General features: G+C 53.8%; 40 protein-coding genes (1 of these 40 cut by a window edge). 13 read left to right on the top strand and 27 right to left on the bottom strand.

The window, feature by feature from the left end:
• Together xrtU and CA13_RS06915 are read left to right on the top strand one after the other, a co-directional pair.
• Positions 1-1,345 carry the 3' portion of an exosortase U gene (gene xrtU / locus CA13_RS06920; protein ID WP_146395207.1) on the top strand. Its footprint begins 326 nt before the window's first position, so only the last 1,345 of its 1,671 coding nucleotides appear in the window; its start codon lies beyond the left edge, outside the window; its stop codon occupies positions 1,343-1,345.
• 294 nt (positions 1,346-1,639) lie between these two features.
• Positions 1,640-3,220, top strand: a complete 1,581-nt coding sequence (locus tag CA13_RS06915) for a tetratricopeptide repeat protein (protein ID WP_146395206.1) — start codon at positions 1,640-1,642, stop codon at positions 3,218-3,220.
• A gap of 257 nt (positions 3,221-3,477) precedes the next feature.
• Here the strand turns inward: CA13_RS06915 and CA13_RS06910 are convergent, their stop codons facing one another.
• A complete protein-coding gene (locus CA13_RS06910) occupies positions 3,478-4,929 on the bottom strand; it encodes an IS1380 family transposase (protein WP_146395205.1) in 1,452 nt (483 codons plus the stop codon).
• 336 nt (positions 4,930-5,265) lie between these two features.
• Here CA13_RS06910 and CA13_RS06905 point away from each other — a divergent pair, with 336 nt between their 5' ends.
• Positions 5,266-5,634 carry a VOC family protein gene (locus CA13_RS06905; RefSeq protein ID WP_146395204.1) on the top strand — a complete coding sequence of 123 codons (369 nt, stop codon included), beginning with the start codon at positions 5,266-5,268 and terminating at the stop codon, positions 5,632-5,634.
• A 54-nt stretch (positions 5,635-5,688) separates the two neighbouring features.
• Positions 5,689-7,008, top strand: a complete 1,320-nt coding sequence (locus CA13_RS06900) for a YidR family protein (protein ID WP_146395203.1) — start codon at positions 5,689-5,691, stop codon at positions 7,006-7,008.
• 192 nt (positions 7,009-7,200) lie between these two features.
• Here the strand turns inward: CA13_RS06900 and CA13_RS06895 are convergent, their stop codons facing one another.
• Complete coding sequence (locus CA13_RS06895) at positions 7,201-7,830, bottom strand: hypothetical protein (RefSeq protein WP_146395202.1); 630 nt, start codon at positions 7,828-7,830, stop codon at positions 7,201-7,203.
• Positions 7,831-8,055: 225 nt separating this feature from the next.
• A complete protein-coding gene (smc, locus tag CA13_RS06890; protein ID WP_146395201.1) occupies positions 8,056-11,667 on the bottom strand; it encodes a chromosome segregation protein SMC in 3,612 nt (1,203 codons plus the stop codon).
• A 390-nt stretch (positions 11,668-12,057) separates the two neighbouring features.
• Here smc and CA13_RS06885 point away from each other — a divergent pair, with 390 nt between their 5' ends.
• The 4 genes from CA13_RS06885 to CA13_RS06870 all read left to right on the top strand — a co-directional run bounded on the left by CA13_RS06885 (position 12,058) and on the right by CA13_RS06870 (position 17,346).
• The gene (locus CA13_RS06885) at positions 12,058-13,905 is read left to right on the top strand and encodes a tetratricopeptide repeat protein (RefSeq protein WP_146395200.1); all 1,848 of its coding nucleotides are present in this window, start codon (positions 12,058-12,060) and stop codon (positions 13,903-13,905) included.
• Between the two features lie 116 nt (positions 13,906-14,021).
• Positions 14,022-14,948 (top strand): MotA/TolQ/ExbB proton channel family protein, encoded by a 927-nt coding sequence (locus tag CA13_RS06880; protein WP_419195091.1) that lies wholly within the window; start codon positions 14,022-14,024, stop codon positions 14,946-14,948.
• 98 nt (positions 14,949-15,046) lie between these two features.
• Positions 15,047-15,460 (top strand): ExbD/TolR family protein, encoded by a 414-nt coding sequence (locus CA13_RS06875; RefSeq protein ID WP_146395198.1) that lies wholly within the window; start codon positions 15,047-15,049, stop codon positions 15,458-15,460.
• 56 nt (positions 15,461-15,516) lie between these two features.
• Positions 15,517-17,346 carry a prenyltransferase/squalene oxidase repeat-containing protein gene (locus CA13_RS06870; RefSeq protein WP_146395197.1) on the top strand — a complete coding sequence of 610 codons (1,830 nt, stop codon included), beginning with the start codon at positions 15,517-15,519 and terminating at the stop codon, positions 17,344-17,346.
• A 211-nt stretch (positions 17,347-17,557) separates the two neighbouring features.
• Here CA13_RS06870 and CA13_RS06865 read toward each other — a convergent pair whose 3' ends face one another.
• The 4 genes from CA13_RS06865 to CA13_RS06850 all read right to left on the bottom strand — a co-directional run bounded on the left by CA13_RS06865 (position 17,558) and on the right by CA13_RS06850 (position 22,633).
• Positions 17,558-20,263 (bottom strand): YfbK domain-containing protein, encoded by a 2,706-nt coding sequence (locus CA13_RS06865; protein WP_146395196.1) that lies wholly within the window; start codon positions 20,261-20,263, stop codon positions 17,558-17,560.
• A gap of 65 nt (positions 20,264-20,328) precedes the next feature.
• A complete protein-coding gene (locus tag CA13_RS06860; protein ID WP_146395195.1) occupies positions 20,329-20,844 on the bottom strand; it encodes an RNA polymerase sigma factor in 516 nt (171 codons plus the stop codon).
• A 200-nt stretch (positions 20,845-21,044) separates the two neighbouring features.
• On the bottom strand, positions 21,045-21,866 hold the full coding sequence (locus tag CA13_RS06855) for a hypothetical protein (RefSeq protein WP_146395194.1): 822 nt from the start codon (positions 21,864-21,866) through the stop codon (positions 21,045-21,047).
• 62 nt (positions 21,867-21,928) lie between these two features.
• Positions 21,929-22,633: a PTS sugar transporter subunit IIA gene (locus tag CA13_RS06850; protein ID WP_146395193.1), complete on the bottom strand. Its 705-nt coding sequence runs from the start codon at positions 22,631-22,633 to the stop codon at positions 21,929-21,931.
• Between the two features lie 318 nt (positions 22,634-22,951).
• On the opposite strand from CA13_RS06850, the gene CA13_RS06845 reads away from it, so the two are divergent.
• Entirely contained in the window at positions 22,952-24,406 is a 1,455-nt protein-coding gene (locus tag CA13_RS06845) for a hypothetical protein (RefSeq protein WP_419194020.1), read from the top strand.
• A gap of 1,265 nt (positions 24,407-25,671) precedes the next feature.
• On the opposite strand, the gene CA13_RS06835 is transcribed toward CA13_RS06845, so the two are convergent.
• Positions 25,672-26,004 (bottom strand): hypothetical protein, encoded by a 333-nt coding sequence (locus tag CA13_RS06835; protein WP_146395191.1) that lies wholly within the window; start codon positions 26,002-26,004, stop codon positions 25,672-25,674.
• A gap of 701 nt (positions 26,005-26,705) precedes the next feature.
• Between CA13_RS06835 and CA13_RS06830 the strand changes: the two genes are divergently transcribed.
• Entirely contained in the window at positions 26,706-28,613 is a 1,908-nt protein-coding gene (locus tag CA13_RS06830; RefSeq protein ID WP_146395190.1) for a glycoside hydrolase family 16 protein, read from the top strand.
• Between the two features lie 53 nt (positions 28,614-28,666).
• Here the strand turns inward: CA13_RS06830 and CA13_RS06825 are convergent, their stop codons facing one another.
• From CA13_RS06825 to CA13_RS06770, 11 genes are all read right to left on the bottom strand, one after another.
• Entirely contained in the window at positions 28,667-30,331 is a 1,665-nt protein-coding gene (locus CA13_RS06825; protein WP_146395189.1) for a putative manganese-dependent inorganic diphosphatase, read from the bottom strand.
• Between the two features lie 27 nt (positions 30,332-30,358).
• Complete coding sequence (locus CA13_RS06820) at positions 30,359-30,907, bottom strand: flavoprotein (protein ID WP_146395188.1); 549 nt, start codon at positions 30,905-30,907, stop codon at positions 30,359-30,361.
• Positions 30,904-31,179 (bottom strand): DNA-directed RNA polymerase subunit omega, encoded by a 276-nt coding sequence (locus tag CA13_RS06815; protein WP_146395187.1) that lies wholly within the window; start codon positions 31,177-31,179, stop codon positions 30,904-30,906. Before CA13_RS06815 ends, CA13_RS06820 begins: the two co-directional genes overlap by 4 nt.
• Positions 31,164-31,784: a guanylate kinase gene (gene gmk, locus CA13_RS06810; protein ID WP_146395186.1), complete on the bottom strand. Its 621-nt coding sequence runs from the start codon at positions 31,782-31,784 to the stop codon at positions 31,164-31,166. The genes CA13_RS06815 and gmk overlap by 16 nt, the downstream gene beginning before the upstream one ends.
• A 34-nt stretch (positions 31,785-31,818) precedes the next feature.
• Positions 31,819-32,748 carry a YicC/YloC family endoribonuclease gene (locus CA13_RS06805; RefSeq protein ID WP_146395185.1) on the bottom strand — a complete coding sequence of 310 codons (930 nt, stop codon included), beginning with the start codon at positions 32,746-32,748 and terminating at the stop codon, positions 31,819-31,821.
• A gap of 7 nt (positions 32,749-32,755) precedes the next feature.
• Entirely contained in the window at positions 32,756-33,328 is a 573-nt protein-coding gene (gene secG, locus CA13_RS06800; RefSeq protein ID WP_419194019.1) for a preprotein translocase subunit SecG, read from the bottom strand.
• Between the two features lie 125 nt (positions 33,329-33,453).
• The gene (tpiA, locus tag CA13_RS06795) at positions 33,454-34,209 is read right to left on the bottom strand and encodes a triose-phosphate isomerase (RefSeq protein ID WP_146395184.1); all 756 of its coding nucleotides are present in this window, start codon (positions 34,207-34,209) and stop codon (positions 33,454-33,456) included.
• Complete coding sequence (aroF, locus tag CA13_RS06790) at positions 34,206-35,243, bottom strand: 3-deoxy-7-phosphoheptulonate synthase (protein WP_146395183.1); 1,038 nt, start codon at positions 35,241-35,243, stop codon at positions 34,206-34,208. Before aroF ends, tpiA begins: the two co-directional genes overlap by 4 nt.
• Before the next feature lie 599 nt (positions 35,244-35,842).
• Positions 35,843-38,920, bottom strand: a complete 3,078-nt coding sequence (locus CA13_RS06780; protein WP_146395182.1) for an efflux RND transporter permease subunit — start codon at positions 38,918-38,920, stop codon at positions 35,843-35,845.
• The gene (locus tag CA13_RS06775) at positions 38,917-40,176 is read right to left on the bottom strand and encodes an efflux RND transporter periplasmic adaptor subunit (protein ID WP_146395181.1); all 1,260 of its coding nucleotides are present in this window, start codon (positions 40,174-40,176) and stop codon (positions 38,917-38,919) included. Before CA13_RS06775 ends, CA13_RS06780 begins: the two co-directional genes overlap by 4 nt.
• Positions 40,173-40,778 carry a TetR/AcrR family transcriptional regulator gene (locus tag CA13_RS06770; RefSeq protein ID WP_146395180.1) on the bottom strand — a complete coding sequence of 202 codons (606 nt, stop codon included), beginning with the start codon at positions 40,776-40,778 and terminating at the stop codon, positions 40,173-40,175. Before CA13_RS06770 ends, CA13_RS06775 begins: the two co-directional genes overlap by 4 nt.
• Positions 40,779-41,218: 440 nt before the next feature.
• Between CA13_RS06770 and CA13_RS06765 the strand changes: the two genes are divergently transcribed.
• Complete coding sequence (locus tag CA13_RS06765; protein ID WP_146395179.1) at positions 41,219-41,962, top strand: hypothetical protein; 744 nt, start codon at positions 41,219-41,221, stop codon at positions 41,960-41,962.
• Positions 41,963-41,978: 16 nt separating this feature from the next.
• Here the strand turns inward: CA13_RS06765 and CA13_RS06760 are convergent, their stop codons facing one another.
• From CA13_RS06760 to CA13_RS06740, 5 genes are all read right to left on the bottom strand, one after another.
• Complete coding sequence (locus CA13_RS06760) at positions 41,979-44,948, bottom strand: DUF11 domain-containing protein (protein WP_146395178.1); 2,970 nt, start codon at positions 44,946-44,948, stop codon at positions 41,979-41,981.
• Positions 44,949-45,298: 350 nt separating this feature from the next.
• On the bottom strand, positions 45,299-47,878 hold the full coding sequence (locus CA13_RS06755; RefSeq protein WP_146395177.1) for a glycoside hydrolase family 5 protein: 2,580 nt from the start codon (positions 47,876-47,878) through the stop codon (positions 45,299-45,301).
• Between the two features lie 10 nt (positions 47,879-47,888).
• On the bottom strand, positions 47,889-49,256 hold the full coding sequence (locus CA13_RS06750; RefSeq protein ID WP_146395176.1) for a TrpB-like pyridoxal phosphate-dependent enzyme: 1,368 nt from the start codon (positions 49,254-49,256) through the stop codon (positions 47,889-47,891).
• Positions 49,257-49,536: 280 nt separating this feature from the next.
• The gene (locus CA13_RS06745; protein ID WP_146395175.1) at positions 49,537-51,102 is read right to left on the bottom strand and encodes an SLC13 family permease; all 1,566 of its coding nucleotides are present in this window, start codon (positions 51,100-51,102) and stop codon (positions 49,537-49,539) included.
• Positions 51,103-51,126: 24 nt separating this feature from the next.
• Complete coding sequence (locus CA13_RS06740) at positions 51,127-51,804, bottom strand: hypothetical protein (protein ID WP_146395174.1); 678 nt, start codon at positions 51,802-51,804, stop codon at positions 51,127-51,129.
• Positions 51,805-51,986: 182 nt separating this feature from the next.
• Between CA13_RS06740 and CA13_RS06735 the strand changes: the two genes are divergently transcribed.
• Together CA13_RS06735 and CA13_RS06730 are read left to right on the top strand one after the other, a co-directional pair.
• Positions 51,987-52,550, top strand: coding sequence for a hypothetical protein (locus tag CA13_RS06735; protein WP_146395173.1), 564 nt, complete (start codon positions 51,987-51,989; stop codon positions 52,548-52,550).
• A 76-nt stretch (positions 52,551-52,626) separates the two neighbouring features.
• The gene (locus CA13_RS06730; protein ID WP_146395172.1) at positions 52,627-53,604 is read left to right on the top strand and encodes a ThuA domain-containing protein; all 978 of its coding nucleotides are present in this window, start codon (positions 52,627-52,629) and stop codon (positions 53,602-53,604) included.
• 152 nt (positions 53,605-53,756) lie between these two features.
• Here CA13_RS06730 and CA13_RS06725 read toward each other — a convergent pair whose 3' ends face one another.
• The 3 genes from CA13_RS06725 to CA13_RS06715 all read right to left on the bottom strand — a co-directional run.
• Entirely contained in the window at positions 53,757-54,782 is a 1,026-nt protein-coding gene (locus CA13_RS06725; protein WP_146395171.1) for a glutamine synthetase beta-grasp domain-containing protein, read from the bottom strand.
• A 338-nt stretch (positions 54,783-55,120) separates the two neighbouring features.
• Positions 55,121-56,569 (bottom strand): MATE family efflux transporter, encoded by a 1,449-nt coding sequence (locus CA13_RS06720; protein WP_419194018.1) that lies wholly within the window; start codon positions 56,567-56,569, stop codon positions 55,121-55,123.
• Between the two features lie 29 nt (positions 56,570-56,598).
• Positions 56,599-57,671 (bottom strand): rhomboid family intramembrane serine protease (locus CA13_RS06715; protein ID WP_419194017.1); only part of this gene is annotated, 1,073 nt, incomplete at its 5' end.

Raw genomic sequence — 57,671 nt, 5'->3', positions numbered from 1 at the left:
GCCGAGTCGATGGATGGCGGCTCCCGCGACGGTGGCGACGGTGATGGCGGCACTGACATTGTGGGGTGGCCGCGAAATGACGTGGCGGCTGCGCGGGCCATTGGTATTATTGGTTGCCTGTATCCCACTGCCGGTCTTGATGGACAGCTGGTTCGTGGTCGAGATGCAGCAATTGGCGACTTGGTTGGCCAGCTTATGGTTGGACTTAATGGGAATACTGCATCTTTCAACGGGCGTTGAAATTCGCACTCCTGAGAATAACTTTGCAGTGGCTGATGCGTGTAGTGGGATTCATTCGATGTTTGCCGCGATCGCGGTCGGCGTGGGTTACAGCGTGCTGCGAAATTATCGCGTGTGGCGAATTTTGGCGTTGGTAGTACAAATGGTCTTTTGGGTGGTGATCGCCAATGCGATCCGTGTTTTTGTAGTGGTCTACGCCCAATCGCGTTACGGGATTGATTTGTCGACTGGTTTACGACACGACCTGTTGGGGATGGTGACGTTTGCGACGGGCGTCTTGATGGCGACTAGCAGTGATCATTTTTGGCGATATTTGTTACCGGGAACCGGTATTTCCGACGATGAATCGCCGGCGTCCCCGTCCGAAGTCAATGGTTCACCCATTGGCTTTTTGGATTCGGCGGTATCGCCTCGCGCGGCGGTGATCGTGGCGGGCGTATTGGTTGTCTTTGGTCTAGGCGGTGTGGCGGCCTTTTCAAAGTTTTCGCGATTGTCACTGGCTCAGGCATCGATGGTGGAATTGGCTCAAAACTCGGCCATCGATTTTGATACGGTCGACGAATCGTTTTTTCCGGCCGAAATCGCTGGATGGACTCGTACGAATTTCATCGTCAATGAGAAGACTGAGGAATCGATTTTCGGTGGCATGAAGAGCTTCATTTGGCAATACAGTAACGGTTCGCGGGCGGTACTATTGAGCGTCGATGGTCCTTACAACGATTGGCATGATTTAGCGATGTGTTATTCCGGGGTTGGGTGGCAGGTCAGCAACCGATCGCCTTACCCTTTTGATGGAAATGAGAATTTCGTGGCGGCCGACTTGTCACTCGAACGACCGCCGCTGGAACGAGCCGAGGTGTTGTTCGCCTGTCTCGACCCCCGTGGGGATTGTGTCGCACCACCGCCTCACTTTGGCGATGCGTGGATCCATCTTATCAACCGAATGCGTTGGGCAATTGGTGAAAAGCAATCCTATGGTGGTGGAGTGATCCAGGTCCAACTGCTCGATGAAACGCCAGTGAAATTGTCACGAGGCCAAATCCGGGATAATCACGAATTGTTTCAAATGGCCGTGATGCATGCGTTTGGGGGGGAGAAAGAGTAGGCAGTTTGCAGTTGGCAGGAAGAAGAAAAGAGTTGTCCGTTCTCAGTCGGCAGTTTTCAGTTCTTTTTCTCCCAACTAACGACTGCCCCCTGCCCACTGCCCACTGCCCACTGCCCACTGCCCACTGCCCACTACTAACTACTAACTACTAACTACTAACTACTAACTACTAACTACTAACTACTAACTACTAACTACTAACTACTAACTGACGACTGACGACTGCAAACTCTTTTCCCTGCCCACTGAAAACTGACTACTTTTTCTCTGCCAACTGACAACTGCTAGCTTCCTATGTTTAACTGGTTTCATCGTTATCGAATGCGTCGACAAATGCGGCGCCAGGCTTCTCCGATCGCTAAGGGCGATTGGCTGAGTCGGCTGTTTGCGCCGGTTCGTTGGTTGTTTGCGTTTCCGGGACGGCTGCTAAGCCGGTTCTGGATGACGCTGCGGACGCTGTTGGATTATTTCTCGGCGGGTCGACGGAGTAAGCGAGATTTGCTGCTGGGGGTCCCGGCCGTTTTGCTGCTGGGTGGATTCTTTGTGGCCACTGCGATGGGGAATGTCCGGCAATCGACCAATGCCCAGCGGTATTGGAGTCGTGGGGTTCAGCTGTTGGAAAAAGGGGAACCGGAATCGGCCCAATTGTTGCTCCGCAAAGCACTGTTGGGTGACAACATCAATCGGAACGAGGTCATCTTCTCGCTGGCTCGATCGTACGAGCAACTCGGTGATGCCAACCGCTCGGGCGCGCTGATGGAATCGTTGGCTTCGGTGAACCGAGTCGGTTACCCCGCGGCCCATCGCTATTTGGCGATCCGCACGGCAAACCAAGTCGCTGCGACCAAGCAAGCCCCGAACTTAAAGGATTGGTATTGGCATCTGTCGCACGCCGATCAAGTCGATTCGGCGGACTTGGCGAAGTCATGGGGATTCTACTATTTGGTGGGGGGCGATTTGGAGAAATCGGCCGAGTATTTTCGTCGTGCGGCCGAAGAGCAACCCGAACTGTGGTTGCAAGTCGCTGAGTTGGAGGCGCGAATGAATGACATGGATGCAGTCCGTGCGACGTTGGCGACCGCGCGTCGGCAATTGGAACGTCAATTCACCCGAAATCCTGGCGATTCGAAAAATCGTTTGCTCTACGCAACGACCCTGTTTTATATGGGGGAACTTCCTGATGCCGAGCGGTTGTTGAAAGAGGGATTGGCGCAAGAGGACAACGAATCGTTCAAGAAGCTCTTGGCGGCGGTTTTTGTCCGGATGTTTGACGTGGAATCCGAGGGGGAAAAGGGACTCGAAGAGAGCTTCAAGTACTTGGTAGTTGCGTTGGATTATGACAATAGTTACCAGCCCGCGCTAACTCGGTTGATCACGGTATCTCGTTCGTCCCCGGAAAAACTCAAAGAGAGCCGCGAAACGATGCGGCGGATGATCGCCGACGGGAACGCCACCGCGATGGCCCATTTCGCGTTGGGTAGCTTGGAATGGTTGGCCGGGAATGGTGAACTGGCCAAATTAAACATGAAGCAAGCAGTCGCCTTGAACCCGAAATTGGCAGTGGTAGCAAATAACCTAGCCTATTTGATTGCGTTGGAGGATGATCCCGACTTGGACGCCGCGTTGCATTTAGCGACTCAGGCGATCGAACAAGAGCCCGACAACAGTGATTATCTCGATACGCGTGGGATGATCCATCTAAAGATGAAGAACTATGCGCTTGCGGCCGTGGATTACCAGAAAGCACTCGAACGAGCCAAGGATGCGGCGCCGATCCAGCGACAATTGGCTGAAATCTATGATCAGTTAGGCGATCCCGATACCGCTGCCGAGTTCCGTCGCGCTGCAGAAGGGAAAGACGCGGCTAAACCGTAGGTTCGTAGTCCGTTTTCAGTCGTTGGTTTTTTTCAATAGACGAAGCGGCTTAAGCCTGCACCCCAACGCTGGTGTCTAGCCTTTAGCCCGAACATTGCATCCGCCTGTGGTAGACGCTTTTGAGTTTAGCTGGGATGGCATGGGCCACTTTGGAGCATCGATTTGATCGTCTTTTTTGTTGGCGGCGCGGAGTTCCCCCTTCCCCCACGTTGACCATCGGCTCGCGGGTTGCGAATTATCTCTGGCGATGGGCAAGGCTAATCGCTACGGCAAAGTCGCAGCATCACGTCGTCCCATAGCGCCGCCGATGGACAATGGCTGCAAAGATGAAACACCACCCGGCGAGAAGTCACTTGGACCCGAGCGGCAATCTTCAACAGTCGCAGGCGAATGCTGTCCACACGCAGGCGTGAATGCTCGGTGCCCGAAAGTGCCAGTCGCCTCAGGCCATCAACCAACACATAGGCCAGCGATGAGAGCATCAGTCGAAATTGATTCGCCATGAATCGCGTGCAACTGGTTCGGTCGGCGAACAGACACAACTGCTGTTCCTTGATCCGGTTCTCCATCTCACCACGCATGCAGTACATCGTGCGATAGAAGTCTTCCGGATTCCAAGCGACGCTACACTGTGTCCCGGCTTCCTTGACTTCCCAAGGTTGTCGCTTGCCGTCGACCATCGGCCGGTGCCTTGTCGTATCAACAATGCCCGCGTCGCTGGGCAGGTTGGTGACCACGAAACGCGGGTTGGCTCCCTTGCCGGTGTACTGTGCCTTGCCGACAACCCAGCGATGACGATCCCAAGTCCTGGACGTTCGATAGCGAAACCATTTGAAGCACGCTCGCTTGCCACCGAGATACGATTGCTGAATCCTCGCCCGAGTCATTTCGCAAGCGATTTCCCGCACCAAAACCTTGTTTTTGGGTAAGCCGAAGATGTAGCCGACATCGTTCTTGTCGCACCATCGCATCAGCGGTTCGTCTGCATAGCCGCCGTCGCCGCGAAGGATGATCTTCACGTCAGGCCAACGCGAACGAATCTTCTGGACCAGTAACTTGGTAACCGGCCGAGCATGATGAGCCGCTCCGACACTACTGGGCCGCAGATACGAAACCAAAATCTGATCGCCGCAGAAAACGTAAAGCGGAAGGAAGCAGTAGCTGTCGTAGTAACCGTTGAAGAACCGACGCTCTTGGTTGCCATGGACGGTGTCATCGGTCGCGTCGTAGTCCAGGATGATTTCTTCAGGCGGCTCGTCGAAGCTATCCAGGAAGGTATCGACGAGGACTTCGTGAAGCTTGAAGATGGCCTTGGAGTCGATTCGGTTTTCAAACCGGCAGTGCGTCGAGGGACTGGCAAGCGGATAGGCGCCTTCGCTGTAATCGTTTTCTGCTGGCGTCCTTCCGGCAGCCACTTGAAAAGCGGGATCGTGCCGCAAGGCGTCGTGATCGTTGGCGTCTTGGTAACCGGCGGCGATGCCGAAGATTCGGCTGATGAGGATCTCGTCTTGCTGATGCGCGGTGTAGATCGGATCACGCGGATCGGGGATGGCTTGATCGACCCTTCGGATCAGATCGAGCCGCCGATCAACTTCGCGAAGGAGCACCAAGCCGCCATCGGAGGTGAGCGTTCCACCGTCGAAGTCAGCATCAACAGCTTGCCGACGTAGGCGTTTCAGAGCAGGACGTTTTCGTTTACGATCTGTCATTGCAGAAAGCCTTGGGCCTGTGGAAATTGAGGTGTGGTAACTCCAATGACTATCAGGACTAAGGCTTTCGCGCTAGTGGGCAAGCTGAATCCGCGGATGCAATGTTCGGGTTAGGCGATCGCAGGCGTCGGACTTTCCAATATCCAGGCGGCTAAAGCCTGCACACCAGCGCTGGTGTCTAGCCTTTAGGCGATCGCAGGCGTCGGTCTTTTGCCAATACCCAGGCGGCTAAAGCCTGCACACCAGCGCTTAATCACGAACCCTCTTCTTTCTTTGCCCCAACGTGTATCCTTGGGCCAGCTTTTGCTCTACTTGGATACGCTCGCGAGAACCCAAATGAACCAACACGAAAAGATCAACTATGTTGAATTCCCTGCGAAAGACATGGAGGCGACGAAGCAGTTTTTCTCCGTCGCATTCGGATGGGAATTTATCGATTATGGTCCCGACTACGCCGCGGTCTCCGATCAAGGGATCGAGGTAGGTTTCTATCGAAGCGAACTCGTTGCCTCCACCGCAACCGGTTCGGTACTGGTTGTCTTCTACAGTGAAACGCTGGAAGAGACATTGGCCAAAGTCGAGAAACATGGTGGCGTGATCGTGAAACCAATCATCTCGTTCCCAGGAGGGCGACGATTTCAGTTCGTCGACCCAAGCGGCAATGAGTTGGCCGTTTGGTCCGATCGAGAAGCACCAAAGGCGTGATAATCGGGAACGGGTCGTCACACCCGTAGCACGTTGAGGCCAAACAGGAATCAAATGCAACTGACATCAAGCCCATCCAACGTGATCCTTTCCAATGCGAACGTTTGGTCGCATGACGGACAATGGATCTATTATGACGTCCGCAGTGATCGGTCGGGATCGGTCTTTGATGGCGATCGAATCGAACGAGTCCACGTGAAAACGGGCGAAGTGCAAGTGGTCTTTCGCTCCCAAGATGGTGCCTGCGTCGGCGTCGTCACCGCATGTCCCACCAAACCGCAGGTCGTCTTCATCCACGGCCCCGAAAACCCAACGGCCGATTGGATCTACAACGCTTGGAACCGCCGCGGTGTCATCGTGCAAACCGATCAACCCAATACGGTCAACAAAGCCACTAACCTAGAAGCCCGCAACTTGATTCCTCCGTTTACGGCCGGCGCCCTCCGCGGTGGTTCTCACGTGCATACCTTTTCGCCCGATGGGAAATGGGTTTCGTTCACCTACGAAGATCAGGTCCTGGCGGCTCTCGATGCCGATGGGGCGAATGCGATTCCTCATGAAAGGAATCAACGTAACATTGGTGTCAGTGTTCCCGATTGGCCAAACAAGACAGGTTCAATCACAGTGGATCGCACTCATCCGCGAAATCATGATGGATCCCATTTTTCAGTCCTTGTCACTCGAACCGTCAATCACCCGGCGCCTGGCTCGGATCAGATCAGCAAAGCGTTCGAAGAGGGATGGGTAGGCACAAACAGTAACGGCAATCTGCCTAGGCGTGCGATTGCATTCTTAGGGCAAGTGGTTGCCGAGGATGGTCGTTCGATCAGCGAAGTCTTTCTTGTTGATCTACCCGATGATTTGACTTGCCCCGGTGAGGGACCGATCGAAGGAACGCCCACGTGTCGGCCCGCACCGCCGCAAGGAGTTGTCCAGCGGCGATTGACTTATACGGCCGACCGCATGTATCCGGGAATCCAAGGACCACGGCATTGGATGCGCAGTTGTCCTGACGGATCATCCATTGCGTTTCTGATGAAAGACGATGCAGGGGTTGTCCAGCTCTGGACGGTTTCGCCAAACGGCGACGCCGCAAACAAAAGTGCGCCGATGCAATTAAGTGAGAACCCATACGGCATCGCATCGTCGTTTACATGGAGTCCCGATGGTCGATCGATCGCGCACGTGATGGACGCCAGTGTCTGCGTCACCGACGCATTGACTGGACAAACAACACGGCTAACGAAGAAAGCCGACTCCGACACAGCGCCACGTCCCGAAGCATGCGTGTTTTCGCCCAACGGACTTCAAATTGCCTACGTTCGCACGATTGACAATCGAAACCAAATCTTTGTGTGTGGAATGACTGCCTAAGGCAACGCTTTCCATGACGATGTCCACGTTATCCCATTAACCGTAGTGCGTTAGAGAGCGTCCGACTTAGGCAGGACGTTCTGCAAAGCCTGGACACTAGCGCTGGTGTGTAGCCTTTAGGCGATTTGGTTGACCTTGGTCGGATTGCTCTTGAGCGGCTAAAGCTTGGACACCAACGTTGCTCTTGTCCTGTCACAGCTCTGGCGGGTCCCAGCTCTTTCCGTAATCGTATAACGGATACTCTCGCCAATACTCTAATGCCCGCTCGCGACCAACCAACTGCAAATACTCAGCCGCGTTACTGAAGGGCCAATCCGCCCACTTTTCACTGTAGTGATGGTGAACGGGGTTGTTGAGCACGTAGTTGAGCGATGCAAAATAATGGCCTTCCGATTTCATGGCCGTTTCTGCCGCATTGCACCATACTTGGCGCCCTCGGCACGATTCTTCACCATTCCACTGAAACGACGTGCGCCCGTGTAGTTGGCCGAGTTCTTTTAGTGTTCCCGTGATGGAACTGTCGTCTACCAATGCATGGTAGTGATTCGGTAAAACGACCCATGCGAAGAGGGCGTTACAGGTTTCACCGAGTAGACTGCAGAGCCTTAGCGAAAAGTCAGCCATTCGTTCGTTTGAAAAACCGATGACACTGCGGTGTTCAAAACAGGCTGCCGTGATCATGTAGTAACGAGTCGCTTCACTTTCAATGTGGGCGGGCGAGTGGCAGGGATGATTTCGCTGGCGACGCTCGTCCAGAATCGCGACTCGATCTTGTGGCGCGACTTTCCGCCAACGGTACATTCGGGAGGGGTCTCGCGGCACTGTACGCCTCCTGGACTCTGCTTCGAAGATCGCGAATTCGATGTATTTCAGTTTATGGCGGCGGTAGAGTGGATGCTAGCGCTGGTGTGTAGGCTTTAGGCGATTTGTTCAATGCACGGGCGGCTGAAGCCTGGACACCAACGTTGCTCTTGGGCGGCTTGCGCTGGTGTGTAGCCTTTAGGCGATTTTTTTAATGCACGGGCGGCTGAAGCCTGGACACCAACATTAGGCGGCTTCGCCTTCGTTGATTTCTCCGTCTTCGCTGACGTCTTCGAAGCGGATTGAGACTTGCTTGCTGACGCCTGACTCTTGCATCGTGACACCGTACAAGGTCGTGGCGGCGGTCATCGTTTTCTTACTGTGCGTGACGACAACGAACTTGGAATGATCTAAGAACTCGCTCAACACGGTCACGAAACGTCCAATGTTCGCTTCGTCAAACGGGGCGTCGACTTCGTCTAACACACAAAACGGACTGGGCCGATATTGGAAAATCGACATCAGTAACGCCACCGCGGTTAACGCCTTCTCACCACCGGATAATAACGAGTTACTGAAACTGGGTTTCCCGGGTGGCGTTGCGACAATTTCGACGCCTGCTTCGAGCGGGTCTTCGTTTTCTTCCAAAATCAAATCGGCATGTCCGCCACCGAATGATTTGCGATACAGCTTTTGGAAGTTTTGGCGGATCGCTTCGAGTGTATCTAGGAACAAACGACGTGAATCGGCATTGATGCGACCAATGATCCGTTGCAGCGAATCCTTCGCCGCCGTCAAATCTTGGTATTGGCCGTGAAGCTCGTCATAGCGACCCTGTAAACCTTCGAGCTCTTCGAGAGCTTCCATGTTCACCGACGTCGTCTTTTGCAATTGGGCCCGCAATCCTGCGATTTCGTCTTCGACCGCTTGGCGGTTTTCGGGTTCTTGTAAGTCTTCGGGTGGCTCGCTGCCTCGCAAATCGATTTGGTAATCTTCGAGCAATCGATCCGCTAATGTGTCGCGGCGCAGTTTCGAGCTATCGCGTTTCGCGGTGATTGCGTGCACCGCCTCACTGGCTTTGCTGGTTTGCTTGATCGCCTCTTCACTGGCTTTGACAATTTGGCGATTTTCAGCACGTACGGTAGATGCGGCTTCGGCCAAGCGGGCCAATTCGCGAGTGTTTGTGTCGGATTCCCATTGCAGCGTTGCCAATCGGCTAGTCGCTTCGAGCATCCGCAGGTTCAAATCGCTTAGCCGCGATCGGCCTTGTTCGGCTTGCCCGCGGACTTCGGCGACGGCGGCTTCGCGTTGGCCTTGGTCGCGTTTCTGCTGCTGCATCGTCGTCGACAAGGTTTCGAATTTTTGTTCTGCGCGTGCGACGTCGACCGAGATCGACATCACGCCGCTGGTGGCGGATTGCAATGCCGATTGAGCGCCCGAGAGCATCTCGTCGACTTCGGCCGCTTCCATTTCAAGTGTTTCGACCTTGTGTTGGCCTTCGGCGATTCGTGTTCCCATCGTGGCGAATTCGGATTGCGACGTGGCACGAAGTTGATTCGTCGAAACGATCTCGGCATCGATTTCGTCGTGAGCGGTTTGGAACGATTGACGGCGTTCTTGGGTGTGTCTTAGTTCCGCGACGGCGGCGGCACGATCGGTGATCATCGATCGATGGTTTTGCTCGATCCGTCCCAGTTCGGCTGCTTGATCGTCAACGAGGGCTGCCAATCGGGTCGATTCTTTCTCTGCTTCCTGTAATTGAAATTGGTAGTGTTTGATCTCTTGCTCGGCGGCTGTGATTTGACTGCGTCGACTGACGAGGCCCGTCGATGTGCTAGCCGGCCCGACAACGACGCTGCCATCAGTTTCAAGCAGTTCGCCCGACGCACTGACAAAACGCAAACCGGCTCCGCTCAATTTTCGCAGCCCCAATGCCGTGGCGAGCGAATCGACTAGCCATGTGCTGCTAAGCAGATGGCGTGTCAGCGGTTCGAACTTGGGTTCGCATTTGATCATCCGGTCACCGCGTCCGATGACCCCTTTTAGACCATCAAGCCGGATTCGGTCACCGGGACGCCGACGAGGCAACTCGTCCAAACGGATCAGGCCGACGCGGCTATTGATTTGCAATTTGCCGCTCAGAATGGCGTTTTGCAGTTCGCCGCCAGAGATGATCAAGTATTGGCTTCGCGAACCGAGTGCAGCGTCGATCAGGGGCGCGACATGGATATCGACTTCAAAACAATCGGCCACAATTCCGCAGAGGGATTGGGCCATGGGTGTGTGGGCGATGGGGTCGTCGCCGTTTCGAAGTTTATCGAGGATCGTTTTGACGCCGCCGGAAACGCCTTCTTGTCGTCGATCCAAATCTTGCAGGACGCTAAGCCGTTCGCTGACGCCCTGCAAGCGGACTTTGAGAGCGGACGCTTCTTCGCGTCGTCGTTCGAGGGTTCGTTTGCTTTCCTGCAATTTTGCGTCGGCAAGTTCGGCTTCTTTTGCTGCCTGTTCGATTTTTAAATCGAGCGTCTCGACGCGTTCCTTTGCAACGGCAGCCTCTTTATCGGCTTCGGCTAACGAGGTTTTTGCCGAGGCGATGCGTTTTTCTAAATTGGCCAACACACGGCCGACTTCGGCGATTTGTTGTTCCGCTCGTTGACGGGCGGCTTCCAAATCGGCGACGGTGCGGACGGTGGCGAGATGTTGTTGTTGAATCTCATCGCGGCGGCGGCGAACTTCGTCGACCTCTGTTTGGATCTTGTCTCGATCGGCTTCGGCTTCTTTGCTGTGGCGGCGGACTTCGGCAAGTTCCACTTCGTAATGTGCCAATCGTTCGTTGGCGTTACGCAGTTCCGCCGCGGCGCTGCCGGCTTGGGTTTGTAACAAGCGGACTCGGCGCAGTGATTTGGCGACGGTCGAACGGAGATCGGCGGTGGCGACTTCGTCGGCTTCGCGGCGACCACTCAGTTCGGCGATCCGCTGCAAATGGTGAGACCGGGCGTCTTCGATCACCCGGGCTTCGTCGGCAATCTTCTGTAATTGCATGTCGGCAGCTTGTCGCTGCTCGGTCATTTGTTCGCGAAGCGATTCGAGTTCGGCATGTTTGTTGACCGCTGCGGTCAAATCTTGCTCGGTCGTTTCGAGTTCAAAACTGAAATCGGCCCAATCGGTCCACGCGATTTGGGTGCGAAGTTCCTTGAGCCGCTCGGTGGCTTGGCGATAGCGTTCCGCTTTGCTGGCTTGACTTCGCAAGCTTCGCAACCGCGAGGCGACTTCATCGACGATGTCGCCTAGCCGTGTGAGGTTTTGTTGGACGCGAGCGAGTCGGCGTTCGGCTTCGATTTTTTTGGCTTTGAAGCGACTGATCCCCGCGGCTTCTTCAAAGATCGCTCGGCGGTCCTTGGCGTTGGCTTGCAGCATCCGGTCGACTTTGCCCTGTTCGATCAGGCTATAGGCGTCGATCCCGATTCCGGTTCCACGGATCAGACTTCTGACATCTTTCAGGCGGACCGGGGCGTTATTGATCAGGTATTCCGCTTCGCCACTACGGTAGACTCGCCGAGTGACGTGGACTTCGGGGGCATCGACGGGCAACGATCCGTCGGCGTTGTCGAAAATGATGCTCGCTTCGGCCGAATTGGCGGGGCCGCGAGTTTGCGAGCCTTTGAAGATGACATCCGACATGTCCTTGCCACGCAACGACTTAGCGCTTTGCGAGCCGAGCACCCATTTGATGGCATCGACGATATTCGATTTGCCAGAACCATTGGGGCCGACCACAACGGTGATGCCGTCGGGGAAGTCGAAGCGGGTCCGATCGGCGAAACTTTTGAACCCGGCCAGTTCGAGTGCTTTTAGCATGCGAAGAGATTTTTGCTCGGGATCAAGAAAACGGACAGGTTGGTCAAAGAAAATCGCGTGATTTACGAGGGTTAGATACTTACAGAGTAAATGAAAGCAGCCAAAAAGCCTAGCTCTGTTTTTGCGGGTTTTCTCGGTCTTGAGCGTGAAAGGGGCTGCCAAAGGCGGGATTGCGGCGACTTCACAAAATGGGTTATTTGTCAAACAACCAAATTTGCCAATCTACTTTCAAAAACCCTTTTTGCCTTCAACTTCAACTCTTGCTTGAACTTCTCCTTCGGCTTCATCCCATTCTCGCTCGGGCAGGCGAAACTGCATCGACGGGGGGGCATGGTCAAAGTTGGCAGCAAGATTCGGATCAGGATGTACGAGGGAGCAGGAAGCAACTTTATGCGTGAATCCCTGAGGATTCCAGCGATTTTCAGACTGCTGCTCGCCTTTGCGATCGTGGCTGTGAGTGGCGCTGCGCACGCCCAGGGCACTTCTGATTTGTCCACTCGTTTGGCCAAACTGAACCGATCGATCGCTGGGGGCCAGATCGAGGAGGCGATCTCCTTGGCTCGTTCGCTTGACGACGCCCCCCCGGAGGGGGCTGAACTTTCCATTCCGTTGGCACAAATCGCTAATTCGCTCAAAGAATCTGGCAAATTGGATGGGGCAAACGAGTTCTTCCGTCGCTCGTGTGCGGCACTCGATCGACCTGCCGCAGCGTCGCTTCCCCCCACGTCAGCGGTGATTATTCGGTTGGTCGCAGCATCGTGGTTTGTTCAAATTCCCAGTGATGCGGAGGCGCTCGGGGCGGTGCAAAAAGCACTCGCCGATCCGGGAATCGTGACCGACGCCCAACGAAACCAAGCTGTGTTGATTTGTTTAAAAATTGGCGGCCATTGCCTACCCAAAGGTGACGCTGCGACCGCTTATCCTGCGTATTCGTTGGCGGCGATTCATGCCGTGGGGAATCAACGCGCCGAAGCGATGCTCGGTGCAGCGTGGTCGGCGGCCATGATCGGCGATCGACCTATCGAAGCGGCTCGAGGAATGGTCGATTTTGTCGATACCTTTCCGCAGCATCCCGATGCGCCATTGGCATTACAAATGGGTGCCGCTTGTTTGAAACGGGTCAGCGATGACCAGAATGCCGCGTTGTTGCGCAGTAAAATCGTTGATGACCTTGTCACCCGATGGGCAAAATCGAAACCGGCGGCGGAGGTTGCAAAGGACTACGTTGGGGCGGCGATCGACGAGATTCCGGCGAGTGTACGGCGATGGGTGCTTGGGCAAAACGCCACGGACGATGTTCATTTGGTCGCAATGGCGATGCGAATTGCTGCGACAGAGTCGAATTCGGATGTGTGGGATCGTTGCCAATTGCATTTGGGACATCTCGATACCACTGGCCAAGTCACGGCCGATCTACTTGATCAATTGTCTTCGGCTGCGGATGCCGAACGGTTGGTAACCTTCTTTTTGGCTCCTCCTGAACAAGTCACTCTGAGTGCGGCGGCTCGTGAAGCGGCTTGCCGATGGGTGGGACGTCACCAGCATTGGACGATGCTCGCTCTCGCGTCGGGATCGACTTCGCCCGATTCCGACGATCCGTCGCGAACGGTTGCGATGGAGCGATTGTTTGCCGAGGCATTGATGCAAAGCGGTCGCCGCGAAGAGGCTCACCGTTGGTGGACGCATTTGGTCGATACCGAAAAGGTGACCGATTTTGCGACTTTGCTGCGATGTGCCGAAACCGAGAGCTCGCTCGGCGAAGTCGACTTGGCGGCACGACGAATCGACGCGGCAAAAGCAGCGGCTGAAAATAACGGGTACCGCAGTTCGCTCGTCGCGATGCTAGCAGCGGAGCTAGCGGTTCGTCGATTGCGATTTGACCAGGCACGGGGCGAATTGGAATCGGTTGTCCGCAGTAGCCAAACCGATGCCGCGCTTCGCGGACGGGCCCAATGGATGATTGGCGAGACGTTCTACTTACAGGAACGGTTTTCCGAAGCGATCGAGGCTTACCGCAGTGTCGCGGGAATGGACCCCAAGTGTGAATGGGCAGCGGCAGCGCTGCTGCAGGCCGGAAAATCTTTTGAACAATTGGGGAGGACACGGGACGCCGCAGTATGTTATTCGACATTAATGAGCCGTCACGGCGAGTGCCAGTATGCACCGCTGGCGAGTCGCCGGTTGGCCGCTTTATCGAATTCAGGTGAAACGAATTCAAACAAAACGCTACGACGATGATTGAATCGAACAAAACAAAATCGCCGAATGTCGCCTTTCGCTTTGCGAAGACAGCGGCTTCTCGCACCGCTTTTCCGCAGCAAACGGGCCTTAACCGAGCTCATACTGCCGGCTTGATGTCGCGACTATTGCCTGCGGTCGTATTGGCGATTGGTGCGATTTCCTTGATGGTGCATTTGGATAATGCATCGGCTCAATATCCACAACCAAACCGTAGTAACCAAAACACGCTTCAGCCGCAGCAGGGTACCTACCAACCCGCTCCGCCACGATTTGACTCGGGAATACCTGCGATTCCAGCCTCCGCGATCATTGCCGAAAGTGGCAGCTCCGAGCCAGAACCGGAACCAGAGGAAGCAGGTTGGCAAATCCCGTCGGCGATCGCAAAGATTGCCGAAGGTGGTTGGTTAATGCTGCCGCTAGCGATTTGTTCGCTGATCGTTTTTTCCCTTTCGATTGAGCGATTGGTGGCGTTACGCCGAGGCCGAGTGATCCCACGTCCGTTTGTGCGCCGGTTTACCGAATGTGTTGAAGACGGCCAACTCAGTTACGAAGAGGCGACCGAGCTTTGCGAAGAATTTGATTGTCCCGTGGCCGAGGTCTTTCAAGCAGCGATCCGTCGTTGGGGACGTCCAATGTTCGAGATCGAGCAAGCGGTGATGGACGCAGGTGACCGTGTGGCCGATGGGCTGCGCCGGTTTGTGCGAGTGTTTCACGCGATCAGTAATGTGGCACCACTGATTGGGTTGCTCGGTACGGTTCTTGGAATGATCCAGGCGTTTGAGACAATTAGCAGTCAAGAATCGATTGGTCGACCGGAGATGTTGGCATCCGGAATTAGCGTTGCATTGATGACGACCGCGGGTGGGTTGACCGTCGCCATTCCCGCCTATTTGGCGTACATGTATTTCAGCAGCAAATCGGATCGTTATCTCGGCGAGATTGACAAATTGTGTCAACGCGTCATCGATTGTATTTCAGCCGAGGGCCTTGAAAACAACAATTCTCAACGGACGACCACAAAGAAACGAAGAGCTGCGTAGCAAAATCAATGTCGCCTTTCGCTCATTGAAAGTACGCCCTCCAAAAATAGCTTTCGCGGAGCGAAAAGCGACCCTCTCCTCTTTTCCCGTGTTTTCTCATGGCAATTCAACGCGAACGATCCGAAGACGCAACCATCAATTTGACACCGATGATTGATGTTGTTTTTTTGTTGGTTATCTTTTTTATGGTTGGCAGTAAATTTAGTGAAGCAGAAAGCCGAATCAATGTGAACGTGCCCTCGGTCGGAGAATTACGATCGATCACGCGAACGCCGGATGAACGAGTCGTCGTGGTTGACAACGAGGGCACGATCACGCTTGACGATCAACCGGTTTCCATCGAACTCCTCAAGCAAACATTGGGCCAACAACACGCCAACTATCCCGCACTGAAAGTTGCTGTTCGTGGTGACGGCGAAAGTTCGTTCCAGCGTGTCGCCGAAGTGTTACACGCGGTTCGAAGTAGTGGCGTGGAACAAGTTGGGTTATCAGCCAAAAGTGCCCGAAGGTAAGCGATAACAGTGAGTACGAATTGATTTCGCATGCCAAACTCTTCGCGAATTTAACCTTGAAAACGTCAATGTGGGCTGACCCTCGTTTGGTCTACTCCGTCGCGGCAATCGCCGTTGCGCTACTGCTTGTGACGATATGGTTATTCCGTCGCGGTCGAAAACAGGGACGCCAAGCGGGCGTGGTCTGTTTGTTCTTGTCGGTAGCCTTGCATTTGGCCTTGGTTTTTCTGATTCCGATGCTGGCAAAGCCGTCTGGTGGCGCAGCGAAAAGTGACCCGGATGGGGATGAAGCGATTGGAATCGACGAAGTCGCGTTTTCCACGTTCGACCCCGACATGCAGATCGAGGATTTTGCAGCCTCTTCGGCTGAATCCGAAATGGCGCCATTGCCCCTTGCAGCGATCGCCGATCTTCTCGAATCGCCATCGTTCACCGAAACATTGCCAGCGGAAGAAATATTGCCCGCGGAAGCAATATTGCCTGCAGAAGAAATATTGCCCGCGGAATTCGAAGAGCCGAATGGGCAACCGGATGCCGAATCGACGGTGGAAGCGGAACCGGCAGCGGACGTTCCCGCATCGTTGGTGGCGACCGATTCGGTAGCTGTCGAAGATTTGTTTAGTAGTCTCGATGCGGATTTTGCGAAGCTCATGCAACCCGCCACGATCGAGCCTGCGGCAGTGGAGGCTCAGGCAGTGGAGGCTCAGGCAGTGGAACCTGCGGCAGTGGAGGCTCAGGTTGCGTCGGCACGAAGTACGCCTCGCCCGGAACCGACCGCGACTCCGCCGGTTCGTCCAGCGACGGTTGTTGGTCAAATGGAGAACGATTTTGCTAACCGTGTTGGACAAGCGAAAACGGAAGCGTTGATCCAAACAGGCGGCTCGTTACGAACCGAAGCCGCAGTGGCTGCGGCGCTTCGGTTTTTGGCCCAAAATCAACGTCCCGACGGTTCATGGAGTCCGGCTGCTAGTGGCGCGGGAATCGAACGCAACCCGCTCGGTATGGCGCGGCCTGGTGCAGGAAAACGATGCGAAACGGCGATCACCGGTTTAGCACTTTTGACGATGATGGGGGCCGGTAACACTCACCAAAACGGCGACTATGCCGATAACGTTTACAAGGGGTTGGCGTATATGATCGGCCAGCAAAAAGCCGATGGATCGCTGGCCGGTAACGCGACAGTTTATGAATCGACCTACAGTCACGGGATGGCGGCGCTGGCAATGTGCGAAGCAGCTGCGATCACGCACGATCCATCCGCCGTTGAGTCGGCACGCCGTGCAATGAACTACTCACGGCGGATGCAGCATCCGAGCAGTGGCGGATGGCGCTATACCGTGGGCGACACCGGCGACCTGAGTCAATTGGGATGGCAAGCGATGGTGATGGACGCGGGAGCCCGCGCGGGAGTGCCACCGGGAACTCAGTCAGTACGAGGGATCGAACGCTTTTTGGATTCCGTCCGCTTGGGACGCTCAGGTGGATTGGCTTGTTACCGACCGGGTGAAGCACCCAGCCGAACAATGACGGCCGAAGCCTTGGCGACGCGATTGTTGATCGGTCAAACGGTTTCACCGGCGGCGGTGGGGGAGGCGGAGCAATACTTGTTGCAGCAGAAACCGGGTGCGGGACAAGATAATTATTACTATTGGTATTACGCTACCTTGGCTCTGCATCAATTACAGGACGATGCTTGGAGCCAGTGGAATGAGGCTCTGCAGCAGCGATTGTTATCGACGCAGTTGTCCGATGGACGTTGGCCGACCAATAGCGTTTGGGGCGGCTACGGAGGATCGGTCTATACGACTTCGATGGCAACGCTTTGTTTGGAAACCTACTATCGGCATAGCGTGCGTGATAACAACACGCGGATCGGGAGTAGGTAACCGGGACGCTGGTGTCCAGGCTTAAGCCGCCCGACGCCTGACAAATCGCCTAAAGGCTAGACACCAGCGTTAGTGATCCAAGCGCAACGTTGGTGTCCAGGCTTTAGCCGTCCGTGCATTGAAAAAATCGCCTAACGGCTAGACACCAGCGCTAGCCTCCTAAGAGCAGCGCTGGTGTTCAGGCTTTGGCCGCATCGGTTTTCGACGAGCTCTACTCTTCGCCCATCAACATGCTGGCCTTTTGGGCCAATTCAACGAATTCGGCTCGCAGTTCACCTGGGTCGGTACCTTTGGCACTTTCGGCAACTCGAATCACATCGCTCAAGGTCCAATTGCCCCGGTATTCGCTCCGCCTGAGTTGCATGCCAAAGCCAGCCACGGCGGCGGCAAATTTCGTGTCGACGTCCGCTTTGTTAAACGATTTTCCATCGTCGGACACGGGGAATTCCACTAACGTGCTTTCGTCCGCATCGGGTTGTTTGTAACGGAGTTTCATTGTCATCGTTTCGCCCGATTGTGCTGCTTCGGTCGGCGATTGCTCGGTTTGGTATTTCAACGAATCAACCTTTGGCTTTGCTGCGTCGGGTTCGACTCCCGAGGGGACGATCTCGTAGAGAGCCGTCACGGTATGGCCTGCGCCGATCTCGCCTGCGTCTTTCGTGTCGTCGTTGAAATCCTCTTTCGCTAGTACACGATTTTCATATCCGATCAAGCGGTAGGACCCGACTTTGGTTGGATTGAATTCGATTTGCAGTTTCACATCCTTTGCGATCGTCACCAACGTTCCGTTGGCTTGTTCAACGAGTACCTTTTCGGCTTCGTCTTCGTTATCGATAAACGCATAGTTGCCGTTCCCCTTGCCACTGATTTGTTCGAGCATCGCATCGTTATGGTTTCCCATTCCGAAACCGAGGACCGACAAAAAGACGCCTCCCTTTGATTCCTTTTCCACCATGCGAACCAATGCGTCGGTTCCCGTTGTGCCGACATTGAAGTCGCCGTCACTGCAAAGGATCACGCGGTTGACGCCGTCTTTGATGAAATTGTCGCGAGCGGATTGGTAGGCCAGTGCAATTCCTTGTCCACCATTGGTGCTGCCGCCTGCGGAAAGCTGAGTGAGTGCTTTGCGAATCTTCTTTCCGTTTTTGACCTTCGTCGAATCGAGCACCAAGCCGGCCGATCCAGCATAGACAACGATGGCGACACGGTCGTTCGGATTAAGTTCTTTGAGAAGCATCTTCATCCCTTTTTGAACCAACGGTAACTTGTTCGTTGCGTTCATCGACCCACTGGTGTCGATTAAGAAGACCAAGTTGCATTGGGGCCGCTGAGCTTGCTCGACCACTTTTCCTTTCAGTGCGATTCGTGCCAATCGATGATCGGGATTCCAAGGACATTGGGTGATCACCGCGCGAGCCGCGAAGGGATGTTGGGCATCGGGTTTAGGCGGTTCGTAATCGTAGGTAAAGTAGTTAACGAGTTCTTCGATTCGTACTGCATCGGGTCGCGGAAGTGAATTGGCTCGGATCAAGTAGTCACGCACCTTGCTGTAGCTGGCGGTGTCCACATCGATCGAAAACGTGCTCATCGGATGCTCGGAAACTCGTTTGAAGGCGTTGTCTTCGATCACATCGAAGCGGTCACCGGCGATCCCTGGGCCACGGCCGTCGTCGATCGGTAACTCGTACATAAGATTGGTTCCGCCCATCATCATAGGGCCGGAATCGTCGCGGCCGCCCATCATGCCGCCCATGCCCATGCCGCCCGAGCCCATCATTGCGTCCATGCCCATGTCCATGCCGCCCATTTCCATTTCCATGCCCATGCCGCCCATTTCCATGTCCATGCCGCCCATCATGCCCATGTCCTTGTCGCCCATTTCCATGTCCACACCACCGGATCCGATGCCGCCACCGTATCCCATGCCCATTTCCATGCCGCCCATTCCCATCATGTCACCGGCTGGGGCCGCAGGTTGGCTTTGGACGGAAAGTGACTTGCTCAACATGGGGGCGGCACGTTGTTGCGGTTCGTACGCAAAGCTGGAGGCGGGCTTGTTTCCAATTCCTTTGCCTTCATCCATCGTCTTGTCTTCACGCTTGACGACCTTGATCGCGGGCGGGGTGGCAGCCGCAGAATCGGTTTCGAGTAGCTGGCTGCGCTCGATTCGCCTTCGGTTCTGCTCTAGCGAGGATCTATCCAAGGGCTTAAAGCCCGTTTGGGCAGTTTCCTCTTGTTCCTCGATAATGATCCTAGGCGTGACGTTTAGCTGGAGGTTGGTCTTTTTTTGACTTAGCGGCTTCGGCGCAGGTCCTGATTCGAACGGTTGGTCCATCACCGCTTCGTGCGTTTCGGATTCGGAGGCTCTCTCGTCGTTAATTGCGAGTTCGACAGCGGCCGGTAAGTCATCGGCCGCAGCGCCGTCTTGTTGTCTTTCGGAACTGATCGAAACCGCGGATTCGGTTTTCTGCATCGCCACCTGCTGGTTGGTCAATGAGTGTTGGATCTTTGGTGCGACGACGCCGAGTAGCAAGAACATGACGCATGCTGCGGTGACCAATTTCAAGACGCTCGGTGAATACCAAGAACGGTTTGGTTGTGTAGCGGGCTGGGTTGTAGCAGGCTGGGTTGTAGCAGGCTGGGTTGTAGCAGGCTGGGTTGTAGCAGGCTGGGTTGTAGCGGGCTGGGGCGACTCAGCAGAGATGATTTGTTCGCGTCGGTGTGCATCGAGTGGCGGAGTTGATTCGGCGGAATAGAAGTTGCCGAGTTTGTTGGTCAATTCGCGAGCTTCTTGGACAGCAGCGGCAAGTGCCGGGTTGTCATGAATTTCGTTTTCGAATTTGGATCGTTCGGTTTCGTCAAGTTCGCCAAGGACGTAGGCGGTGATCCGCGGATCGTTCCATAAGGATTCAGACATTTTAGGACTCGATAAAGATGGGGGTATGGTTGCTTCGCTTGCTTGTGGATAGACGCAGTTTTGCGTTACGACATGGCAAGTGAATCGCGCAGGTTGCGGACCGCTTCGTGCAAATGGAAACCGACATTGCTGACGGTCATCCCTGTCACGTCGGCAATTTCGCGGTAGCTCAGCCCCGCTTGCATCCGCAGCCTCAAAACTTCTTGTTGTCGCGGCGATAGCGAGTCGACCATCGCGGCAAGTTGGTCCTTTTGTTCCGCATCGCTGGCTACTTCGGACGCGTCCGGAGCAGGGTCGGCAACCGAAACGGTCGACGCATCGATGGGCGTCGTATGGGTTGTGCGTTTCATATCAATCACTCGGCTTCGACAAACAGAAAAGAGCCAAGCTGCGACGCGATGTTCGATTTTTGGGCGATCTTCGCGGCACAGGCGCAGGAACGTTTCCTGCACCGCGTCCTGAGCTCCTTGCCAATCCCCACTAAGCATTCGGCTGGCGTACGCCAGTAATGGCCGCTCATAACGATCGACTAGCTGGTGTACCGTTTCCGGCGGCCAATCTTCGCGTGCGGCGTCCGACATGATGCGTGACTATGGGAATAGGGAGTAGAACGACGGTTTCAATGAGGCCAACGAAGTAGAGAGAAGTTTGTTAGGGAGAAATTATATAGAAATCTCGGAGGGATGTTGGAGGGAGTTTTAGTTGCTCACGGGCGGCTAGCGCTGGTGTGTAGCCTTTTGCGATTTTTTCAATGCACGGGCGGCTGAAGCCTGGACACCAACTAGGCTGCCATTTTTGCTGGCACGCTTGCTTCCGATTGCTTTTCTATACTAACCCATTGCTCGATCGCCTCGATCGGGCTTGGTTTACTTACGATTCGCTCGATGCCGCCTTGCCGAGCCGCAGCGATCTGGTGCGTTTGCGGACAGTTTACCATCCACGCGTGACTGGCCCCTGGCAATAGATCCATCGCCGAGATTCGATTATGCCATTTTTTCGCCGTTGTGGCGGTGGCGAATGAGTCGTCCCAAATCACTCGTCCAACGTTTCTTAGTTGATACGCATTTGGCTTTCGCACCCACATCGTGGGTGTTCCGCAACCAGCCAAACCGTCAAGAATCGGCTCTGCACTGGCCAAGTTCGTCGCGACAACGGCAACCGTTGGTCGAGTGACTCGTTGGGCCAAAATCGTCGGCTTCGCAGCTAGCCATTTGGGTAATACCGAGCTGGATTGATGCCATTTGGCAAATAAACATTGTGATCCAGTTTGCATTTCCAATTCACGATTGGCATCGGCAATTGCGAATCGCTCGTTATGAATGGCTCCTTCGCACAACTCACCTAACAAACATGCCACGCTTGCGGCAGGATGTTCGGTGGCGATTTTGATAGCCCCGTTCCAATCGAATGTGGCACGGTTGGTCCGCGAGAAAACGATTCGGTCCACCGATGATGCGACTCGGAGCATCGCTTTTTCAAGTGACGACCGAAAAGCAATCTGTTCACAAGTCGATTCGCAAAGGTCAAAGGCAGGGCGAATCGAGTCGCCATGCCGAGGTCCAATCCAAAGTAGAGTGCGAATCTGTGAATCGGCTGCATTCATCGTCTATCATCCTTGACCGTTTTGTTGGGTGTCGCCTCGCGCGGAGCGAAACGCGACCCTCTTTACTCGTGATCATCCATGCGTTCTTCACATAGTTTCAAGCAATTCCATGCTGCACCCGCCGATTGGCAATTGCGAAGTTCGCCCAAAATGTCGTCTTGCACAATCATTCGGCTTAGTTTGGCAAGGATACGAAGGTGAGAGGTATCGTCGTAAGAGCAAATCAGGAAGAAAACGTCGGTTAATTGGCCACGATGAGCGAACGGGATCGGTGCCGGGCAAACGCCAAGGGCAATCACCGAATCGGAAAGGATCGACGTTTGGGGCCGCCGCGGGTGCAAGAGTGCCACGCCGCTATCGAGTGCCGTGGGATGCATTTCTTCGCGGGCACTGATGGCATCGCTCATCACCGACGCATCCCACATCAAGCCGGACTTGGTAGCCAATTCGGACATCGAACGGATCACCGAACCGCGAGTCCGTGCGTTCAGAGGAACCGCGATCGTGTCGACCGTACAAAGCTCGTAAATTGGCCGATCCACTGCGGCCGGTGCGACGCGGTCGAGCACTTCTTGGACCTTGTCGAGCTGCTGTGAATCGCTTGCTCCAATCCGGTCTTCAAGCCAATGATGGATTTCCGCTTCGCTAAAAACCCAATGTCCCCCCACTTTCCGTGCCGGAACTTTTCCTCGATCTGCCATCTTGATCACTTGAGGCGGCGTCAGGTGGAGGTATTCGGCGAGTCGTGCGACGTCGAGATCTTCCATGGTCGGAAGCCTAGATTTGGGGGGGAAGTGTGGAGCGGAGGTCAGGCGGAAGGGCAGATCATAGCATGTCGGCTCGGATACCGGAAAGCTTGAGAGAATATTTCTACTTTATCCATTTTATCTTGACGGGCGGGCAGCTGACGAGGTAGTTGGTTCAGAGTCGCAAACGATTGTGACACTCCATTCCCATGAAAAAGAGCCCACGCGACTGAGCGTACAAGCATGGTACCTGTTTGCATTCCCGAATCAGATCACGCAGTGGTTGGTAAACCAGTGTGCACTATGTGGCAATGCGTCGGCTTCGTGGTGAATCGGCGTATGTGGTTACTGACGCTTTGTTTTGGCTTCGTGATGGCGGTTGATGCTCATGCGCAATCGCCTCGTAGCAATGCTTTTGATGTACCGCAAACAAATCTACAGCCAATTGGTCCACCGCCGGGGATGAATGCGCCGTCCACGTTTTCGGGATCACCAACTTACAACGCGCCGCCGTCGACCTATGTGCCACCGGCTTCGAACTACGCCGCGCCACCACCGACGACAAGTTATCCAACGCCTGGGGCCACACTTGGCACCGCGGCTCCGACGGTTCCGTACAACCGTAGTTTGGTGGAGCAGATTTTTTCAGGTTCGGTGCCGCCACGTACTCCCGCCTATAACGCACCCGGCACGATTGGTGCTCCGGTCGGTTATGGGTCACCGTATGGGACCACCACGGTTCCGCCTCCAAACCTTTCGCCTCCCGGTTTGCCACCGGTCTATGCAAGTCCACCTCCGGCCTACAATTCGACACCGGGGTATGGTGCACCAACGTATTCGCCGAGCTATCCAACTTCGCCTTATGCGCAATCGCCATACTCACAACCAAGCTACCCCGGTTCGCCTTACCCCCAATCCGCTCCCACATCGCTGTACCCAGGCGGCATGTTTAGCGACATGAACCTCTGGGATACCGCGACAATGAGTGCGTATCGTTTTTTACAGGGGCCTCGTTTTCGTTACACCTACATTGGTCCGGGTGGTTCGGGAGACAATTTTTCGATCAATGACTTTGACACATCGGTGGTTTTCGCGTGGCAGAATTTTCTATTTTCAAGCCAACCTTTGATGATCGCTCCGTCGTTCTCGTTGCATTTGTGGGACGGACCTGATTCGAGCACCGGAGCCGATTTGCCCGGGAACGCTTACAGTGGATTTTTGGATCTGGGCTGGCAGAGTGATCCGAACCAAATCTTCGGCGTTGAGCTTGGGTTGCGATTTGGTGCGTTCACTGATTTCAACACTTTCAATGACGACAGCCTGCGATTGATGGGCAAAGCACTCGGTAGTTTCCGGTTAACGCCAGCATCAACTTTGAAAGCGGGCGTCCATTACTTGGACCGCAATAAAGTGAAATTGTTGCCTGCGGGTGGTCTGCTATATCAGCCGACTCCATATTCACGCTGTGACATCTTTTTTCCACAGCCCAAGTTTTCAAAGTATTGCCGGACGGTGGGGACACAAGACGTTTGGGGCTATGTCGCCGGTGAATATGGTGGCGGGGCGTGGACGGTTCAGCGTGCGAGTGGTGCCGAAGACAGTGTCGACATAAACGATTTGCGAATCATGTTTGGGCTTGAATGGGGCCAACACGAATACATCCGTGCCGGGAGACGAAATTCGTTTATCGAAATCGGCTATGTTTGGAATCGCGAAATCGAATATCGCTATAATCCTCAAGATAACATCAAACCTAGCGATGCGTTTATGTTGCGAATGGGAATCGGGTATTGAGCCGTTTGTTGACCCTGATCGGAGCCGCTCGGTTGGGCATTTGTTACGGACAGCGATTCACTAAGAATAGAATGCGACCACAAAAAAATCCTCGGCCGCAAATACTTGCGACCGAGGATTCCGTTTTTAATGAATCTTGCTGACCGTTGGATTACCAACCAGCGCCACAAGTGGGCTCGCAACCGCAAGTAGGCTCAACGATTTCGCATCCGCAAGTCGGTTCTGGAGCACAGCATGAATCGCAGCAAGCGTCTTTCTTGAACATCTTGCTGAAGAAGCCTTTGATCTTCGATCCGCAAGAAGGTCCGTCACAGCAAGGAGCTGCTTCGCAACCGCATGCTGGTTCGTAAACTTCGCAGCCACAAGTAGGCTCAACGATTTCGCAACCGCAAGTTGGTTCTGGTTCGCAGCAAACGTCACATGCACTGTTGCGATGGAACAATTTGCTGAAAAGACCACACTTAGGAGCTGCACAACCACTGTCACAGCATGGTTCGGCGCCACAAGTTGGCTCGTAGCAAGGTGCGGGAGCTTCGCAACCGCAAGTAGGCTCGACGTCACAACAGCTATCACAACCGTTGTTACACAATTTGTCGAAAAGGCCGAACGCGCTGGCGTTGACCGAGCTGCTAGCGACGAAAGCAACAGCAAGCAAGGCAGGAATGAATGCACGACGCATCGTGGTATCTCCAATGGATTTAGGTTTTCGGAAAGTTTTTGTATGCGATTTTCAAGCCGCCGAACCTGACCATGGTTAGGTCGTCGATTGGGCCGAGGTGAACCATCAATCGAAAGTCGTCATCAATCGGCCAAACGAAACACGGGAGGTGCGGCTAGGTCGATCAACCAAGGGTGGCTGTGGGAGTCACTGCATCGAATCGCTTCGATGCACACCAAATACTATTGGTGATACGGGTGTCTCTATCGTCGAGCCTACGATGCTAGCATTGGACTTCTTTGCCGGACTACGTGAAAAGCTATCAAATTGGTTGGAGACTATCCGATTGGGAAGGAAGTAGGGATTAGGCGGGCGGATTGGAAAACGATCGGCTTGTGGCAGGCCAGAAATGCTTCATTTTCATCGCGAACGAAACATCGAGCGAAACATCGAACGGCGGAATGAGTATGGCAGTATTTAGCGCGGGATCATCTTAGTCCGCCGAAGCGTTGCAAAGCCTTGCGTCTGAAGTGGTGTCGCCATAAGACCTGCGTTGAAGTAGGTTTGTTACCAATGTCACTGTCGTTTCAATGAGCGACGATACCGGTCATGCTAACGCGGGTTGATCGGTGTAGAGTTCAAGGATTTGGCTTTGCACTTTGACCGCGCGAAGCAGGATCCAAAGTTGATCGGGTGTGAAAGCAACGGGGCCGCTTGAACACATCTGTTCGAGTTCTTCAGCGACGGCCGCATGTTGGTCAGCGGCGGCTTCGAGCCGGAAACTGGCGTTCTTCCATGCCTTTAGCAGTACTTCATCGTCGTCAAGTTTGCCTGCATCTTCGGCTTGAATCAGAATCAAGAGGCTGAGCCGAGCGACTTCAACCGCTTGCAGTTCAGGCCGCAGCGAAGCGAGACGGTTTGCGAGTTCGTGACAAGTCATCGGATAGATTAGGTTCCCTGCAATCGATCCGATTGGCGCTGGATCGTCTACGCCAATGACGAAGTGATTGCTTGGAGAGGTAGGGTGAAACAAAATCGCGACGAATCGCGATGTATCAATTTGCGAGCAATTGACCCCTCTGGTGTCTTTCGCAAGTCGAACGTCTTGTTCGAATTAATTGATCGATTATGAAAAACCTATGTCACAAACCGCCCGAAGGCAAAAAATATATTTGGGTTTTGCATGGCCTTGGTTGTGGGCCACGACTTGAGACAACGCCTTTACCCAGATTGGTTGCAAAATTTCGCATCCCAGTTCGCTAACCATCCCAGTTCGCTAACCATCCGGGGACATGCGATTGGGATCGTGACAAACGCCATCGCCATGACGATGCAGGGCAAACCCAATTTTCACTTGACGCATCATGGCTGTTGGCGGTAAGGCCGCTGTGGGTAAGGCCTCTGTGATCGTGTGACCGACAGTTAACGCGGATCAGCGTATGGCCAGTTTGAAAAAATGATTTGGCCAAAATCCCACGCCGAGATCGTCGCAGTCTAAAATGATCTCCTAATTCGAAATTGTCGAAAACGCAGCGAAGCCAATTGGAAGCTGGTTCACGTGCGCCGAGTCGGTTGAGAATTACCCGCCGTTTTGTCTATTAGGCATGATTTGAACCTCTCCCTCGATCGAAGAGTCCCGCCATGTTTCCGTTCATTGATGGCCGTTTTGCCGCCCAACTTATTGGTATTCTGTGCATTTTTCAGTGCGTTGCAACGTATGCTGAGTCATTGGAATTACTTCCAATCAACAACTCGGTGGTTAACGGGCGAATCGAATCGAACGATGATCAGGTTCAATGCAAGCTCGTTGAGGATGCGTTGGATGTGAGGATATCTCCGGGCGATGCGAAATATCCTGGTTTCTATCTTGAACCCCAGGAAGGCGTATGGGATTTATCGCAAATGGGATTCATCGAAGCGATCGTTGAAAACACCGGTGATGGGCCATTGTCACTAAAGCTTCGTGTCGACAACGAAGGTGATTGGAGAAAGGAGCCATGGAACACGGAAAGCCAGCGTATCCTTGCTGGCGAACAGGGATCGATCAAAGTGATCTTTGGGTATCAATACGGTTTTCAACCAGGCTACCAACTCGATTCCAGTAAAGTGATTCGCCTTCTGATATTTGTTGATGGAAGTACGAAGCAACAATCGTTTCGTATTCGGTCGGTGAATGCGGGCGGCACCGCTGGCATGCGACCCCTATCACAATATGCTGCGGCACATACCGAACCCAACAACGGCTATCTGATGGGTGGGCCGGATCAGCAATTGGACATCGTAAAGCAAGTGACATCGGACAAGTCGGTCACATGCAAACGAGAAGGCCCGGGTGAGAAGTCAGCTCTGAGTGTCAACTTTGGCAGGGACAAGGCGATGCATCGGATGTCGATCAAGCCGCCGACCAAATACTGGAATTTGAAGAACGCCACGGCGGTTCGTGTTTCCATTCGTAACAATGGCCAATCGATGGTGACTCCGAGTGTTCGGGTTGCCAGCGAAGGCAACGGTTTCACGGACGTTGCGACAGCACCGCCGATCGCGTCTGGTCAGACAAAGCAGATAGTGGCCTCGTTTGTCGCTAAGGCTGCTTGGCAGGCGATGGCGTATGATCCGGCGAAACCACACGATGGCGGGAAACCAGGAACAGGCACGAAATTTCGCAATGACCGTGTCACATCGGTGGATATCGCAATCGAACATGTTGATTCGGGCGCGATCGTGATTGATTCGGTCGAGGCGATTGTGCAGCCTAAGCAAATGCCATCCTGGTTGGGACAACGCCCACCGATCGAAGGCGATTGGAAGCTAAGTTTTGAAGACAGCTTTGATGGGGCCAAGATTGACCTGAGTAAATGGAATGTCTACGGTCCCAATTGGTGGGGCAAGAGCGAGTTGACGCATTGGACCAAGGACAACGTTGTGGTCGGCGACGGTTTGGTAAAGCTTCATTTCGAGAAAAAGAGAGGCTGGTTGAATGATGATCCCAAAACCGGACACGAGTCTGATTTTGCTGGCGGCTATCTGGATACCGATGGGAAATGGAAACAGAAATACGGGTATTTCGAAGCCCGCATGAAGTTGCCGACCAATGATGGACTTTGGCCTGCTTTTTGGATGATGCCCGACCGAGGTTCAGAAGCGTCGACGGGGGCGCGGCGAAGTACGGCCAATGGAGGGATGGAATTTGACATCATGGAACACCTTACCCGATGGGGGCCGTATCGCTACAACATCGCATTCCATTGGGATGGTTACGAGCAAGATCACAAGTCGATCGGCACCAGTAATGTCTACGTCCAACCCGACGAAGAAGGATTCATCACACCCGGTTTTTTGTGGACGCCTGGGGAATTAGCGTTCTACTGCAACGGAGAAATCGTTGGCCGTTGGAAGGATGATCGCGTCGGGAATATTCCGTCTTACATCATCTTGTATCAAGTCGTTGGCGGTTGGGATAACGACAATTTGGATCCAACAAGTTTGCCCGCGGACTTTGAAATAGATTACGTCAGAGCGTGGCAGCGCGAGGATTTGAAAGAGCAGTAGTTTCCCCGCGGCGAATGCCGGATGAGCATAAGGCAAGTGCCTCATGAATGTCTTTACGTGGAAGTGTCTTCGACCGGGCTTGCATCGAGCAAGCTGATGATCAGCGGCAGCAACTGCTTTTTACGGCTGACCACTTCCTCGAGCTCGTAGAGATTCTTTTCCAATTCGGGGTAGTTGATGTCGTCCCAGCCTTCCGGTTGGTGGCTCATCAATAACAAGCTTCCGTTGCTGGCGATATTTGTGACCAATAACGCCGAAAAATCGAGGAAGTGTTCCGACGCCAATTCTTCGAGTGCTGCGGTTAATTCTTCTTTGCGTTGCCAGAAAAGATCAAAACCAATTTCCTCGATTTGTGAAATCGAGAACCGGCTATTGGCTTCGTGAAATTCTTTGCAATCTTCGCGGACGATCTCGCGCGGGGTGCAGGTGCGAAGCGCGGAACCGACTTCAAAGAACTCGTTCGCATATTGTTCTAATTCGACACTGCAAAACTGCTGAAGCCACTCTAAGACATCGCGATCCACGTCGGTCGTCGTTGGCGAACGGAGGTGCAACGTATCACTGATAATCCCCGAAGCCATACAGAGTGCCATGGAAGGCGTAGGGTCGATTTGAGCTTGGCGGAATTTGCGAGCGACTAACGTGCATGTTGATCCGACGGGTTCGAGTGTGAATCGAATGGGGTCGGACGAGCGAAGCGAGCCGCCGAGTCGGTGATGGTCGAGCACTTCAGCGATGTCCGCATCTTCGGCTCCGTGGACCGCTTGGGAAAGTTCGTTATGATCGACCAGAATGATTTCGGGTTTGGGTGGATTGACCAAGTCGCTCTTGCTAATCACGCCGATCAATTTTTCGTTGTCCAACACGGGAAAAATCGTCTGCGGCAAACGGACGATTTGTTGTCGTGCGGTGCAGATAGGGGTCTTCGCGGGCAAAGACACGAAGTCACGCTTGATCACTGAATCAATTAACCGTGCGGCTTTGATTCGCATGGTAGTCGTGGCGGTATCGTAGGGGCTGATGATGACTGAAACGCCGCGAGCCTGAGCGAGTTGTAGTAGCCCGCTCGACAATTCAAAGCCGCCGGTGACTACAATTGCCCGAGCACCCATTTCAAGTGCCGGCAATTGGATTGTCGGTCGGTCGCCACTGACCACTAACAATCGTTCGGTTGGGAACCCTTGCAAACGACTGGTGAACCCACTCGCACTCATCGCACCGACGGTCAAAATGAATTCGTCGGTTCGGTCGGGCTCGACCGCATGAGCGAGCGTACCGCCAAGCACCGATGCGACTTTGGTTAGGTTGCTACAGACTTCGCGTGAGTGAATCGGATCAACGCCTCCTTGAAAAACCAATTCCAGTAGATCGAGAAGGGAGACAATTCCGATCAGCCGATCGTCATCGTCGAGCACGGGTATCGCGCGTAGCGAGTGTTGCTTCATGACTTCGTAGACTTCATGAAACGTATCGGTACGGCGCGCCGCGATGACTTGACGTTGGCAAACATCGACGAGCTCGGGGCGGATATCCATGATGATCCGCGGATGAGTCAGATGAGCTTTTTTTAACGCAAACTCGGTGCGTTGGTTCGGCGCCCCACAGCTAGCAGCAATCGCATCGGGCCGCGTCGTTTGTTTTAGGAAATCCGCATAGGCGATGGCGCTGCAGATCGAATCGGTATCGGGGTTGCGATGTCCGAAAACATGAAGTGTCATGCAAGTCTCGTGAAGGCAAAGAACGTATCAAATGTCGAAAATGGCCGTCGCTGCTGCGACAATTGCCTCGGGTTCTGACATTCGTCCTTCCCCTTTTTCGCGGCAACTCAACCATCCCGCGTCGGGGCCAACAAAATGGCATCCGTCGGTTCGCAAAATTTCCATATTCCGTTTGACCGACGGTTTACTCCACATCGACGAGCTCATCGCAGGGGCAATCAGCACCGGACAATCGACTTGAAGATAAAGTGTGCTGACCAAATCGTCGGCGATACCGGTCGCGAATTTGGCCAATAGGTTCGCGGTTGCCGGCGCAACGATCATTAAATCGAGCTTCTGACTCAATTCGATATGACCACCCAAAGGCATGTGATCGCTACCGAATGAATCTGTGGCGACCGGTTTTCCGGACAATGCGGCAAACGTCGGCTTCCCAACAAAATGGGTAGCCGAATCCGTCATCGTGACCCGAAGGTCGTGGCCCGATTGAACAAGCCGACTGCATACGATCGCGGATTTGTAAGCAGCGATACCACCACCGATGGCAAGCAAGATTGTTCGCCCGCCGGTGATCATAGATCGGAGGCTTCCAAATCAGGTCCATCCGAAGATGCATCGGCCTCTGCGGTCAATTCTTCGAGCGTCTGGACTTCATTGTCCATGTTCAAGACGATTTTGTCTTGCACAATTTCCTGCAACACGATCGACATTTTGTCGTGCGTGTCGACGTTAACGAGCGCTCGGCTGCCCTGATTCAATTGCACCAAACGCTTTTGAATCAACGTGCTCAGCTTGAAACGGCCGCCGACTTTGTTGACGATCTCTTCTTCTTTTAGCTCTTCGAGCATGCTTGTTTTTCCTTTTGGACTTTCAGAATTTGGCAGATTTCCGAGACGGCTCGATCGACCGAATCGTTGATGATTTCGTGTTGGTAACGATGTAGGAACAACATTTCGCGGCCCGCTGTTTCCAATCGTGCCGTAATTGCTTGTTCGGTTTCGGTACCGCGACTTCGCAAGCGGTGTTCGAGTTCTTCCATTGTTCCCGGTTGGATGAACAGGGAAATAGGGCTGAACTCTTTTTGGTCAAGTATGGCTAGTGCGCCCTGAACGTCGATCTCCAAAATAACCAATTTACCATCATTTAGACCAGAGGCGACTTGGTTCTTGAGGGTTCCGTACCAATGTCCGAGCCCGAAAACCTCTTTGCATTCGAGGAAATCGCCCGCTTTTCGGCGTCTTTGGAATTCTTCGTCGGAGATAAAAAAGTAGTCGGCACCGTCTTGTTCGCCCGCCCTCGGTTCGCGAGTGGTTGCGGAAATGCTCATTTCCAGCGGCAGATCGCATTCATCGAGCAGTCGGCGCACCACGGTCGATTTCCCCGCCCCGCTGGGGCCCGATATGATGACAAGTCGGCCTGTGGTCGTGTAGGACCCTGTGGTCTTGTTGGACATGGGATAATGCGTTCTGCTCGCTTGCGCCGGATGGCTATTCTAGATTCTGGACCAATTCTCGCATCCGTTCGATCGCACATTTGATCTCAACAACGTGTGCGGAAATGTCGGTGTCGGACGCTTTGCTGCCGATCGTATTGGTTTCTCGCAATAATTCTTGCACGATGAATTCCAGTTTTCGCCCCGTAGGTTCGGGGTCTTTCGCTACTTCGGCACTGCCTCGAATCACCCCGCGGATCATCTTAAGATGACTCGCTAGCCGCGTGATTTCTTCACTGAAATCGGCTCGGTCGGCATAGATTTGAACCTCGCGTAGAAGGTCAATCTTGGAAACTTCGACTTCATGCTTCGCAAGCAAACGTTGGACTTTGGTTTCAAGCCGAGTTTGGTAGGCTTCGATGCACCGCGGTGCAAGTGTTTGGATTTCCTCTACGTGACGACCGATTGCGTCGCAATCATTCAGCAAGGTTTCGGCCATATGAGCCCCTTCCTGTTCACGCATCGAATTGAGGTTCTCAAACGTGTCGCGAATCGTTTGCTCGATCGTGTCCCAGAGTTCTTTGTTATCGCGTCCATCGGTTTGCGATTGAATGACCACGCCTGGCAACATGGCCAATTGGGCTAGATCGATCGTCGCCTGTTCGTCACCGAGTGCTTTACGACCGGCTTGCAGTTGGCGAAAGTAACCTTGCAGGACATCCTGGTCAATTTGAGGAATCGATTGGGCGATGGGTCGCTTCCACAGGATCGACAAAGAAACGCTGCCACGATGGATTAAAGATCTAGCCAGTGTTTCGATGCGGCTGTCAAAACCGGACAGCGCATCACTTGAACGCAGCGTACATTTGAAGCCCCGGTTATTCACCGTCCGAACTTCAACGAGGATCGAGCCTTGATCGGTTTGTCGCGACGCATGCCCTTGTCCGGTCATGCTGCGGACGTGTCGATGATTGGTGGAACTCATGCGGCGACTAGTTGCCGCCGACGGTTTCGGGTGGCGATGCCTCTTCAGCCGGAGCTGCCTCTTCAGCCGCAGTGGCCTCTTCAGCCGCAGTTGCCTCTTCAGCCGCAGTTGCCTCTTCAGCCGCAGTGGCTGTCTCGGTCTCAGCGGGCACCAATTCGGCCGATGGGGTCTCGCCCTGGTCACCGCCAGCACTGAGTCCGCTACCCGAGGATGGGGCAGGTGCGGCGATCTGTTCGTCGGTCATCGGAGGCACGTTGACTTGGTTGTCTTTCTTGTCACCAGGGCCAGCTTGGAGACTCTTGCTTGTGTTGATTGCCGTCGGCTTATGAGTGCCCAACAACCACATGGTGAATGCACACGTGAAGCCCCAAATGCAAGCGGTGACGACGGTAATGACCGTGAACGTGTCACCGGCTTTACTGCCGAATGCACTTTGTCCTCCGGGTCCGCCGAGTGCTCCGGTCAATCCGCCTCCCTTGCCTCGTTGGACGAGAATTAGCAAGATCAGAAAGAGCGAGAGGAAGCCCATCAAGATACCGAGCGTGGCGCCGGCAAATGATCCGATGATAAACGTGGTCATATTCCGTTGTTCCTAGTGAAAAACAAATCTGATTATTTTCAAGCTTTACCGTGTCAGTACCGATGGCGTGCTTGTGCCCCATAGGGAACTCCAAGTGAGTTCCCGAAAGGTTTTGCGTAGCGATATCAACCTGCGGAGATAATGCCAGCGAAATCTTCGACCTTTAACGACGCTCCGCCAACGAGGGCACCGTCGATATTGGTTTGGCCGAGTAGCTCTTTTGCGTTGCTAGGCTTGACGCTTCCGCCGTATTGGATGCGAATTTGTGCAGCAACATCTTCACCGAACATCTTGCCCAATTCTTTGCGGATAAATGCGTGCACGGCTTCGGCTTGTTCGGGCGAAGCCGTCTTGCCCGTTCCGATTGCCCAAATCGGCTCGTAGGCAACGACGATTCCGGCGGCACGAACTTCGTCGAGTCCTGCTAGCGAACCGTTGATTTGACGCTCGATCACTTTTTCGGTGTCGTCTGCTTCACGTTCTTCAAGTGACTCGCCGACGCAAACGATTGGAACGAGGTTACCAGCAAGTGCAGCGTGCAACTTTTTGCTAACGTCCGCGTCGGTTTCGCCCATCAAGGTTCGTCGTTCGCTGTGGCCGAGAATGACGTAGCCACATCCAACGTCGGACAACATCGCTGCGTTGACTTCACCTGTGAACGCCCCATCTTCGGCGGCGTAAAGGTTCTGGGCTCCGAGGCTGACAGCGCTGCCGGCAACCGCATCGCCGACTTCGCTAAGGTATACCGAAGGTGGGCAAAGAATGACTTCAACCGACGGTGTTTCACCGACCGCTGCGACCACACCCTTCGCCAATGCGACGGCGTTGTCACAACGCATGTTCATTTTCCAGTTTCCAGCAATAATCGTTTGGCGGGTCAAGTTAACGGCTCCGGTAGAGGTGAAATGGTTTTTCCAAGTAGCTCGGCTAAGCCCTTCATTTGGCTGGCGAGCTCACGATACTGTTCGGGTAATAACGCCTGAGGGCCATCACTTTTTGCTTGCTCAGGACAATCATGCACTTCGACGTGCACGCCATCGGCTCCGGCGGCAAGTCCCGCCATCGCACAGGGTGGAATTAGATCGGGTTTGCCTGTGGCATGCGACGGGTCGACGATCACGGGTAAATGCGATAGCCCATGGATCACGGGAACCGCAGCAACATCGAATAGATTACGCGTGACCGAATCAAAGCCTTTAACGCCTCGTTCACAAAGGACCACGTTGGCGTTGCCTTGCGACAAAATGTACTCCGCACACATCAATAAATCGGAGATCGTTGCGCTCATGCCACGCTTCAGTAGTACGGGCCGCTTTGACTTTCCGACTTCGGTGAGCAACGCAAAATTCTGCATGTTCCTCGCACCGACTTGCAGCATGTCCGCGTATTCGGAAACGGTTTCGACCAACCGTGGGTCCGTCACTTCGGTGACCACCGGCATCCCGAACGCTTTTCCAACATCGCGGAGGATCTTCAAACCTTCGACGGCGAGGCCTTGGAATGCATAGGGACTTGTTCGTGGCTTGTAGGCACCGCCGCGAAACAGGTTGGCGCCCGATTCGCGAACACTCTCAGCGATTCGCATCATCCGGTCGCGATCTTCGACGCTGCAGGGACCCGCGATCATCCCCAAATATCCGCCACCGATTTTCACGCCCGAGACATCGATCACACTCGGATCGGGGTGAGCTTCCAACGATGCCAACTTGTAAGGCTGCAATACAGGGATCACCTCAGCCACGCCAGGAATCGCGTCAAGCGACGCGGCATGCAATTTTTCCTCATCCCCGATGATGCCAACGATGGTCCGGAAGGTACCTCGGCTGAGGTGGTGTTTGAGCCCCAACTCTTCGACACGTTCTAAAACGTGATCGATTTGTGCGTCAGTAGCGTTATTTTGAAGGATCAGAATCACAGCAGCAGGGCGACCGATGAAAGAGTGTTCAGTTCCGGCAGCTTTTTCGGTCCATCTGCCTGGCCGACGCGCACGGTGTTGACAAGCGGGGCAATGTAGCAGGCCAATGCTAGAATCGTCGAGGGCAATGGAGCCTGATGGGACCGAAAACGGGCTGTTTTTTCGGAAAATTGGCATTCTCCGATCAACCTACCTCCCCCTTCCACCTCCCTCGTTCCAGCCCAAATTGATCCGGAATTTCGCTGAATGAGGCTGAATGAGTTCGTCATCGCAATTGGGCGCCAGCACGGATATCCCGCCAATCTTCCCCGGAAGGGTCCAACCAAACAGTTGGGCGATTCCAACACGATCGCCGCAAGGGAGGATAGTGCATCCTTGTTGCCGGGCGACGCTTTGATGATTCACTTCGTCGTCGTCCTTTTCGTGTCGGCTCAATTTCCTGGCGACTGGGCTTCCTGAAGCGGCTGGGCTTCCTGAGGCGACTGAGCTTCCCGAGGCGGCTGGGCTTCCTGAGGTGACTGGGCTTCCTGAGGCGGCTGGGCTTCCTAAGGATTCGGGTTCCCTAAGGATTCGGCGCAGCAGTCCGAGTCGTGGCTTGGCTATGCGTCTGCCTTCGCTTTGCGGCGCGTAAACAGGTCGTACAGAATCGGGATTACTAACAGAGTCAAAACGCCTGAAACCAAGATCCCGCCGGCCGATGCGATTCCGACGCCATTTCGCATTTCCGCTCCAATCCCTTTGCCCAAGGCCAAAGGTAGCATTCCCAGCACCGCTGCCAAAGTGATCATCACGATCGGACGGAATCGTTCGCACGCCGCTTCGATCATTGCCTTGTGTCGCGGCACTCCTTCTTCGACGTGCATATTGAATTGGTCCATGATCAGAATGGCGTTGTTCACAACAATCCCAATCATCATCACGATCCCCATGATGACAAAGATGCTGATGCTTTCGCCCGCAATGGCCAATGCCCAAAAAACGCCAATCAGCGCCAACGGTACCGTCATCAAGATTAACGCGGGTTGACGAAACGATTCCATGATCGCTGACAAGGTCAAGACGACTAGGATCATCGCCATGATTCCCGCTTCTGCTAATCCCTGCTGTGCTTCGCTCATCATTTCGTACTCGCCCGCAAACGTGTAATCGTAACCAGGCGGCAAGACCTTCTTGTTGTCGATCGCTGCGCTCAATTTCGTGACAGCCGTTCCAAGAGGTAGGCTCGGAGCCAATTGCGATGTCAATTTGGCGATCCGGCGTTTGTTCTTGCGAGTGATCTGGATTGGGATTTCCGATTCCTTGATATGGCTGAAATTGGACAGTAGCATCGGATGCCCATCGGGCCCAGGCAATTGGAAATTGCGAACTTGTTGTTTCCCTTGTTCCTCGTTTAGTTTTACGACGATGTCATAGTTTCGCGAATTTTGTTTGTAGGTTCCCGCTTCGATCCCCTCAAGGTTGGCCCTCAGTACCATACCTAACCCGACGGCTGGCGCAGCCACATCGCTTAGTACCGCTCGGCGGGGTTCAATGCGGATCTCTGGTTTGCCTTGGCGCACGGTCGTGTCGGGTTCGACGAAACCATTGATGTCGTGAGCCAAATCCAAACTGGTTAACGCCAAGTTGTCGAGCGTATTGAGTTCAACTCCGGCGATCTCCAATTCCACCGGGCTCGATTGGCCACCAATGATCGACGGTTGACTCACCGCGACAACGGCGTCCGGATAGCCTTCGATCCGATCGCGAACCAAATCCATTAACTCGGCAATGGTCAAATCCCGTTCATCACGTTCGCTAAACTTCAATAGCAACTGGGCCAAATAAACGCCTTCACTCGATTGGCCAAGCATTGCTTCGACCTTGCCGACGGTGGTCAGCACATGTGTAATTTCAGGAAGTCCCTTTAGTCGATCTTCGGCTTGTTTGACTCGCCGTACCGTTTCATCCAAGCTGTAACGCGTTGGGAATTCAAGCCGTAAATAGAGCCGCCCCATATCGGATTGCGAAAACGCGCTGCTTCCCAGCGTTCCGGCGACGTGGAGTGAATTTGCAAACAATCCGATCACCGCTACTAGCACTAGAATGGCGGCCCATCGATGTTGTTCGGTGAAGGTCAGCAGGTGTCGGTACCGTCCCACGACTTTGTCGAACATCCAATTCCATCCTTGCTCCATTCGTCCCAATAGGGACCTCGATCCCTCGTTGCGTGGTTTTAAAATCAGCGAACAAAGCATCGGTGTCAACGTGAACGAGATGAATAGCGAGACGACGGTCATGATAAACATCGTCATCGCTAATGGCCCGATGAACATTCCAATCTTGCTTTCCATTACCGCTAATGGAAACAGCACCACCACATTGGTCCCCGCACTGGCTAACACTGCGATAAACGCTTCGCTCGATCCAACCCGTGAAGCTTCCTTGGGATCGCCGGTCGTTCCCAGTCGCTTGTCGATTGCTTCGAGCACGACAATGGAGTTGGTGACTAAGATGCCGACCGACATGCCGATGGCAATCAAGGTAGAGGTGTTGAGCGTGTAGCCAACGACGCTCATAAAGTACAGCCCAATCACAATCGTTAGCGGCATGGTTACGCCAACGACGAACAGTGTGCGGACATTGTATAGAAACAAAAACAGAATCGCGGCAGTCAACAAAATGCCTTGCAGCACGTTCACCCACGCGCTTTGGTTGTTTGCTTCGATAAACCGACCGTCATCGTCGACCCAAACCAATTCCATTCCGCCCGGCAGTTGAGCGTTTAGATCGTCCATTGCGTCGCGTACCGCGTGAGCGACTCGGACCGCGTTGGCGTCCGCCTTTTTGACAACTTTGATAGCGATACAGGGTCGGCCGTCAATCGATGCTGTTTGGCGTAATTCTTCGGTCGACATTTTTACTTCGCCAATGTCACGAAGATAACATCGTTGGCCGTTGTTGTTGGCGACTTCCAGCTTGGATAAGTCGACGGCGGAATCAAAGTCGGCATCGAACTTGACCGCATATTCGGTACCCCCGTCACGCACACGCCCCGAGGGGATCGTGCGAACGGCCTCCTGGATGACTTTTACGATATCCATGCTCGACAAACCACGTGCAGCTAATTTTCCGCGGTCTAATTTTACGTGAACTTCGCGTTCGGCGCCGCCGATCAGTTGCACTTCGGCAACTCCGGAAATTACCGTCAATTTGTCACTGAGCGTATTGTCCGCAAAGTCGTACAAATCATCCAGCGGGACATCACCTGCCAATGCCAAGTTGACAATCGGCTTGGCGTTGATGTCAAACTTCTGAATTTGCGGGTCTTCCACATCGGCTGGTAATTCCGACCGAATCACGTCAAGTTTTTCGCGAACATCGGTGGCAGCCACGTCAACGTCGACACTCATTTGGAATTCGAGCAGCGTTTGGCAGACGTTCTCCATGCAAACGGAGCTAACGTGTTTAAGCCCATCAATCGAAACGACTGCGTCTTCGATCCGTTTCGCGACGTCGGTTTCTAACTCCTCCGGCGCTGCACCAGGATAGATCGTGACGATCGTGACAAACGGAGCGTCCATTTTGGGCATCAACTCTAAACCCATCTTTCGATAGGCATTGAGGCCCAATAACGTCAATCCGATGATTAGACAACTCATCGCCACAGGGCGACGTACCGAGAAATCGGACAGGCTCACTGTGCTTGCTCCTGGACGACCGAAACTCGCGAACCAGCCTCGACGAATGTTTGCCCCATCGAAACGACGGGTGTTCCGGCCGCTAGCCCACTAACGATTTCCATTAACCCGTTGGCTTGCCATCCTGTTTCGACATTAACTTGGCTGACTTGGTTGTTTTGGACCGTAAAGACGACGGCACGATTGCCACGAGTTTGGATCGACCCAATTGGTACGCCCACGCCGGTGCGACGGTTTGAGACGATCGTGACATCGGCTAAGCATCCCGGAACGACTGACGGTGGAGGCGATTCGATCAGTCCCTCGACCTTGAAGGTTCGAAGTTTGTTGTCCACCGTTGGGCTCTTGTAGCTGACCGGACGCAGTCCTAAATCCGTGTCGCCGACATGGACCCGCATTTCGGTCTCGCCAGGGACGACTCGTGAATAGAATTCGGACGGTAAATAGACGGAAACTTCTAACAGCGACAAGTCTTCGATTTTCAGCACGGGTGTTCCCGCGGCGGCCATTTCGCCGGGTTCGCAAAGTCGTTTGGACACTTGCCCACATATCGGGCTGACGACCAACGAGTCGTCCATGTCCTTTTCAGCAATCGTGACATTCAGTTTGGCTTGTTCCAATTGGGCATTCGCCAAATCGATCAACGCGCCAGTGTGTTTGACGTCCGCTTCGCATTGTTTGTAATGCGATTCGGCTTTCTCGACTTCTTGAATCGCGGTGGCGTTGTTACGAAGTAAATCGCGGAAGCGTTTCAGATCATTGTTTGCTTGGCTTTTGACCGCCAGACTTTTTTCGAGCATTGCGTTTTTCTCTTGCACCGCACACTCGGCAACCGTCAAATCTTGCCGAGCGATGGCGACCGCTTTACTTAATTTGAGTGAATCAGTTTGAAACAGCTTCGTTTCCCCCGCTTTGATCGTGTCTCCTTCGTCGACAAAGACCGCGTCAAGCGTTCCTGGGATGCGAGCAGACACCAAGGCGAAGTGTTTCGCTTGGATGCTTCCGGATATCGCAAGACTTTCCTCGAACTCCATTTCTTTCGATGGCGTCAACACGACCGGCGTTTGCTTCGTCGTATCAAGCTGTTCCGCATCCGAAGTACGCGTTCTACTTGACGCCTCTTCGGTCAATCCGGTGTCGGAGTCCACTCGTGGTGCAGCGGCGATGGTAAGCGCCAATCCGCCGACAACTACGATCACAAGGATCGATGCGCTGACGAGTTCCAACTGGAAGCTCTTTAATCTTCGAATCTTCATCGGACTTGTAAGCCTCGTGAAAAGAAATCCATTACGTGTTCTGTTAATTCGTCGGTTGGCCAAGTTTCATCGTTGGCCAGTTGCTGTTCGACCAATTGGCGGACCGCACCAAAGATCAGTAAACTCGTTCGCGCGGTGTCGACTTTGCGAAAAACACTCGAACGCACTCCCTCTTCGAGGACGTTGGAAATGTCTTGTAACGCCCGCTCTTGCTCGGTTAATTCTTCCGACTTTAAAAGCCCCTCGACTCCGAAGTCGTTACAGAAAAGATTGAACAACACTTGGTGCTCGCCGAGATGCTCAAACCACGTGCGAAGAATCGCCCGGAGTTTCTGGTCAGCGGGAATGTCGCTCTTCAAGTGTGTTTGGACTGCGGCAGTGACAGGTTCGATTGCCTTGGCATGCACGAACCGAAGCATTTCTTGCTTGTTGGCAAAGTATTTGTAGAGGCTCGCTTTGCCGACACCCGCTTGCGCGGCGACGCGATCCATCGTCAATCCGTCAAGGCCGTGTTCGGTCAACACTTCTACGACCGCCTCGTAGATTCCCTCGCGCATTACCGAGGTCACCATCTCCTTGCGTCGTTGCTCTAGTTTTGTCATTGAGATCACCCTCCGGTTGAGGTGCCAGCTGTTCACCCACTAGAGAACCGCTCTGTCGCAATTGAGAACTGACTAGTTTTGTATACAGAACCGTTAGTATTTGTGCAACTGGAATTTGCAAAAAGGAGGCGAAATGGGTGGATGGAGGGAGGGGCGTTGGTCTTGCGACCGTGGCGACTGGTCCGCGCCGATCTTGCTGGTCGTCGCTCGATCGAATCTTCGGAATCGGTGAGTTCTGGTATCAAATCGCAAACAAAGCGCCACCAACATGACAACACATGAAAAACTTCCTTTCCGCTGAAGCGGTCCTATAAAACACGTGTTTCACGGAGTTTCTAGTCGTTAGATTCCCTTTTGGGGCTCTTTGGCACTCCCGTTGCAATGGTTGGGGGTAGCAATGGATTCACATTTTCCCTTCTCCCACCGGAGCACCCTCAATCATGACTCGATGGATTCCCCAAACGCTTGGTATTGTTATCGCCGCGATGTTCTTTTCCACTTCGGCGAGGGCAGCTCAGAATTCACCCCTGTATTGTGCCGCGGATGAATACCGCGACGCGGTTTGTCACTTTGAACGCGATGTGATTCGGCTGCATTACATCGAGCGTTCGGACAAGCGTTTGGTGGACCGACTTGAAGACATGACTAGCCGGTTAAGAAGTGAATCGCGGCGAGCGAAAGATTTCGATCGTTTGGTTTGTACTTGGGAAGAGATTCAGCGTTTGCATTACGCCGTCAACGCGGCGCTGTTCAATCGGCCATGTTATCCATGCAATCCGAAATTAGAAGCATGTTGGCGACGAGTTGAATATGCCTTCCATGCGTACAGCGCCGCGTTTCGGCAATGTGCATTGGGTTCTCACCGTGACCACGACCACTCGTTTGGACCGCGACATGGGCAATACTACCAAGAACGATTCGAGCAACCTCGCGTTGCTCCGCCCTTGACCCCGCCGATTCAACCGATTGAGCCGATTCGATCAACTCGCCCATCGTTCGATGTTTCACCTTACTCCGTAAGACCGTTATCACCAAGCGTTCCCGCATGGCATGACGAACGGGTTCCTACAAGGCAATACGGCGTTGATTCGCGAGTGGAGTCACGGTACGAACCTCGCGGCGTCAGTTCGCGTCAAATCGGTGCCGCGATCGTTGGTGCGTTGTTGTCGCGAGCACTCAACTAGTGCGACACGATGTAGGCTATTGAATCACTTCGGTCGTCGCCATGTCGCTACCGCCGGCACCGCGACGGCTGATTGATTCAACCATCAAGTTGATCGTTTGTGGTTGATTGCTTCGCAGCACGATGTCGTATTCAAGCGTTTCGCCGGGTCGCATCGAGCGGATATCTTCAAGGGTTACCATGCCAGCGTTCACCTGATATTGTCCCGCGATCGGGCTTTGCCGTTGGGCGATGCGGTCGATCGACGTTCCGGTTGGCAAGTTAAATCGTACGCGAACTTCGCCGTCAATCTGGTTCGAATCATTGGTCACTCGAAGCGTATATCGAATTGGCTCTCCGACGCGGACCGGATTATCACGGCCGAAAATTTCGACTCGTACCTGTCCCGATACGGGTGGAGTCGCAGCAGGTGGCGTAACACTTGGCGGTGTGTTGCGCGGGATATCGCTTGGCGAAGTGATTCCAGGGCCACCGGGGATTGCTGGCGGGGGCAATGCGGGCGGCAATTGTGGTGTGGATGACGTGGGTGGATTGATCACTGGTGGTGGCCCGGCAACGATCGCGAACGTCAAGTCGGTTTGTGCCGCGGTCCCATCACGACTGCGAGCGGATAATTGAGCGCGTGATTGTGGACTGGTCGAAACGGCGCGGAATTGGCCCTCCAATACCTTCGTTTGTCCTGGGTCAAGATTGTCAATGTTCCATTGCAGCAGGTATTGTCCGGGCCGTGGTTGGTCAGCACCCTCGGTCGCTTGTAGCAACTGCATTTGAGGATCGTAGGATAGGATCACCAACGTATCGGCGAGTGGCACTTTGCCGGAGTTGTTGATGAACGCACGAAGCAGAACGCTATCGCCCGTTTGAACTCGTTCGCGTCCTTCTAGTCGCACCGTTAACACGGGTGCCGGTGGGACAGGATTGATGACGGTCACACAGTTTTGGCTTTGAGCTTGTTGTCCACCGTCGGCAATCGCTTGGAAGCCAACACACCGTCGACCGGCACGCGTCGGGACGTAGACAACGCTGGTCGTCCAAGTTTGCCCGGGTTGTAGTGGTCCATCGGTTTTGTCGTTTCCGACATCGCGAGTGCCCTTTTCTTTGTGCAACATGCCTTCGTCGCCGAACGCCTTTAATTGGACGTTGGACATTGGTCGGTCACCGGTGTTCTTGACATCGATGTTAAATACGACGTCTTGGCCGGCTTCGTAGCGTTCTTTGTCGGGTGTTGACGTGATCGTTAGCGAAGGACGGTACACATCGACGCGTACGGTATCTTCCGAAACGAGACCACCATCGCCGCGAGCTTGGAAGGTCATTTGTACGGGCGATTGTGAGACGACATTCATCGACAAATCCAATTGGGTTTGCGGTGGAATGCTACCGATTTCCCAGACCACCGCGTTGGGTAGGACTTGTGCGAAAGAGTCAGCGCTCACGGTTCGGGTGCCTGGAGGCAATTCGACACTGACGCGGACGTTCGTGGTCGGTTGGTCACCTGGGTTTTGGACATTGGCAACGACTTCGTAGGGAACGTCAAAGCTGGCTACCGATGGTGCCCCCGCACGGATCGTCAATTGAGGTGAACTCCATGTGACGTTGGTGCTGCCGCGGCCCAGCGTCATCGTAGGCATGTTGTCACCATCGCCACCGGGGCGAATCACTTGAATGTCGATCGCTGTTGTCCCGTTGGTGCCCGGGACAGGTTCGACGGTTGCGGGTGCATCGCCCGAATCGTCAACCACGACTTCGACTACCGACGAACCGCCTGTTCCTGCGAACGTAGCGAATTCCGGTTGTTGGATCTCGTAGCGAACTTTCCATCCACGCGCCGGTTCCGTTCCTTCGGCTCGCGTGACACGAGTTGTAAGCGGGACGGCGACCCCTTTGGGGACAATTTGCGAGCTGGGGAATTGCCAGCGGGCATCGATCCAGTAAATTGTCGCAGTCGCTTTACGTTGGTCCCAACAATCACTGTCGGGCGCAAGTACGGTCACGCGGCTAGTCCCTTCGCTGGGGCTGCTAAGCGATAACCATGTTTGGCCTTTTTCTAATAACACATCGTCGCTTCGATCAAGGTTGCCGCGAGTGATCATCGTCCGCTTGGTACTGGTGATACCGCGAGCGTACGAGGGATCGTGTTTCTCGGCTTTTTTGATGCCAGTTAACTTGTGTAAAAAACCTGGGTCGTCGTCACCGACTTGAATGAACGTGCCAACGCTGTCGGGCGTCAACATCCATTCAAGCGTTTCGCCGATCTTTAGGTAACCATCGGTTCCGCAAATGCCAGAAAGCAATATGACTTCGCCGCCCACCGGTGCGACGATTTTTTGTGGAGACAGGAGGATGCAACCGCGTTGGCCTGATTCAGGCAAGCTGGCTAGATCGTCTTCGTCAATTTCAGTTCCAAACAGTACCGCCGGTGGGCCGCTTTGACACGAGCCACCACATGCAGGACCGGGAACGCAAGGTTCGTTCGATGCGGCTGCACCACCAATGATAGTTGACGGAGGAGCAGAGCACTTTGGCGGTGTTTCCGGTTCAGGAAACGCCGGTTTGGGGGCACCGCAGTGCGGTTTCGTTAAGCACCTGATACAGAAGTAACTGCGCCCCTGTTTGTTCGTGCCAACGGAATTTGATAGACAGGACGGGCAAAAACAAAATGGCTTGAGGCAGCCCAGGCAATCATAATAACGAAAAAAGCCGCCACTGGCGGGGCTTGGTGCAATCGGCGTCGTCACACGAGGCGTGCCGTTGGCGCCGGATAATCCGCTAAAGCATCCTTCGCCGTTGCATCCCGGTAATGAAAAATAGGTCGATGTGGGACAACGCGAAAAAAGGCAAGAACCACTCGGGTCAATCGCTGGTAACCGTAGTCGACCACAGCCACTCGACAAAACCGTTAGCAGAATGAACGCAATGAAAGACACTCGGCCAGTTGGCAGATTCCTTCGTATGTGTCGCTCGCTTCGTGCTACAGTAGAATTCATCAGAGTCGACGGCTCGTGCCTGCGAATGGATTCTCGCAGACACCCTTCGTGAGAGTGGTGTTCCTTAGCGGACAGACTTTGTCCAAGGAACCCTAGCACGTAAAGAATGTCGATGATGCCGAAAAGCAACACACTTTGTTGCCTAAACGCTACATCTTGTCGAAGGATATGCGGCCTGTGACGGATAGGAGGGGGAATGAGCGCTGGTGTGTCGCCTTGAGGCGATTTCGTTGGGGAGAAGTTGCTTCTGAGCGGCTAAAGCCTGGACACCAACGTTGCTCTTGGGGCTAGCGCTGGTGTGTAGCCTTTAGGCGATTCAGTCGCCGGGCTTTTCCTTCAATTTGGAATGCTTATCGCAGTTCGTACCAAATTGTTTTTGCTGCCGGCGACACTTTGATTTCGACGCCACCCTTGGTTGGTGTTACGGGGATTTCACGGATTCGTTTGCCCGTGCCGTCGAGTGCATAGCAGTGAATTGGCGGCGAGTTCGATTTTCGTGGCACGAAAACGGTCGCTGCAAAGCTTGTCACCATCGTCGGGCCATGCCCCCATTCGGAACCGACACTCGTTTTTTCCTCGTTCCATTTCATTCCTTGGTTTTCGCTATGCGAAACCACTGTCAAAATCGATGTTTCTGCGGATTCAATTGGTTGCCCATCGGTGGAAGACAATAAAACGAATCCGTAGTTGGGTTCGATCTCGCTGGTCGTTACTTTTACGCCTCCCATCTCAAAGCTTTGTTTGGCAATCGTTCCCCAAACCGCTCGTGTTGCTGGTGTGTTCAACGTTAGGTAGCCATGGGCTCTTCCATCGCTTTTCCAGGCCACTTGATTGTTGGGTGAATGCAAATCACGAATGTCGACTGTCCCCAAAGGTGCGTGTGGCTTTGCGCCGGTTCGAACGCCGAGTCTTTTCGACAGCGCATAGCGGCCATCGATTGGTTCGCCCGGTTCGCTGATAGCTTCGTCGGGAATCGGGTTGAGGTCACCTCGAAGAATGACGTTAGCCATTTGTGACATCAGAGCCAACTTCACGGGGGCACCGTTGAAGGAGAAGAAATTTGTCGTCTGGTCTCGGAACCATGGTGATTTGTCTTCGCTAGGGCCGGAGGCATCGTAATCGAAAAAGTAAACGCCGTCCCAATCTTGGAGTCCCATGATGATGGCCGCTATTGGAACGCATCCCCCAGCATAAAAGCTTGGCTCGGGATAGTTCCACTCGCTCATCGTCATCGGCAAATCGGCGTATCGCCACCCTGTGCGCATCAAAATTGAATTTGCTGGCCAACCGGACTGTTCGGGTATCGCTTCCATTGGATCGTTCCCGATCGTCCAATTTGATGCACTCCAAGGTTGGTTCGATGGAAAGATCGGATGATGCCAATAATTATGCAGATCGACAAAATCCAATTCGTTTTCAATCAACTTCGCCGGATGGTAATTGATTTGGCTGGCCGTAATCGGCACCTTCACGCCGAGTTCTTCGGTCAAGAATGCTTTCAGTTCCTTGACCCATTGAATTTCGGTATCGACCATGAACGTTTTCATGTCGTTATGTGCTGCCACAGGCGAGGTGGCACTGGGGACGGCAATCGTGGCGTCGAAGAGGTTTTGGTCCTTTGGCAATGAAACCGGCGCAACGCCTTCGCGTAACTCGATTCCGGCGAATTCAATGGGAGTTGTCTCATTGCCAATGGTCATCACCAAGTTCACATGGTCTTGGATCGTTTCCTTTGGCAACACCACTCGCGTGATCTGAGTCCACTTGGGCGTCGCAACGATATCTTCGAAGATACCTAGGTCTCGCCATTCGCCGCCGAGTGACGTCGAAATTTCGGCGCGAAAAGTCCGGGTCTTATCGGCTCGTACCCAAAACGACAGCGTAACAGGCGTACCGACTTCGACCGACAAACCGCCTCGATGCAATTGTTGGAAGTGGGTTTGTTCGAGCACCTTTAAGGGGGCAATTCGCAGGGCCGACAGGGGGCTTTGCGCGGGGCCTTGAACTGCAATCGATCGCGGCAATTCAGCATTGGTTAGGCTGACTTCCCAATCGCCGATGGACGAGTCAAACGATTCAACCGGAAACACCGGATCCCCCAATGGGATTTGGTTCGCTTCCCATGCCGCAGTCAAGTTCTGCTGAGTTTCATAGCGATCACGTAACCAAGTGTTCCACGCCAGGATGAAGCTCTGTTGAAAACGTTTTGGCATTCGCCGGTAGAGGTCATACCCTTGCTCGGAGAAATAGTTCTCGTTCAACATCTCGACCACCGCGATCCCTGGATCGTCGACTCGAGCCAAGTGATCGCGATAGGGGTTTTTGTGAGTCAACAAGTCGCGGCAATAGGATTTCACTTTCGCTTGGATATCGCGGTCGTAGTACATCACCCATTTATTCGCACCGCCCCACCATGGTAAGTCTTTGCCGACGGGGAAGCCTTCTTCTTCGCTTAGTTCGCGAGAAACATGCATGTTTAAATTGGCATAGATCCCATGCTCATGCAGCTTTGCCAAAAAGTAGTCGAGTCGATCGACCATTTCGGGGTCGAACGTCCGCTCGCCGTCTTTCGTTTGGGGGTTCCAGATGCCGTTGGGTGCCGCTTGCATGTCCATATGGTGGAAACGAACAGCGTTGATGCCGAGTTTCGCCAAGTGGGGTGCCACCCGATCGGCTTCCTCATGGCTGGGGAAATTCGACGCAAAGCAGGTGTTGACGCCCCAAATCCGAAACCGTTGATCGCCAACAAAAAATTGGTTGCCCCGTTTTTCCACAAAGCCTTTGGCCCCCGCCGGTTTGTCGAGCAAACCGCTACGGTCGGTCGCAGTCTTTGCCGCATCGTCACCTGGAATCACAAATGGAAACGCTTGAGCCAATAACGCGGCAGTGAAACAAGTTGCTAGTACTAGAGTCAAGACGATGCGAATCATGGCGAGTCTCTTAAACAGGTTGGGGATGGTCTTTGATCACACTTTGGTAGCGCTCGATCACTTCCATTGGTAGTTCATAGTCTTCCAAGTTTCCGGACAAGTATTTTTCATAGCCTAACAAGTCCATCATTCCGTGCCCGCTAAGATTGAAGACAATCACTTTCTCTTTGCCTTCTTCCTTCGCCAACTTGGCTTCGCGAATCGTCGCAGCGATTGCGTGATTGGTTTCCGGGGCAGGGATGATCCCTTCGGTTCGGGCGAACAGTATGCCTGCATCGAAACATTCGGTCTGCGGCAAGGCAACGGCATCGATAAAACCTTCCTGCATTGCAGCGCTGACCAATGGAGCCATCCCGTGATATCGCAAACCACCCGAGTGAATCGGCGCTGGGATAAACGTGTGACCAAGGCTGTGCATTGGCATCAGCGGCGTCATCTTGGCCACGTCGCCATGGTCATATGTGAAGGGCGCTTTGGTCAGCGTGGGACACGATATCGGTTCCGCAGCGACCACTTTGATCGTGGCGCCATTGATCACATCGTGAATAAACGGAAAGGCAAGTCCCGCGAAATTGCTGCCGCCGCCAGCACATCCAACGACTACATCCACTTGCTTCTCGCCAAATTTTTTGAGTTGCTTTTGGGTTTCCAGTCCAATGATGGATTGATGCAACATGACATGATTCAAGACGCTGCCTAGTGCATAACGCGTTTCCCCCGTGGGGTCCGAAACCGCTTGTTCGATCGCTTCGGAGATTGCGATGCCGAGGGAACCGGGTGTATCGGGGTCTTGTTCCAAGATTTGTCGTCCCGCTTGAGTTTCCATGCTTGGGCTTGGCACACATTTGCCACCCCACGACGCCATCATCATTTTGCGAAACGGCTTCTGATCGAAACTGATCCGAACCATGAACACTTTGCATTCGAGTCCAAGAAGTGAGCAAGCGAATGACAGTGCGCTTCCCCATTGTCCGGCACCCGTTTCCGTGGTGATTCGTTTGATGCCGAATTCTTTGTTGTAGTAGGCCTGAGCGACGGCCGTGTTTGGTTTGTGGCTACCCGCAGGCGAGACACTTTCGTTCTTGTAGTAAATCTTTGCCGGCGTATCGATCGCCGCTTCCAATGCGGTGGCTCGAACCAAAGGTGTAGGACGCCAACGGGCAAGCATGCCGAGAACTTCGTCGGGAATGTCGATCCATCGGTCCGTACTCATCTCTTGGTCGATGATGTTCATCGGGAAAACCGGTGCGAGCATCTCAGGAGTAATTGGCTGACTGTCAGGTCCAATCGGCGGGTGCATTGGAATGTCGGCAGCCAAGTTGTACCATTGCCGTGGCATTTCAGCGTCCGAAAGGAATATCTTTTTGGGGTTGCTCATGAGGGCTGGAGAGAATGTGGGTAGAGTGAGAGGGGAAAGGAACTTGCGACAGTCTACATCGCTCGCCTGGGGCTTGACCGGAGTGTAATTGGGCCTTGCACTTGAGTTTAATCAAAACAGCGTGTCGCTCCAACGGCATGTGATTAGGGGAATTGCATCCGATATCGCTGAAATTGATATATCGCTGAAATTGATTTTGTCATGACACGATTTTAGTGACCAACGGGAGCGGGCGAGCATAATCCGAGCGGTAACTCGCTTGGCTTGCGGTCGCACCGGATTACGGCGTAATCCCCATCCAGGGTTTGACGACTAGAAATGTCAGGCCCGTAATAAGTAAAACAGCGATGGCGTTGAGGTAGACCCCCGTCCGAGCCATTTGCGGGATCGTGATTTCACCCGACCCAAACACAATCGCGTTAGGCGGAGTGGCCACGGGCAGCATGAATGCACAGCTGGCGGCCAAAGTTGCAGGAAAAATCAGTAAAAAGGGATGGATCCCCAACCCTGGTGCAAGCGCAGCCAAAACCGGAATCAATGACGCGGTGGTGGCGGTATTGGAGGTCAATTCCGTTAGAAACACGATCGCGGCTGTAACCAAGATCACGATCACCAGCGGCGGTAGCGACGCAAAGGAACCCGTTCGGCTACCGATGAACTCAGCCACTCCGTTGGCTTGCATCGCCGATGCCAAGCTAAGGCCACCACCAAATAGAATCAGAATTCCCCAAGGCAACTTGGCGGCATTCTCCCAGTCCATCGTAAAGATCCGCCGCGATACGTTCACCGGTATCACAAACAATAACATCGCACCGACCATTGCGATCACGGGGTCTGATAAGTTCGCTAGCGGCCTGACCACGGTGCCATCGATCGTCAGTTCTATCGGATTGAGCAACGGCCGAAACAGCCATGCGGCAACGGTCACAAAAAACACAGCCAACGTGTTCCATTCGCCTTCCTTGATTTTGCCCATTTTTTCTCGTTCGCGATCGACCAATTCCTTGCCGCCACTCATCTTGATCTTTGAAATGGGAAACAGCAGATGGGTCATCACGAAATAGAGGATCGGCAAAAATACGATCGCCAAAGTCACGCCGATTGGCGTCCACTCAAAGAAGCCAATGTCGCGTTGATATTCGGATTGAATTTTGTCTTTCACGAAACCGACCAAAAACGCGTTGGTGGGCGTTCCGATAATCGTCATCGCCCCCCCAATCGATGCGGAATAAGCGAGGCATAGCAGTAAGCATGTTGCAAATCGATTGCTCGTTGCGTCTGCGTCCTCGTTGCCGCACTCGGTCTCCATCGGATGGTCTGCTTGACGTACCAAACCGATGACACTGAGCGCAATCGGCAACATCATTGCGGTCGTTGCGGTGTTGGAAACGAATGCGCTCAGGACCGCCGTTACTAACATGAATCCACCGACCATTGCCGATGCGGAAGTGCCAACGGCTCCAAGCGTGATTAGTGCGATGCGTTTGCCGAGGCCCCAACGTTGCATCGACAGCGCGATGATGAATCCACCAAAATACAGAAACACCAACGGATCCGCGTAGGGAAAGCATGCCTCGGTTGGGCTGGCCGCACCAAGAATGGGGAACAATACAATTGGCAAAACCGCAGTCACTGAGATCTCGATTGCCTCGGTTAACCACCACGTTCCCATCCAAAGCATGACGCCCAAAGTCGCGCGGCCGGCCCATGAAAAAGCAGCCATTTCGCCGGTGTTTGCGTCACGAAACTCCGTGGGCAAAAAGTACATCGCCACCAAGGCCAGCAAGGGACCGACGATAAACCCGCTCCACTGCAATGTTTTGCTGCGCTCACGTTCTTTCGACATCACGCTCGCTGCTCAGTAGTGGGGCTAGGACGTCAGTGGCAGCGGACTATCGGAAAGCTCGCGATACGTTTCGATTAATGAATCGCGGTCTTGAGGGTTGCCGAGGGCATCCAATTGGATCCACGGACGTGCTTTGCGGATCACGCCTTTTTCGAGAAACTCACCGAATAGGCGCAGGCGTAAGCCATCTGCATCCGACTGGTCAGTTGTGAACGGAAAGTCGTGCGGCCCGAGCAATATGGCGGTCTTGCCGCGTTCGGAATTGGCAACACAAATCGGGTTGCACCCTTTGTCGGATTTAGCAAAGTCAGGCGAGAAGCCTTCGGTCTTTGACGCTGGGGAAACCAGATCAATCATTGGGTGGGTATCAAGCAACAAGGTTTCAAGCGATACGGTCGCTTCGAGTCGCAGTTGGTCCGCTGACGATCTAATCGGCCTGAAAATGATGTGAAGTGAATAGGATTGGTGATCCTTTTGTGGCAGCGACACATGCCATTGGTCCCCTCGAACGAATTGATCTTCTACGACCGGCATCGTATCGTCGCCAACCGAGAGGAACTGAAGAAGCGGGTTCGAGTCGGAATCGCGACCGATCGAGATTCCCCGTTCTCCACCGCGCGCGTCAAACCACCAAGTGTGAGACGAATCGCCGCAAACCGGGTCGACCCAAGTCGCGTGGCCAAGTTCGTTCGTCTTCCACATGGATTCTCTCGCTCGTTGTTGGGGCGTAAGGTGCGTACGTTCGGAATTGGGTTATAGTCGATATTTTAGCAATGGATAAGGCGAGCAGAGGACGATCCCGCATTCCCACCTTCGATAACAGAAACGTTATGATGGAAAGGCTGCCTGTTTCGTAACGCTGTGCCAACTAGGATAAAATCCAAGTGACTCGAACGAATCCACCTTACGATTGCTCCTGTTTTTATCGATCCGGTGTCCACTCTTTGGTGCGGTTCGGTTTGATTGTCGGATCGTTGGCGGTTGCCTCGACGGGAATCGGGCAAGACGATTCGAATCCCTTTCGTGAACGTGACATGGCGGAGACGATCGACGAGGGTCGCAATTCAGAACCCTCTCCGCTGAACGAAACGAGCCAGTCCAATGGGGCAAACGCGGCTACCCAGGTCGGCGAGTCCGCTGAAAGGAGCGAGCGTGAAGTGAAGTTGTCGGACGAATTGCGTATGCTTCGGCGTTCGGAATCGGCGATGGGGGCTAATCATCCGGCAGTCGGAAATGTCAAAACGATGATTGCTACAATTTCAGAGCAATTGAGGCTCTTGGCACTCGCACGCGAAAAGGCAGCGAAAGCGGAAAAGCAAAAGCTTTCCGGATCCATCGATGATTTAAGCGACAAAGAGCTTCGGCGATTGGTCGTACGAATGGCCGCAAAGATCGTCCAGCTTGAAACGCGGGTCGATATTTTGGAACGCCAAATTGACCCGTACTAACAGAGTTTTCGTTGCTGTTAGTTCCACCCATTCCCACCCTCTCCCTTCAAACAGAGTTTTTAAAAAAGTGAAATTAATGAAAACCGGAATACTGAGTCTCGCGTGTCTTGTTTTGTTTACTTCTTCTGCTGACGCAAAGCTTCGGGCGTTGATCATTGACGGACAGAACAACCACCTCGTGTGGCCCAAGTCGACCATCATGATGAAACAATACCTAGAAGATACGGGTCTATTCGAAGTCGATGTCGCTCGCACGCAGTACACATGGAAGGCCGACCGTGAAAAGGCCTTTCTACCGCTGGCGGGCGTTGGCGAAACCGAGGACTTGAAAGATCCAAAGAGCGATCCCGACTTTCAACCCAAGTTCGACGGATACGATGTCGTGATTTCGAATTTTGGATGGAAGGCAGCCGATTGGCCGAAAGCAACGCAGCAAGCCTTGGAGGCCTTTGTCGAAGGGGGGGGCGGATTTGTTTCGGTTCACGCTGCGGACAACTCGTTTCCGGCATGGAAAGAATACAATCGGATGATTGGTCTAGGCGGATGGGGTGGTCGTAATGAAAAGGATGGCCCCTATGTTTACTTCACGAACGAAGGTGAATTGGTCCGCGACGAAACGCCCGGTGGTTGTGGTGCACACGGTCCAGCACATTTGATTCCGATTACGGTTCGCGACACCGCGCATCCAATCACCAAAGGAATGCCAAAGGTATGGATGACGACCAAGGATGAATGCTATGCGAAACTTCGCGGGCCAGCCGAGAAGATGACAATCTTAGCAACCGGTAAAGACATGTCCGGAAGAGCCCCAACGGATCGTCATGAGCCCATTTTGATGGTGATTGACTACGGACAGGGGCACGTTTTTCACACCACACTTGGCCATGACGATTATTCCTGTGAAGGAGTCGGCTTTATTGTCTCGTTCACGCGAGGAGTGGAGTGGGCCGCGACGGGTAAGGTGACTCAACCCCTTCCTGACGATTTCCCCAATTCGGAAAAGCCGACATCGCGAAAGTTTGAGCTGAAAGAAGTCGCTGCGGTTGGCGAGTAGTTGAAATCGCGTGTTCGTGCGGGGCGCTCCTGCCATCTTGCGGGACGCCCAAACTTCATCGAAAAAAACGGCCTTAAACGAAAAAACCCGGCGTCACTTTTTGAGACACCGGGTTGTTTTTATCAATCAAAAATCCTATTTAGGACTTTCGCTTACGCGGATACGGGAACCTTGGCACTCTTGACCGTCGTGATGATCGCGCTGGCGACCATGTATGGGTCGGCGTTGGATGCAGGTCGGCGATCTTCGAGCCATCCCTTCCATCCATTTTGAACCGTTCCAATTGGAATCCGAATCGATGCACCACGGTCCGAGACGCCGTAGCTAAACTTGTCGATCGATTGCGTTTCGTGGAGACCGGTCAAGCGTTGATCGTTGTCGGCACCATACACGTCGATGTGATGCTTGATGCGTGGTTCGAAAGCCTTACAGATCGCTTCGTAAGTTTCTTTGCTGCCACAAGTACGCAAGGTCGTGTTGGAGAAGTTGGCGTGCATACCGCTGCCGTTCCAGTCACCCGATAGTGGCTTGCAGTGCCAGTTGATGCTCATTTCGTACTTCTCAGCAACGCGTTCGAGCAAGTAACGGGCGATCCAAACTTCATCACCAGCACGTTGTGCTCCCTTGGCGAAGATTTGGAATTCCCATTGGCCCATCATCACTTCGGCGTTGATGCCTTCGACGTTCAAGCCAGCATCGAGACACATTTGAAGGTGCTCTTCGACGATGTCACGTCCAACGGCTTTGCCGTGGCCGACGCTGCAATAGTAAGGCCCTTGAGGACCAGGTTCGCCTTTTACTGGGAAACCGATCGGCTTGCTCGTGTCGGGATTCCAAATCGTGTATTCTTGTTCAAATCCGAACCAGAAATCGTCGTCTTTGTCCATGATCGTCGCACGACCATTGGTGCGATGTGGTTTGCCTTCGCTGTCGAGCACTTCGCACATGACTAAGAAACTCGTGCCACTACGACCTGGATCGGGGCAACAGAAAACCGGTTGTAGCAAGCAGTCGCTGCTGCCGCCGGGAGCCTGTTCGGTCGACGATCCGTCGAAGGCCCACATTTTGGCGTCTTCAACTTTTCCGCTGAAGTCTTCTACGACCATCGTTTTGCTACGAAGGCTTTGAGTAGGTTGATAGCCATCGAGCCAGATGTACTCTAACTTGCACTTTGTCATGTAATCGATTCCCCTTGTGAATCATCGAAAAGAGAGTGAGATTCGAGCGTCATGGGAGGACACTCGCCATCCGCTCAACAAATTCAACTGGTTGTTCTACCTACCACACCCAGTACCAATCAGATCGCACTTGGCCAATCCAGCCACAGACGTTCTGAAAGCATTCTATCCAAAACAAGGAGTCCATCACCCGCCTTAGACGCTACTAGGATATCCGAAATCTCCACAATGAAAAGTGTATTGCCTGCCTTCCTCTGCGGCGGAGTCCCAAGGGGCACGTTGGAACCGCTGGGTGCGGCGTTTTGCGGTGATTTACACCAACACGAGCTGCTCGAATCTTAGACCATGCGCATTTTTTTCCAGCGGCCCTGGATGAAACGGCCCGCCATGAAGATCGCCAGAAGCCATACCCACATTGTGATCATCCACCACCACCAATGGAGGGAGGCGTTGGATGTTTCCTGAGCAAAAGTCAAAGCCGGTTCAAACGACAATCCGACGGCAAACGAGAAAACCGACGTCACCATCCCCGTGCCGAGCACAAACCACGTATCACCCGCCCCTCGCAGCGCCCCGGCCAAAATCAACTGCGTCGCATCGACGACTACATAAATCGCAACGAACGTTAAAAGTCCACGAGCAATCGCAATTGCTTGGGCCGATTCTTCGCTAGGCGTATTGAGCTCATACAAGTTCATCATCGTATCGGGCAGCAATAAGTAAGCCGCACACCAAACCGCCGAATAGGCCCAACCGATTGCTAAAGCCGCAACGACGCTCTTGATCGCGCGGCTTGGTCCCGTCTCGATCAAGTGTCGCCCCACCAACACCGACGCAGCAATCGAAACGCCGACCAATGGAATGAACGCGACCATGTTGAAATTGATCGCCATCGTTGTTGCCCGCAGCGGCACATCACCGAGTCGGCCGATGCGAAGCACCATCGCGGTGAAGCCACTCGCTTCGGTTAAGAACATCAGTCCACTTGGGAAACCAAAGTACAGCAGCTTTTCGATCAACGGCCAATCGAACCCAAATTGCTTTCGTACTTGATAACGTCCGTCGCGGTCATAATAGAAAATCAGGCTGGCGAAACAGGCTGCTTTGAACCAAAACGCGATTGAGCTGCCGATCGCGGCACCGGCGATCCCTAGTTCCGGAAACGGTCCTGGGCCAAAAATCAACAACCAATCCAAAACCAAGTTGATTATTCCCGACGCCAAGCTGACCCACATGATCACTCGCGTCCGTTCGGTTCCGCTAAAGAAACCACTCAGTGCGTTCTCAAGCACCGCGCCAACAGCCCCGACCAACAGCAGTCGCATGTAGGTCACTTCCGCAGGAATCAGACTTTCGGGCTGTTCGGCAAATCGAAAAAGCTCCGGCGCAGCGACCGCAACGAGGCTAAAGAAGGGAATTGAAAATATACCCAAGAAGATCGATTGCCACAGAAAACGACCGATTTTGTGTTCTTCCCCCGCACCGACGTATTGGCTGATGATCGCACCGGTCATCGAAGCGATACCTACCGGCAAGCAGGTGGCGACCCAGAAGAAATTGCCACCCGCCATCGACGCGCTCATCGAAGTCCCGTCGTACCAAAGCAATAGCGTGCGGTCAGCGAATAGCACCAACGAGAACGTCCCTGCGCTGACCATCAAAGGCAGCGCCACCGAAAGCAGCTCGCTAATAATCGAGCGAACCGAATCGGACGAATGGTTTTGAGGGTGGGCCGAAGGAGTCGTCATTTGCGTGGTCGTCGCCTTTCGCTTGGCGAAAGATGACATGAATCGGTGCACGGTTTAGGGGCGATCCATTAGGGGCGATCAAGACGTCGCACCACAAAAAATGCAACCGCGACTCCTGCCAATAATCCGCCAAGGTGGGCTCCGTTGGCGATGTTGCCAACCATGCCTGTCATACACAGCACCAACCAACCAAGCATCAACATGACATTCGACGGGTTCAAATGGATCGGATAATTCGGGTCGAAAGTGGGGCGAATCCACAAATATCCAAACAATCCGTACACTGCGCCTGATGCGCCGATTGCGAACGGGGTTCCCCCGATGGCGTGCAAAAATGGCGGCAATGCTTCCGCCGGAGGAATCGACACTTGCAATGCCATCCCGGCGATTTGCGTGACCAGCAGCAGTATCGCCAAAAACGCCGATCCTTGCAGTCGCTCGATCGCCGAACCGAGAACAAAGATCCAAATCATGTTGAACGCCAAGTGCATCATACTGCCGTGCATGATCATCGGTGTCACTAATCGCCACACTTGCCCTTTGCGGATCGAGGCGAATGGGTCGCCCTTGCTATCGGCATAATCACGCAGATCGACAAACGACAAATTTAGATAGGTTTCTTCGGCAAACGACAACGTGTTCGGATCGGGCGATGGCTTGGGACGCCCAAAATAAGTCACGTAACCGACGACCACCGACAACGCGATGACTGCGATTGTCACCGGAATCGCTTGTTGGCGACCGCCCACTCCCATCGCTCCAAAACCGCCCGACGCCGATGATCTTGGCATGGCTCGCTGCAAACTTTTCTGCTGTTTGCTGCGACGATGGATCTCCGCTGCCCGTTCGTTGCGGAGCTTGTCGGCCCGCTCCTTCACGTCGTACCGCTGGTCGGTGGGGGATTGGCGAAACTGGGAAAACTCTTCGCGTGCCCGTTGGACGTCGGTTTCTTCGCGAATCCAAATATCCCACTGAGAATCGTCATCGCCGGCGCCAGTATCGGCATCGATTGATTCGGTGACTAAATAATCACAAAAACGCCGAGCCGATGCTTCGTTATCAAGAGTGCCGATTCGACGCATGGGAACAAGACCGTTTGGGGAGCGTGGACCAAAGAGCTGGGCTAGGGTAACGGACGCAG

Source organism: Novipirellula herctigrandis (genome assembly GCA_007859835.1).
Lineage (GTDB): Bacteria > Planctomycetota > Planctomycetia > Pirellulales > Pirellulaceae > Novipirellula_A > Novipirellula_A herctigrandis.
Note: the sequence above shows the minus strand (reverse complement) of the source record. Positions and strands in the feature narration are given on the sequence as shown.

Excerpts from the sequence above, each read along its gene's own strand:
- CA13_RS06865 (WP_146395196.1), bottom strand. The coding sequence starts at position 20,263 with ATGTCTGAATCCTTATGGAACGATCCGCGGATCACCGCCTACGTCCTT.
- CA13_RS06755 (WP_146395177.1), bottom strand. The coding sequence starts at position 47,878 with ATGATTCGCATCGTCTTGACTCTAGTACTAGCAACTTGTTTCACTGCC.
- CA13_RS06770 (WP_146395180.1), bottom strand. The coding sequence starts at position 40,778 with ATGACAAAACTAGAGCAACGACGCAAGGAGATGGTGACCTCGGTAATG.
- CA13_RS06750 (WP_146395176.1), bottom strand. The coding sequence starts at position 49,256 with ATGAGCAACCCCAAAAAGATATTCCTTTCGGACGCTGAAATGCCACGG.
- CA13_RS06835 (WP_146395191.1), bottom strand. The coding sequence starts at position 26,004 with ATGACTTGTCACGAACTCGCAAACCGTCTCGCTTCGCTGCGGCCTGAA.
- CA13_RS06885 (WP_146395200.1), top strand. The coding sequence starts at position 12,058 with ATGCGTGAATCCCTGAGGATTCCAGCGATTTTCAGACTGCTGCTCGCC.
- CA13_RS06730 (WP_146395172.1), top strand. The coding sequence starts at position 52,627 with ATGAAAACCGGAATACTGAGTCTCGCGTGTCTTGTTTTGTTTACTTCT.
- CA13_RS06745 (WP_146395175.1), bottom strand. The coding sequence starts at position 51,102 with ATGTCGAAAGAACGTGAGCGCAGCAAAACATTGCAGTGGAGCGGGTTT.
- CA13_RS06775 (WP_146395181.1), bottom strand. The coding sequence starts at position 40,176 with ATGAAGATTCGAAGATTAAAGAGCTTCCAGTTGGAACTCGTCAGCGCA.
- CA13_RS06855 (WP_146395194.1), bottom strand. The coding sequence starts at position 21,866 with ATGAATGCAGCCGATTCACAGATTCGCACTCTACTTTGGATTGGACCT.
- CA13_RS06850 (WP_146395193.1), bottom strand. The coding sequence starts at position 22,633 with ATGGAAGATCTCGACGTCGCACGACTCGCCGAATACCTCCACCTGACG.
- CA13_RS06875 (WP_146395198.1), top strand. The coding sequence starts at position 15,047 with ATGGCAATTCAACGCGAACGATCCGAAGACGCAACCATCAATTTGACA.
- CA13_RS06815 (WP_146395187.1), bottom strand. The coding sequence starts at position 31,179 with ATGCTCGAAGAGCTAAAAGAAGAAGAGATCGTCAACAAAGTCGGCGGC.
- secG (WP_419194019.1), bottom strand. The coding sequence starts at position 33,328 with ATGACCACGTTTATCATCGGATCATTTGCCGGCGCCACGCTCGGTATC.
- CA13_RS06805 (WP_146395185.1), bottom strand. The coding sequence starts at position 32,748 with ATGAGTTCCACCAATCATCGACACGTCCGCAGCATGACCGGACAAGGG.
- CA13_RS06915 (WP_146395206.1), top strand. The coding sequence starts at position 1,640 with ATGTTTAACTGGTTTCATCGTTATCGAATGCGTCGACAAATGCGGCGC.
- smc (WP_146395201.1), bottom strand. The coding sequence starts at position 11,667 with ATGCTAAAAGCACTCGAACTGGCCGGGTTCAAAAGTTTCGCCGATCGG.
- CA13_RS06740 (WP_146395174.1), bottom strand. The coding sequence starts at position 51,804 with ATGTGGAAGACGAACGAACTTGGCCACGCGACTTGGGTCGACCCGGTT.
- CA13_RS06910 (WP_146395205.1), bottom strand. The coding sequence starts at position 4,929 with ATGACAGATCGTAAACGAAAACGTCCTGCTCTGAAACGCCTACGTCGG.
- CA13_RS06725 (WP_146395171.1), bottom strand. The coding sequence starts at position 54,782 with ATGACAAAGTGCAAGTTAGAGTACATCTGGCTCGATGGCTATCAACCT.
- CA13_RS06820 (WP_146395188.1), bottom strand. The coding sequence starts at position 30,907 with ATGATCACCGGCGGGCGAACAATCTTGCTTGCCATCGGTGGTGGTATC.
- CA13_RS06860 (WP_146395195.1), bottom strand. The coding sequence starts at position 20,844 with ATGTCGGACGCCGCACGCGAAGATTGGCCGCCGGAAACGGTACACCAG.
- CA13_RS06760 (WP_146395178.1), bottom strand. The coding sequence starts at position 44,948 with ATGAATTCTACTGTAGCACGAAGCGAGCGACACATACGAAGGAATCTG.
- CA13_RS06905 (WP_146395204.1), top strand. The coding sequence starts at position 5,266 with ATGAACCAACACGAAAAGATCAACTATGTTGAATTCCCTGCGAAAGAC.
- CA13_RS06720 (WP_419194018.1), bottom strand. The coding sequence starts at position 56,569 with ATGTCATCTTTCGCCAAGCGAAAGGCGACGACCACGCAAATGACGACT.
- CA13_RS06845 (WP_419194020.1), top strand. The coding sequence starts at position 22,952 with ATGTGGTTACTGACGCTTTGTTTTGGCTTCGTGATGGCGGTTGATGCT.
- CA13_RS06765 (WP_146395179.1), top strand. The coding sequence starts at position 41,219 with ATGACTCGATGGATTCCCCAAACGCTTGGTATTGTTATCGCCGCGATG.
- CA13_RS06830 (WP_146395190.1), top strand. The coding sequence starts at position 26,706 with ATGTTTCCGTTCATTGATGGCCGTTTTGCCGCCCAACTTATTGGTATT.
- CA13_RS06825 (WP_146395189.1), bottom strand. The coding sequence starts at position 30,331 with ATGACACTTCATGTTTTCGGACATCGCAACCCCGATACCGATTCGATC.
- CA13_RS06880 (WP_419195091.1), top strand. The coding sequence starts at position 14,022 with ATGTCGCGACTATTGCCTGCGGTCGTATTGGCGATTGGTGCGATTTCC.
- CA13_RS06900 (WP_146395203.1), top strand. The coding sequence starts at position 5,689 with ATGCAACTGACATCAAGCCCATCCAACGTGATCCTTTCCAATGCGAAC.
- gmk (WP_146395186.1), bottom strand. The coding sequence starts at position 31,784 with ATGTCCAACAAGACCACAGGGTCCTACACGACCACAGGCCGACTTGTC.